At 72.2% G+C, this 53,779-nt stretch carries 59 protein-coding genes (1 of these 59 cut by a window edge); 28 read left to right on the top strand and 31 right to left on the bottom strand.

From position 1 onward, the window contains the following. A protein-coding gene (locus AB0K34_RS02805; protein ID WP_138638302.1) for a putative sulfate exporter family transporter crosses the window boundary here: on the top strand, nt 1-273 show its 3' portion. 747 nt of this gene lie to the left of the window's left edge; only the last 273 of its 1,020 coding nucleotides appear in the window; its start codon lies beyond the left edge, outside the window; the stop codon is at nt 271-273. On the opposite strand, the gene AB0K34_RS02800 is transcribed toward AB0K34_RS02805, so the two are convergent. Further along, nucleotides 251-1,048, bottom strand: coding sequence for an NAD(P)H-binding protein (locus AB0K34_RS02800; protein ID WP_138638303.1), 798 nt, complete (start codon nt 1,046-1,048; stop codon nt 251-253). The genes AB0K34_RS02805 and AB0K34_RS02800 overlap by 23 nt on opposite strands. Nucleotides 1,049-1,213: 165 nt before the next feature. On the opposite strand from AB0K34_RS02800, the gene AB0K34_RS02795 reads away from it, so the two are divergent. Beyond that, a complete protein-coding gene (locus AB0K34_RS02795) occupies nt 1,214-2,692 on the top strand; it encodes an aldehyde dehydrogenase family protein (protein WP_301174693.1) in 1,479 nt (492 codons plus the stop codon). Between the two features lie 21 nt (nt 2,693-2,713). Here AB0K34_RS02795 and AB0K34_RS02790 read toward each other — a convergent pair whose 3' ends face one another. Further along, nucleotides 2,714-3,676, bottom strand: coding sequence for an ArsR family transcriptional regulator (locus tag AB0K34_RS02790; RefSeq protein ID WP_301174694.1), 963 nt, complete (start codon nt 3,674-3,676; stop codon nt 2,714-2,716). A gap of 82 nt (nt 3,677-3,758) precedes the next feature. Here AB0K34_RS02790 and AB0K34_RS02785 point away from each other — a divergent pair, with 82 nt between their 5' ends. From AB0K34_RS02785 to AB0K34_RS02770, 4 genes are all read left to right on the top strand, one after another. Then, the gene (locus tag AB0K34_RS02785) at nt 3,759-4,511 is read left to right on the top strand and encodes a class I SAM-dependent methyltransferase (protein ID WP_138638306.1); all 753 of its coding nucleotides are present in this window, start codon (nt 3,759-3,761) and stop codon (nt 4,509-4,511) included. Nucleotides 4,512-4,635: 124 nt separating this feature from the next. Next, a complete protein-coding gene (locus tag AB0K34_RS02780) occupies nt 4,636-4,986 on the top strand; it encodes a hypothetical protein (protein WP_138638307.1) in 351 nt (116 codons plus the stop codon). 107 nt (nt 4,987-5,093) lie between these two features. Next, nucleotides 5,094-5,873 carry an SDR family NAD(P)-dependent oxidoreductase gene (locus AB0K34_RS02775; protein ID WP_138638308.1) on the top strand — a complete coding sequence of 260 codons (780 nt, stop codon included), beginning with the start codon at nt 5,094-5,096 and terminating at the stop codon, nt 5,871-5,873. Then, on the top strand, nt 5,870-6,793 hold the full coding sequence (locus AB0K34_RS02770; RefSeq protein WP_138638309.1) for an RNA polymerase sigma-70 factor: 924 nt from the start codon (nt 5,870-5,872) through the stop codon (nt 6,791-6,793). The genes AB0K34_RS02775 and AB0K34_RS02770 overlap by 4 nt, the downstream gene beginning before the upstream one ends. Before the next feature lie 43 nt (nt 6,794-6,836). Here AB0K34_RS02770 and AB0K34_RS02765 read toward each other — a convergent pair whose 3' ends face one another. The 5 genes from AB0K34_RS02765 to AB0K34_RS02745 all read right to left on the bottom strand — a co-directional run bounded on the left by AB0K34_RS02765 (nt 6,837) and on the right by AB0K34_RS02745 (nt 12,659). Further along, a complete protein-coding gene (locus AB0K34_RS02765) occupies nt 6,837-7,004 on the bottom strand; it encodes a hypothetical protein (RefSeq protein ID WP_171069162.1) in 168 nt (55 codons plus the stop codon). 26 nt (nt 7,005-7,030) lie between these two features. Then, nucleotides 7,031-7,642 carry a PaaI family thioesterase gene (locus AB0K34_RS02760; RefSeq protein WP_138638310.1) on the bottom strand — a complete coding sequence of 204 codons (612 nt, stop codon included), beginning with the start codon at nt 7,640-7,642 and terminating at the stop codon, nt 7,031-7,033. Further along, nucleotides 7,639-9,786: an acyl-CoA dehydrogenase gene (locus AB0K34_RS02755; protein WP_138638311.1), complete on the bottom strand. Its 2,148-nt coding sequence runs from the start codon at nt 9,784-9,786 to the stop codon at nt 7,639-7,641. The genes AB0K34_RS02760 and AB0K34_RS02755 overlap by 4 nt, the downstream gene beginning before the upstream one ends. 3 nt (nt 9,787-9,789) lie before the next feature. Then, complete coding sequence (locus AB0K34_RS02750; RefSeq protein WP_138638312.1) at nt 9,790-10,950, bottom strand: steroid 3-ketoacyl-CoA thiolase; 1,161 nt, start codon at nt 10,948-10,950, stop codon at nt 9,790-9,792. A gap of 110 nt (nt 10,951-11,060) precedes the next feature. Beyond that, entirely contained in the window at nt 11,061-12,659 is a 1,599-nt protein-coding gene (locus AB0K34_RS02745; RefSeq protein WP_138638313.1) for an acyl-CoA synthetase, read from the bottom strand. A gap of 172 nt (nt 12,660-12,831) precedes the next feature. Between AB0K34_RS02745 and AB0K34_RS02740 the strand changes: the two genes are divergently transcribed. Beyond that, nucleotides 12,832-13,752 (top strand): SDR family NAD(P)-dependent oxidoreductase, encoded by a 921-nt coding sequence (locus AB0K34_RS02740; protein WP_138638314.1) that lies wholly within the window; start codon nt 12,832-12,834, stop codon nt 13,750-13,752. A 113-nt stretch (nt 13,753-13,865) separates the two neighbouring features. Here AB0K34_RS02740 and AB0K34_RS02735 read toward each other — a convergent pair whose 3' ends face one another. From AB0K34_RS02735 to AB0K34_RS02725, 3 genes are read right to left on the bottom strand one after another with little or no spacing between them, the layout of a single operon-like run. After that, nucleotides 13,866-14,660: an SDR family oxidoreductase gene (locus AB0K34_RS02735; RefSeq protein WP_138638315.1), complete on the bottom strand. Its 795-nt coding sequence runs from the start codon at nt 14,658-14,660 to the stop codon at nt 13,866-13,868. A gap of 9 nt (nt 14,661-14,669) precedes the next feature. After that, nucleotides 14,670-15,419 (bottom strand): SDR family oxidoreductase, encoded by a 750-nt coding sequence (locus AB0K34_RS02730; protein ID WP_138638316.1) that lies wholly within the window; start codon nt 15,417-15,419, stop codon nt 14,670-14,672. A gap of 48 nt (nt 15,420-15,467) precedes the next feature. Then, a complete protein-coding gene (locus tag AB0K34_RS02725; RefSeq protein WP_171069163.1) occupies nt 15,468-16,124 on the bottom strand; it encodes a TetR family transcriptional regulator in 657 nt (218 codons plus the stop codon). A gap of 166 nt (nt 16,125-16,290) precedes the next feature. Between AB0K34_RS02725 and AB0K34_RS02720 the strand changes: the two genes are divergently transcribed. The 3 genes from AB0K34_RS02720 to AB0K34_RS02710 all read left to right on the top strand — a co-directional run bounded on the left by AB0K34_RS02720 (nt 16,291) and on the right by AB0K34_RS02710 (nt 20,090). Further along, nucleotides 16,291-17,790, top strand: a complete 1,500-nt coding sequence (locus AB0K34_RS02720) for an FAD-dependent oxidoreductase (RefSeq protein ID WP_364544875.1) — start codon at nt 16,291-16,293, stop codon at nt 17,788-17,790. A gap of 5 nt (nt 17,791-17,795) precedes the next feature. Continuing rightward, nucleotides 17,796-18,947: an alpha/beta hydrolase gene (locus tag AB0K34_RS02715; RefSeq protein WP_240807299.1), complete on the top strand. Its 1,152-nt coding sequence runs from the start codon at nt 17,796-17,798 to the stop codon at nt 18,945-18,947. A 189-nt stretch (nt 18,948-19,136) separates the two neighbouring features. Next, the gene (locus tag AB0K34_RS02710; protein ID WP_205719129.1) at nt 19,137-20,090 is read left to right on the top strand and encodes a ferritin family protein; all 954 of its coding nucleotides are present in this window, start codon (nt 19,137-19,139) and stop codon (nt 20,088-20,090) included. A gap of 57 nt (nt 20,091-20,147) precedes the next feature. On the opposite strand, the gene hsaA is transcribed toward AB0K34_RS02710, so the two are convergent. Beyond that, nucleotides 20,148-21,314: a 3-hydroxy-9,10-secoandrosta-1,3,5(10)-triene-9,17-dione monooxygenase oxygenase subunit gene (gene hsaA, locus AB0K34_RS02705; protein WP_138635314.1), complete on the bottom strand. Its 1,167-nt coding sequence runs from the start codon at nt 21,312-21,314 to the stop codon at nt 20,148-20,150. 146 nt (nt 21,315-21,460) lie between these two features. On the opposite strand from hsaA, the gene AB0K34_RS02700 reads away from it, so the two are divergent. From AB0K34_RS02700 to AB0K34_RS02685, 4 genes are read left to right on the top strand one after another with little or no spacing between them, the layout of a single operon-like run. After that, the gene (locus AB0K34_RS02700) at nt 21,461-22,627 is read left to right on the top strand and encodes a Rieske 2Fe-2S domain-containing protein (protein ID WP_138635313.1); all 1,167 of its coding nucleotides are present in this window, start codon (nt 21,461-21,463) and stop codon (nt 22,625-22,627) included. Beyond that, nucleotides 22,624-22,863, top strand: a complete 240-nt coding sequence (locus AB0K34_RS02695) for a ferredoxin (protein WP_138635312.1) — start codon at nt 22,624-22,626, stop codon at nt 22,861-22,863. The genes AB0K34_RS02700 and AB0K34_RS02695 overlap by 4 nt, the downstream gene beginning before the upstream one ends. Next, complete coding sequence (locus tag AB0K34_RS02690; RefSeq protein ID WP_138635311.1) at nt 22,860-23,660, top strand: SDR family oxidoreductase; 801 nt, start codon at nt 22,860-22,862, stop codon at nt 23,658-23,660. Before AB0K34_RS02695 ends, AB0K34_RS02690 begins: the two co-directional genes overlap by 4 nt. Further along, nucleotides 23,657-24,445 carry an SDR family NAD(P)-dependent oxidoreductase gene (locus AB0K34_RS02685; protein ID WP_138635310.1) on the top strand — a complete coding sequence of 263 codons (789 nt, stop codon included), beginning with the start codon at nt 23,657-23,659 and terminating at the stop codon, nt 24,443-24,445. The genes AB0K34_RS02690 and AB0K34_RS02685 overlap by 4 nt, the downstream gene beginning before the upstream one ends. Here AB0K34_RS02685 and AB0K34_RS02680 read toward each other — a convergent pair. Continuing rightward, nucleotides 24,442-24,879, bottom strand: coding sequence for a MarR family winged helix-turn-helix transcriptional regulator (locus AB0K34_RS02680; RefSeq protein WP_171068884.1), 438 nt, complete (start codon nt 24,877-24,879; stop codon nt 24,442-24,444). The two genes, AB0K34_RS02685 and AB0K34_RS02680, sit on opposite strands and share 4 nt — an antisense overlap. Before the next feature lie 49 nt (nt 24,880-24,928). Between AB0K34_RS02680 and AB0K34_RS02675 the strand changes: the two genes are divergently transcribed. Continuing rightward, the gene (locus tag AB0K34_RS02675; protein WP_364544868.1) at nt 24,929-25,762 is read left to right on the top strand and encodes an alpha/beta hydrolase; all 834 of its coding nucleotides are present in this window, start codon (nt 24,929-24,931) and stop codon (nt 25,760-25,762) included. 3 nt (nt 25,763-25,765) lie between these two features. On the opposite strand, the gene AB0K34_RS02670 is transcribed toward AB0K34_RS02675, so the two are convergent. Then, nucleotides 25,766-26,362 (bottom strand): TetR family transcriptional regulator, encoded by a 597-nt coding sequence (locus AB0K34_RS02670; protein WP_301174699.1) that lies wholly within the window; start codon nt 26,360-26,362, stop codon nt 25,766-25,768. 25 nt (nt 26,363-26,387) lie between these two features. On the opposite strand from AB0K34_RS02670, the gene AB0K34_RS02665 reads away from it, so the two are divergent. The 3 genes from AB0K34_RS02665 to AB0K34_RS02655 are packed head-to-tail and all read left to right on the top strand — an operon-like array spanning nt 26,388 to nt 27,910. Continuing rightward, complete coding sequence (locus AB0K34_RS02665) at nt 26,388-26,522, top strand: hypothetical protein (RefSeq protein WP_364544864.1); 135 nt, start codon at nt 26,388-26,390, stop codon at nt 26,520-26,522. After that, nucleotides 26,519-26,941 (top strand): nuclear transport factor 2 family protein, encoded by a 423-nt coding sequence (locus AB0K34_RS02660; RefSeq protein ID WP_138635306.1) that lies wholly within the window; start codon nt 26,519-26,521, stop codon nt 26,939-26,941. Before AB0K34_RS02665 ends, AB0K34_RS02660 begins: the two co-directional genes overlap by 4 nt. 57 nt (nt 26,942-26,998) lie before the next feature. After that, complete coding sequence (locus tag AB0K34_RS02655) at nt 26,999-27,910, top strand: NADP-dependent oxidoreductase (protein WP_364544862.1); 912 nt, start codon at nt 26,999-27,001, stop codon at nt 27,908-27,910. A gap of 20 nt (nt 27,911-27,930) precedes the next feature. Here the strand turns inward: AB0K34_RS02655 and AB0K34_RS02650 are convergent, their stop codons facing one another. Continuing rightward, nucleotides 27,931-28,137: a hypothetical protein gene (locus AB0K34_RS02650; RefSeq protein WP_364544859.1), complete on the bottom strand. Its 207-nt coding sequence runs from the start codon at nt 28,135-28,137 to the stop codon at nt 27,931-27,933. Between the two features lie 234 nt (nt 28,138-28,371). After that, on the bottom strand, nt 28,372-29,961 hold the full coding sequence (locus tag AB0K34_RS02645; protein WP_364544857.1) for an AMP-binding protein: 1,590 nt from the start codon (nt 29,959-29,961) through the stop codon (nt 28,372-28,374). A gap of 128 nt (nt 29,962-30,089) precedes the next feature. Here AB0K34_RS02645 and AB0K34_RS02640 point away from each other — a divergent pair, with 128 nt between their 5' ends. The 5 genes from AB0K34_RS02640 to AB0K34_RS02620 are packed head-to-tail and all read left to right on the top strand — an operon-like array spanning nt 30,090 to nt 35,629. Beyond that, nucleotides 30,090-31,697, top strand: coding sequence for an ABC transporter substrate-binding protein (locus AB0K34_RS02640; RefSeq protein ID WP_364544854.1), 1,608 nt, complete (start codon nt 30,090-30,092; stop codon nt 31,695-31,697). 3 nt (nt 31,698-31,700) lie between these two features. After that, on the top strand, nt 31,701-32,654 hold the full coding sequence (locus AB0K34_RS02635) for an ABC transporter permease (RefSeq protein ID WP_364544851.1): 954 nt from the start codon (nt 31,701-31,703) through the stop codon (nt 32,652-32,654). After that, entirely contained in the window at nt 32,647-33,684 is a 1,038-nt protein-coding gene (locus tag AB0K34_RS02630; protein WP_138635302.1) for an ABC transporter permease, read from the top strand. The genes AB0K34_RS02635 and AB0K34_RS02630 overlap by 8 nt, the downstream gene beginning before the upstream one ends. An 8-nt stretch (nt 33,685-33,692) precedes the next feature. Next, the gene (locus AB0K34_RS02625; protein ID WP_138635301.1) at nt 33,693-34,667 is read left to right on the top strand and encodes an ABC transporter ATP-binding protein; all 975 of its coding nucleotides are present in this window, start codon (nt 33,693-33,695) and stop codon (nt 34,665-34,667) included. Then, nucleotides 34,667-35,629 (top strand): oligopeptide/dipeptide ABC transporter ATP-binding protein, encoded by a 963-nt coding sequence (locus tag AB0K34_RS02620; RefSeq protein WP_364544846.1) that lies wholly within the window; start codon nt 34,667-34,669, stop codon nt 35,627-35,629. Before AB0K34_RS02625 ends, AB0K34_RS02620 begins: the two co-directional genes overlap by 1 nt. A 40-nt stretch (nt 35,630-35,669) precedes the next feature. Here the strand turns inward: AB0K34_RS02620 and AB0K34_RS02615 are convergent, their stop codons facing one another. The 6 genes from AB0K34_RS02615 to AB0K34_RS02590 all read right to left on the bottom strand — a co-directional run bounded on the left by AB0K34_RS02615 (nt 35,670) and on the right by AB0K34_RS02590 (nt 39,210). Next, nucleotides 35,670-36,497 (bottom strand): phosphotransferase, encoded by an 828-nt coding sequence (locus AB0K34_RS02615; protein WP_364544844.1) that lies wholly within the window; start codon nt 36,495-36,497, stop codon nt 35,670-35,672. Nucleotides 36,498-36,547: 50 nt separating this feature from the next. Beyond that, entirely contained in the window at nt 36,548-37,006 is a 459-nt protein-coding gene (locus tag AB0K34_RS02610) for a hypothetical protein (RefSeq protein WP_364544841.1), read from the bottom strand. Between the two features lie 129 nt (nt 37,007-37,135). After that, nucleotides 37,136-37,984 carry a helix-turn-helix transcriptional regulator gene (locus AB0K34_RS02605; protein WP_138635298.1) on the bottom strand — a complete coding sequence of 283 codons (849 nt, stop codon included), beginning with the start codon at nt 37,982-37,984 and terminating at the stop codon, nt 37,136-37,138. Nucleotides 37,985-37,993: 9 nt separating this feature from the next. Continuing rightward, nucleotides 37,994-38,512 carry a DUF6879 family protein gene (locus AB0K34_RS02600; RefSeq protein ID WP_364544838.1) on the bottom strand — a complete coding sequence of 173 codons (519 nt, stop codon included), beginning with the start codon at nt 38,510-38,512 and terminating at the stop codon, nt 37,994-37,996. Further along, nucleotides 38,481-38,738, bottom strand: a complete 258-nt coding sequence (locus AB0K34_RS02595) for a hypothetical protein (RefSeq protein WP_138635296.1) — start codon at nt 38,736-38,738, stop codon at nt 38,481-38,483. The genes AB0K34_RS02600 and AB0K34_RS02595 overlap by 32 nt, the downstream gene beginning before the upstream one ends. Nucleotides 38,739-39,012: 274 nt before the next feature. Next, complete coding sequence (locus AB0K34_RS02590) at nt 39,013-39,210, bottom strand: DUF397 domain-containing protein (protein WP_138635295.1); 198 nt, start codon at nt 39,208-39,210, stop codon at nt 39,013-39,015. A 108-nt stretch (nt 39,211-39,318) separates the two neighbouring features. Between AB0K34_RS02590 and AB0K34_RS02585 the strand changes: the two genes are divergently transcribed. Further along, a complete protein-coding gene (locus AB0K34_RS02585) occupies nt 39,319-39,597 on the top strand; it encodes a hypothetical protein (protein WP_364544835.1) in 279 nt (92 codons plus the stop codon). Nucleotides 39,598-39,846: 249 nt separating this feature from the next. Here AB0K34_RS02585 and AB0K34_RS02580 read toward each other — a convergent pair whose 3' ends face one another. From AB0K34_RS02580 to AB0K34_RS02560, 5 genes are read right to left on the bottom strand one after another with little or no spacing between them, the layout of a single operon-like run. Next, nucleotides 39,847-40,653, bottom strand: a complete 807-nt coding sequence (locus AB0K34_RS02580) for an SDR family oxidoreductase (RefSeq protein WP_138635294.1) — start codon at nt 40,651-40,653, stop codon at nt 39,847-39,849. Continuing rightward, a complete protein-coding gene (locus AB0K34_RS02575) occupies nt 40,646-41,095 on the bottom strand; it encodes a nuclear transport factor 2 family protein (protein WP_364544833.1) in 450 nt (149 codons plus the stop codon). Before AB0K34_RS02575 ends, AB0K34_RS02580 begins: the two co-directional genes overlap by 8 nt. Before the next feature lie 11 nt (nt 41,096-41,106). After that, entirely contained in the window at nt 41,107-41,988 is an 882-nt protein-coding gene (locus AB0K34_RS02570; protein ID WP_364544830.1) for an LLM class F420-dependent oxidoreductase, read from the bottom strand. Between the two features lie 10 nt (nt 41,989-41,998). After that, complete coding sequence (locus AB0K34_RS02565) at nt 41,999-43,471, bottom strand: FAD-dependent oxidoreductase (protein WP_138635291.1); 1,473 nt, start codon at nt 43,469-43,471, stop codon at nt 41,999-42,001. A gap of 5 nt (nt 43,472-43,476) precedes the next feature. Next, on the bottom strand, nt 43,477-44,388 hold the full coding sequence (locus AB0K34_RS02560; RefSeq protein ID WP_301174712.1) for a VOC family protein: 912 nt from the start codon (nt 44,386-44,388) through the stop codon (nt 43,477-43,479). A gap of 146 nt (nt 44,389-44,534) precedes the next feature. On the opposite strand from AB0K34_RS02560, the gene AB0K34_RS02555 reads away from it, so the two are divergent. After that, complete coding sequence (locus AB0K34_RS02555; protein ID WP_364544826.1) at nt 44,535-45,371, top strand: SDR family oxidoreductase; 837 nt, start codon at nt 44,535-44,537, stop codon at nt 45,369-45,371. An 83-nt stretch (nt 45,372-45,454) separates the two neighbouring features. Here the strand turns inward: AB0K34_RS02555 and AB0K34_RS02550 are convergent, their stop codons facing one another. The 4 genes from AB0K34_RS02550 to AB0K34_RS02535 are packed head-to-tail and all read right to left on the bottom strand — an operon-like array spanning nt 45,455 to nt 50,208. Continuing rightward, the gene (locus AB0K34_RS02550) at nt 45,455-46,627 is read right to left on the bottom strand and encodes an acyl-CoA dehydrogenase family protein (protein WP_301174714.1); all 1,173 of its coding nucleotides are present in this window, start codon (nt 46,625-46,627) and stop codon (nt 45,455-45,457) included. 34 nt (nt 46,628-46,661) lie between these two features. Further along, on the bottom strand, nt 46,662-47,675 hold the full coding sequence (locus AB0K34_RS02545) for a ferredoxin--NADP reductase (protein WP_364544823.1): 1,014 nt from the start codon (nt 47,673-47,675) through the stop codon (nt 46,662-46,664). Beyond that, nucleotides 47,672-49,342: an FAD-binding protein gene (locus AB0K34_RS02540; protein ID WP_364544820.1), complete on the bottom strand. Its 1,671-nt coding sequence runs from the start codon at nt 49,340-49,342 to the stop codon at nt 47,672-47,674. Before AB0K34_RS02540 ends, AB0K34_RS02545 begins: the two co-directional genes overlap by 4 nt. Next, a complete protein-coding gene (locus AB0K34_RS02535; protein ID WP_364544818.1) occupies nt 49,339-50,208 on the bottom strand; it encodes an alpha/beta fold hydrolase in 870 nt (289 codons plus the stop codon). The genes AB0K34_RS02540 and AB0K34_RS02535 overlap by 4 nt, the downstream gene beginning before the upstream one ends. A gap of 339 nt (nt 50,209-50,547) precedes the next feature. Between AB0K34_RS02535 and AB0K34_RS02530 the strand changes: the two genes are divergently transcribed. Continuing rightward, nucleotides 50,548-51,147, top strand: a complete 600-nt coding sequence (locus tag AB0K34_RS02530; RefSeq protein ID WP_138635284.1) for a flavin reductase family protein — start codon at nt 50,548-50,550, stop codon at nt 51,145-51,147. Nucleotides 51,148-51,193: 46 nt separating this feature from the next. On the opposite strand, the gene AB0K34_RS02525 is transcribed toward AB0K34_RS02530, so the two are convergent. Then, nucleotides 51,194-52,141, bottom strand: coding sequence for an IclR family transcriptional regulator (locus AB0K34_RS02525; protein WP_240807293.1), 948 nt, complete (start codon nt 52,139-52,141; stop codon nt 51,194-51,196). 178 nt (nt 52,142-52,319) lie between these two features. Between AB0K34_RS02525 and AB0K34_RS02520 the strand changes: the two genes are divergently transcribed. Together AB0K34_RS02520 and AB0K34_RS02515 are read left to right on the top strand one after the other, a co-directional pair. After that, entirely contained in the window at nt 52,320-53,195 is an 876-nt protein-coding gene (locus AB0K34_RS02520) for a TIGR03619 family F420-dependent LLM class oxidoreductase (RefSeq protein WP_364544815.1), read from the top strand. Continuing rightward, complete coding sequence (locus AB0K34_RS02515) at nt 53,192-53,683, top strand: nuclear transport factor 2 family protein (protein ID WP_364544813.1); 492 nt, start codon at nt 53,192-53,194, stop codon at nt 53,681-53,683. The genes AB0K34_RS02520 and AB0K34_RS02515 overlap by 4 nt, the downstream gene beginning before the upstream one ends. Nucleotides 53,684-53,779 lie beyond the last annotated feature (96 nt).

Here is a 53,779-nt window from a genome sequence, read left to right as displayed (position 1 = left end):
GGGAGGCGTCCGCCCATCGTGCCGCTGTTCGTCGCCGGGTTCCTGGTGCTGCTGCTGGTGCGCAGCGCCGGTGTCGTGCCCGGCGCGGTCGTGACGGGGGCCAAGGAGGTCTCCACGGTGCTGCTCGCGGCGGCGATGTTCGGGCTGGGGACGTCCGTCCGCGTCGGCGCGCTGCTGCGGACGGGACGGCGCGGCCTCCTCCTCGGCCTCCTGTCGACGGTGCTGGTCGGCGCGGTCTCGCTGGGCGCGCTCAGCTTGCTCGGGCACCGGTGAGGGGCTTGCCGGTCTGGCCGAGGCGCTCGTCCAGGAAGTCCTCCCAGGTGCGGGTGCCGTGGTCGGCGCCCTCCAGGGTGAGGTTGTCGGCGGCGCGGTAGGCGCGCCCGGCCTTGCCCGGGATGCGGACGGGCATCGTCATCCGGCGCTTGCCGCGCACCTCCAGGTACCCGCGGACGAGTTCGCCCAGCCCGTACACCTTGGGCCCGGCCAGGTCGGGGACGCGTCCCGCCGGGGCGCCGAGCGCCAGCTCGACGAGCCGCGGGGCGACGTCCCGCGTGTCGACCGGCTGGAACCGCAGCCCGCCCGGGACCGGGACGACCGGCAGCTTGGCCATGCTCTCCACGACCTTCAGCACCAGGTCGTGGAACTGGGCGGCGCGCAGGATCGTGTAGGGGACGCCCGAGTCCACGACGGCCTGCTCGGTCGCCACCTGGGTCCGCATCCAGGCGAGCGGGACCCGGTCGGCGCCGATCACCGAGATCAGCACCAGGTGCTGCACGCCCGCCTTCGCCGCGGCCCGCGTGAGGTTGCGCGCGACGACCTCGTCGCCCTTGTTGCCGCCGGCGAGGTGCAGGACGGTCTCGACCCCGTCCAGGGCGGCCTCGACGCCCTCGTCCTTGAACAGGTCGCCGGTCACGTACTCGATGCCGTCGGCGGGCTCGCGGGTCTGCCGGCTGAGCACCCGGAGGTCGGCGCCGGCGCCGCGCAGCAGCGGGACGACCTGCCGTCCGATCGTCCCGGTTCCGCCGGTGACCAGGATGGGCGCGCTCATGATTCCTCCAACTGGGCTCTTTCCGTGGCTTCACCGTGCGGACGGGATAGCCGCCCGGAATGTGACATCTCGGGGATGAGGGGGTGTTTTTGCCGGGCGGGCGGTGTGGACGGGCCCGTCCGGGCAAGGGCAGAAGGACCGTTGGCCGATGCGAGGAGGCACACCATGGCGGGGGGAACGATGCTCGACGTCTACACGGGGTTCGACCGGATGCCCATCGCGGGCGAGTGGCGGGCCGGCCGGGCGGGCGGCAGCCGGGAGGACACCGACCCCTACACCGGGGACGTGCTGACGGAGATCCCCCTGGCCGGCGCGGACGACCTCGACGAGGCGTACCGGGCGGCGCGCGACGCGCAACCGGACTGGGCGGCGCGGCCCGCCGCCGAGCGCGCCGAGGTGATGGCGAACGCGGCGCGCGTCCTCGCCGACCGGGAGGGCGAGCTGGTCGACTGGCTGCAGCGCGAGGCCGGGGCGACGCGGGGCCGGGCCGGGATGGAGCTGGCGCTGGTGCGCGCCGTCACGGAGCGGGCCGCCGAGCAGGCCGACCGGATCAACACGTTCATGGGCACGGGCTCCGACATCCCGGACAAGGAGAACCGCGTCTACCGGCAGGCGGCGGGCGTGGTGGCGGTGATCAGCCCGTGGAACTTCCCCGTCCAGCTGTCGAACCGCTCCGTGGCGCCGGCGCTGGCGCTCGGCAACGCGGTCGTGCTGAAGCCGGCGGGCGACACCCCGGTCACCGGCGGGCTGTTCCTGGCCAAGGTCTACGAGGAGGCGGGGCTGCCGCCGGGCCTGCTGAGCGTGCTCATCGGCAAGGGCGGCGACATCGGCGACGCGATCGTGGAGCACGAGGTCCCGCGGGTGATCTCCTTCACCGGGTCGACGCCGGTCGGGCGGGGCATCGCCGCGAAGGCCGGGCTGAAGAGGCTCGCGCTCGAACTGGGCGGCAACGGCCCACTGGTGGTGCTGGACGACGCCGACCTCGACCAGGCCGTGGCGGGCGCCCTGTACGGGAGCTACTTCCACATGGGCCAGGTGTGCATGGCGACCAACCGGATCATCGTGGACGCGTCCGTCCACGACGCCTTCGTCGACCTGTTCGTCTCCGCCGCGGCGTCACTGCGCTACGGCGACCCGCGCGACGACGGGACGCAGCTGGGGCCGGTCATCAACGCCAAGCAGCTCGACTCGATCCGCGAGAAGGTGTCGCGGGCGGTCGAGGACGGCGCGGAGCTGCTGCTGGGCGGTGACCCGGTGGGGCCCACGGGGCAGGTGCTCCCGCCGCAGGTGCTCATCGGCGACAACACGGTGGCCACCGCGGCCGAGGAGGTCTTCGGGCCGGTCGCCACCATCGTCAAGGCGGACGACGAGGACCACGCCCTTCGGCTGGCGAACGACACCGAGTACGGGCTGTCGAGCGGCGTCTACTCCGGCGACCGGGACCGGGGCCTGAACTTCGCGCTCCGGGTGCGGGCGGGGATGACCCACATCGACGACACCACCGTGAACGACGACGTCCATATCGCGTTCGGCGGCGAGAAGGCGTCCGGGCTGGGGCGCTTCGGCGGCGACTGGGTCGTGGACGAGTTCACGACGAACCACTGGGTCAGCCTCCAGCAGCGGCCGCGCGACTTCCAGTACTGACTCCCCCGCGACGGCTCGTCCTCACCGGTCGAGGTGCGGGGCCGCGAGTCGGTCGCCGAGGGCGCTGCGGCGGTACAGGACGTGCCGGCCGTCCCGGGCGCGGGTGAGCAGCCCCGCGTCGTGCAGGATCCGCAGGTGCTGCGAGACGGCGCTGGGGGTCACGTTCAGGCGGCGCGCGAGTTCGATCGTGGGCAGGGGCTCGTCGAGGACGGCCAGCAGTTCGGCGCGGCGCGCGCCGAGCAGCGCCGACAGGGCGGCCGTGTCGGGCGCCGGTGCCGGTGTCCACAGGGTGGCGGCGCCTCGGCACGGATAGGACAGGCTGGGCGGCTCGTCCGGGTGGACGGGCGGGGCGGGCTTGTGGGCGAACACCGCCGGCATGAGGAGCAGCCCGCGCCCGGACGCCGCGACGTGATGCCGTCCGATCATCTTGTCGATGGAGAGGACCCCGTCCCGCCAGGTCAGGTTCGGGTGCATGTCGGCGAACAGCAGGCGGGCGCCGCCGACGGCCAACTGCCGCGCCCGGTACGTCATGTCGGCCTCCAGCACCAGCCGCATCTGCGGCCACACCGGTTCGACCGCCGTCCGCCAGTAGCGCAGCAGGACGTCGCAGGCGGCGTCGCGGAGCTCGGCGGCCGAGGCGTCGTCCGGAGGCGTCGCCTTGACGAGGGCCGCCTCCATGTCCCTGCGGACCTTCTCCGGAGGCGTCCGCCGGACGAGGGACAGCTGGTCCTCGAAACGCGGCGCGAAGGTCGTGGGGCGCGGCGCCAGGAAGTCCGGGATGGCCAGTCTCGTCCCGACGAGGGAGATCAGCAGGCGGACGTCGTCCGGGTCGAGCCGGGCGAGCGCCGCCCGGCGCCATGGCAGGTGCAGCGTCTGCAGGCCGGGCTCGCGGAGGACGCGCAGGCTCAGGCACGTCTCGTCCAGCGGCGACAGCGCGAACCGGGTGTCCGCGAGGTCCTCGACCCCGAGCTCGAAGCTGATCATTAAGCCCCACGCTACATCGATTGGCGGGAGCGGGCGCGCGGCGTGGACTCGTCCTCATGGCACCGAACGGAAGGACGCGCACATGAAGGGCTTCGATCCGCGGACCAGCTTCGGCGAGGACGTGGCCGCGCACTACGACGCCGAGGAGACCCGGGGCGACGAGCGGGAGACGGTCGCGTTCCTCGCCGGCCTGGCGGACGGGCGTCCCGTCCTGGAACTCGCCGTCGGCACCGGCCGCATCGCGCTGCCGCTGGCACGGGCCGCCGGCGTCCGGGTGGACGGCATCGAGCAGTCGCCGGCCATGGTCGACCGGCTGCGCGCGAAGCCGGACGGCGACCGCATCGACGTGACCATGGGCGACATGTCCCGCGTCACGACCGGGCGCACCTACGGGCTCGTCTACCTGGTGTTCAACACGATCGGCAACCTCCTCGGCCAGGACGACCAGGTCCGCTGCTTCCAGAACGCCGCCCGCCACCTGGACGGGGACGGGGCGTTCGTCCTCGAATGCCGCGTCCCCACCGCCCCGGCCCGTCCCGGCCACCGGTTCGTCGACCCGGAGCGCATCGACGCCGGGAGCGTCGGCCTGGACGTCTGCCGGTACGACCCCGTGACGCAGATCCTGGACAAGAACCATGTCCGGATCAGCACGTCGGGCATCACCTTCGACCCCATCAGGCTCCGCCTGGCCCACCCGCCCGAGTTCGACCTGATGGCCCGGCTCGCAGGGCTCCGCCTGCGCGAACGGTGGGGCGGCTGGAAGGGCGAACCGTACACGTCCGAGAGCTGGCGTCACATCAGCGTCTACGAACACGACCCCGCCGCTGGCAGCTGATCTGATCGCCGCTTCGACTTCGGAGACTGTCGGGGAGCGCCGGAGGCTGATGGAGAGTGTCGGGGAGTGTCGGGCACTGGCGGAGAGTGTCGGGCACTGGCGGAGAGTGTCGGAGACTGGCGGCATGGTGGACGAACGCGAGTACTTCGCCAACATGGCCAAACGTCCGAGCATGTACGTATACGGCGGGCGCCTCGCCGGGGTCGAAGCGTTCCTGGAGGGCTATGACCAGCATGCCCGCCGCCACGGCGGGCCTGGTCTCCAGGGGTGGCGTGAATGGCTCGTCGCCCGGCGGGGCGCGGACTGCTCCCACGGCTGGCAGGGGCAGGTCCGGCACATCGCCCTCCCGGGTGGGTGGCAGAGCTGGGAGCTGCCGGAGGACGACGAGCGCCATGTGCTCAAGGTCCTTTTCGTCCTCCTGGACGAGTTCCTCGGCGACCGTCCCGCCCCCTTCCCCGGAGGCTCGGGCTCGTGAAGGCCGCTTCGCAGGGTTTTCCGCTCGGCGTGTCACAGGGGGCGCGGCTGTCTCGTCTCGGGTCTCGAAGACGGGTTCATCAGAAGCACCCTGAGGAGCGGGACACCATGAGCGAGCAGGTCGAGCAGGTCGGGAAGCGGAAGGTCGCGCTGGTCACCGGGGCGAACAAGGGAATCGGGCGCGGGGTGGCCGAGCAGCTCGCCGCGCTGGGCATGACGGTCTTCCTCGGCGCCCGGGACGCGCGGCGCGGCGAGGAGGCCGCCGCGGCACTGCGCGAGGCGGGCGGCGGCGACGTGCGCGCGGTCGCGCTGGACGTCACCGACCCGGCCACCGCCGCGTCGGCCGCGCGCCTGATCGGGGAGCGCTCCGGCCGCCTCGACGTGCTGGTCAACAACGCGGGGATCACCGGATCGGGCCAGGTCTCCCCGGCGGACGCCACCGACCAGGTGCCCAGTACGGTCGATCTGGACATGGTCAGGGCCGTGTTCGAGACCAACGTGTTCGGGGTGATCGCGGTGACGAACGCGATGCTGCCGCTGCTGCGCCGCTCCCCGGCGCCCCGCATCGTGAACGTCAGCAGCCACGCCGCGTCGCTGACCCTGCTCAGTGACCCGGACGGCCCCTTCGCGGCGCTGCTGCCGTCGGCGGCGTACTCGCCGTCCAAGTCCGCGCTCAACGCGCTGACCGTGCACTACGCCAACGAGCTGCGGAAGGACGGCCTCCTCGTCAACGCCGTGGCGCCCGGGTTCGTCGACACCGACAGCAACAACCACACCGGGTTCCTCACCGTCGCGCAGGGCGCCGCGACCGTGGTGCGCCTGGCCACGCTGGACGCGGACGGGCCCACCGCCGGCTTCTTCGCCGAAGACGGACCGGTGGCCTGGTGACGGGCGGCGAGGACCAGTCCTTCGAGGAGCTGCGGCCGCTGCTGTTCTCGATCGCCTACCGGATCCTGGGCAGCGTCAGCGAGGCCGAGGACGCCGTCCAGGAGACCTGGCTGCGGTACACGGCCTCCCCGACCCGGCCCGCGTCCACCAAGTCGTTCCTCTCGGCGGTGGTCACCCGGATCTCGATCGATGTGCTGCGGTCGGCCCGGCTGCGCCGGGAGGAGTACGCCGGGCCGTGGTTCCCCGAGCCGTTGCTGACCGACCCCTACCAGGACCCGGAGCGCGCGGTGGAACTGGCCGACTCGCTGTCGATGGCGGCCCTGCTCCTGCTGGAGCGGCTCAGCCCGCTCGAACGCGCGGTCTTCGTGCTGCGGGACGTGTTCGGGTTCGGTTTCGACGAGGTCGCGGCGGCCGTCGGACGCTCCGAGGCCGCGTGCCGCCAGCTCGCGGTCCGGGCCCGCCGCCACATGGACGCGGGCCGCACCCGGTTCACCGCCGACCGGACCGAGCGCACGGAGCTCGCCGCGCGGTTCCTCGACGCCTTCCGGGAAGGGGACGTCGACGGGCTGCGGGAGCTCCTGGCCGCCGACGTCCAGATGGTCGGCGACGCCGGCGGCAAGGCCCCGCAGCTCGGCAGCCGGATCATCGGCATCGGGAAGGTGGCGCACGCGCTCGCCTGGTCCGTCTCGCGGTTCGTCCGGGCCGGCGCCGTGCTGGAGCAGCGGGAGGTGAACGGGCAGCCGGGCGCGATCGTCCGCGACCGGGACGGCAAGGTCCTCAGCACGTGGGCGCTGGACGTCCTCGACGGCCGGATCCAGACGATCCGCACGGTGAACAACCCGGACAAGCTCCGGCATGTCGGCCCCGTGGCCGACGCGTGGGACGCTCTGCGCGCGGCGAACCAGCCGCTTGCGGATTGACAAGCCCGCCCGCACGCGCCGGAGGGGAGGATTTCCGGAAGGGTTAGATCGGGTAGCGGGTCGCCTCGTCGACTTCGGCGCTGCTCGGGTCGGCTATCACCTGGGGTTTGGGCGGGACTTCCTGGCCGGGCACCGTGTCCTCCAGCTGGACGCGCGGCGGCAGGGCCCGCCAACGGCCATCCGTGTTCTCGGACCGCTCGTCATCGCTCATATGTCCATCATGCCCCGATACCTCCGTCAGCGGGGGCGTGGCGGATGTTTGGCGATGAAGAGTCCCTCGGCGGAGACGCAGGTCCTGCCGTCCGCCTTGATCTCGCCGGTGGTGCGGATCTTGCGGCCGTCCACGGAGGTCTGGCGGGCGGTGATCGTCAGCGGCTCGAAGAGGGGGGTCAGGTGGTGGTAGCGGAGGGTCAGTTCCGCCGTCACCCCTGACTTGCCCGCCCAGCCGTTCGCCACGCCGAGGGTGTGGTCGAGCAGGAGTGCGGAGACTCCGCCGTGGACGCTGGACGGCGGCCCCTGGTAGGGCAGGCCCAGCGTGACCGTGCCCTCGATGGTGCGGGAGTCGACGGCGCTGTAGGCGACGGGTGGGGCGATCGGGTTCTCCGAGCCGGTGACGGGGTCGTGGCGGGTCATGCCGTCGCCGCGCCACATGTCGACCAGGCGGTCGCGCAGGAGCGGGGCCGTCGCCTCCAGGTCGTCGGCGACGGCGTTGAGGCGGCCGGTGACGGACGCCATGTCGGCGTCCGTCATGTCGCCGGAGCGGACGAGGGCGTCGATGACGCGGCGGGCCGCCTCGACGGCCGCGTCCACTCCGGCGGGCCGGGTGCCCGAGGGGAGGTCGATCGTCATGCGGCGTCCCTGGGCAGGCCGAGGATGCGCTCGCCGATGATGTTCAGCTGGACGTCGGTGGTGCCGCCCGCGATCGACATGTTGCGGGAGTTCAGGAACATCCAGGTCGGGTCGCCCATGCCTCCCTCGCCGCGGCCGGTGAGGGCCTCGGGGCCGATCCAGTCCACGGCGGTCTCCCACACCTGCTGGATGTGCTCGACGCCGATCAGCTTGCCGATGCTCGACTCGGCGCCCGGCTGGCCGCCCGCGAGCGTGCGCAGCGTGGTGCGCAGGCCGAACAGGCTGCTGGACTGGGCGTCGCAGAGGATGCCGCCGAGGGTGGTGAGGCGCTCGTCGTCGGCGTCCTTGGCCAGCTTGAGAAGGGCTTCGCCGCCGCTGCCGAGGGACGAGTCGTTGGACAGCGACACGCGCTCGTTGGCGAGGGTGGTGCGGGCGAGCTTCCAGCCGTCGCCGGGGCCGGCGACCAGGAGGTCGTCCGGGATGAAGACGCCGTCGAGGAACACCTCGTTGAAGAGGGTGTCGCCGGTCAGCTCGCGGAGCGGGCGGATGTCGATCCCCGGGGACCTCATGTCCAGGAGGAAGTACGACAGGCCCTTGTGCTTCGGGACGGACGGGTCCGTGCGCGCGAGCAGGATGCCCCAGTCGGCCTCGCGGGCCATGGACGTCCACACCTTCTGCCCGGTGATCTTCCAGCCGCCCTCGACCTTCTCCGCGCGGGTGGACAGGGCCGCGAGGTCGGAGCCCGCGCCCGGCTCGGAGAACAGCTGGCACCAGCGGATGTCGCCGCGCAGGGAGCCGGGCAGGAACCGCTCGTGCTGGGCCGGCGAGCCGTGCGCGATCAGCGTCGGCACCACCCAGTTGCCGATGATCATGTCGTGGGCGCGCAGGCCGGCGGCGCGCATCTCCTCGGCGATGACCAGCTGGGTGACGGCGTCCGCGCCCTTGCCCCAGGGGGCCGGGAGGTGCGGGGACGTGTAGCCGCGGTCGGCCAGGTAGGTGGTGCGCTCCTTGCCGGTGAGGGCCTTGGCGGGCTCCAGCTCGGCGCGGATGCCGGTGCGGATCTCCTCGGCCTCCGGCGGGAGTTCGACGCTCAGTTCGCGGCGGACGCCGTCGAGGGTGAGCCGGGCGACGCGGCGGCGCCAGGACGCCGTGGAGCCGAGCAGGACGCGGAGCGTCTGCGTGCGGCGCAGGTAGAGGCTGGCGTCGTGCTCCCAGGTGAAGCCGATGCCGCCCAGGGTCTGGATGCAGTCCTTGGCGGTCTGGAACGCCGCTTCGACGCTGGTCGCTCCCGCTACGGCGGCAGCGAGGGATGCCTCCTCGGACGCCGGCTCGTCCTGGGCGCGGGCCGCGTCCCAGGCGCAGGCGCGGGCCTGCTCGGCGTGCGCGAGCATGCGGGCGCAGCGGTGCTTGACGCCCTGGAACTGGCCGATGGGACGGCCGAACTGCTCGCGGACCTTGGCGTAGTCGGCGGCGGTCGCCGTCGCCCAGTCGGCCAGCCCGGACGCCTCGGCCGCGAACAGCACCGCGGCCAGGTCGCGGACGGTCTGCGCGTCGATGTCCAGGACGGTGACGGGCGCGCCGGTCACCTCGACGGTGGCCAGGCGGCGGGTCAGGTCGTGGCTCGGGTGCTCGTCCACCACGGCGGCGTCTCGGGAGAGGACGACCCAGGTCGTCTCGCCGCCCTGTTCGGCCGGGACGATCAACACGTCCGCCAGGGGCGCGCCCATGATGGGGCCCGACCTGCCGGTGAGGGTGGTTCCCGTGAGTTCGAGGGTGCCCGCGTCCAGGCCCAGGGCGGCGGTCTTCGTTCCGTCGGCCAGGGACGGCAGGTGCTCGGTGTGGCCGGCGCGGTGCAGGACGGCGCTCGACAGGACGGTCGGCAGGAACGGCCCCGGCGTCATGGCGCGGCCCAGTTCCTCCAGGACCACGGCCAGTTCGACGATGCCGTAGCCCGCGCCTCCGGCCTCCTCGGGGAGGTGGAGGCCGAGCAGGCCCTGCGCGGCGAGGTCGGTCCAGAACTCCGGCGCCTTCGCGCGGTCGGCGTCCACACTGGCGCGGACCGCGGCCTGCGTCACCTGCCGGGAGGTGAAGGCGCGCACGGCGTCGCGCAGGTCGCGGTGCTCCTCGGTCAGCCCGATGGTCATTGCTCAGATCCGTTCGATGATCGTGGCCGTGGAGTGCGCGCCGCCCGCGCACATCGTGACGAGGGCGGTCGACCGGTCGGACCGTTCCAGCTCGTTCACGGCCTGCGTGATGAGGCGGGCGCCGGTCGAGCCGACCGCGTGGCCGAGTGCGATGGCGCCGCCGTTGACGTTGACCTTGTCCATGTCCGCGTCGAGCACGGACGCCCAGGACAGGACGACCGACGCGAACGCCTCGTTGATCTCGACGAGGTCGATGTCGGACAGCTTCATGCCCGCCCGGTCCAGGACGTGCCGCGTCGACTCGATCGGCCCGTCCAGGTGGTAGTACGGGTCGGACCCGACCATGCCGGACGCGACGATCCGGGCGCGGGGGCGCAGGCCCAGCTCGGCGGCCCGGTCGGCGGACATCAGCAGCACGGCGGCGGCGCCGTCGCTGATCTGCGACGAGTTGCCCGCGGTGTGGATGCCGTCCGGCAGCACCGGCTTCAGCCCGGCCAGCGCTTCGGCGGTCGTGTCGCGGAGCCCCTGGTCGCGAGTGACCACGGCGGTCTCCCCGGTCGGGCCCTCCCTGGTCATGACGGGCGCCTCGACCGGGAGGATCTGGCCCGCGAACCGGTCGTCCGCCCAGGCCGCCTTCGCCTTGGCCTGCGAGGCCAGGCCGAGCGCGTCGGCGGCCTCGCGGGTCACGCCGCGCTTCTTCGCGATGCGCTCGGCGGCGGTGAACTGGTCGGGGTAGTCGATCTCCCAGCCCTCGGGGGCGGGGCTGCCGGTCTCCGGGGTCAGCGCCTGCCCGAGGAACACCCGGCTCATCGCCTCGACGCCGCAGCCGATGCCGGTGTGGATCGTCCCGGCCGCGATCAGCCCGGCGATCAGGTGCACGGCCTGCTGGGACGAGCCGCACGCGCAGTCGATGGTCGTGCACGCGGTCGTGTAGGGCAGGCCCGCGTACAGCCACGCGTTGCGGGTGACGTTGTTGGACTGCTCCCCCGCCTGGGTGACGCAGCCGCCGACGACCTGCCCGACCGTGGCCGCATCGACGTCGGCGCGGTCGAGCAGCCCGCGCTGCGTCAACCCCAGCAGCTGGGCCGGGTGGAGCCCGGACAGGGCGCCGTAACGCTTGCCGACCGGCGTCCGGACGGCATCGACGATGACGGCCTCGGGCATGGAGGATCTCCTTGAGTGCGTGGCGGGCGCCCCGGCCGGGCCGGGGCCGCTGTGGTCAGACCGGTGTGATCAGACCCGTCTGGTCAGACCGGTGTCGGGCGGTCCGGGGGTCAGTCGGTCGCGGTGAGGACGCGCTTGGCCCACCGGTAGTCGGCCTTCCCGCTCGGGGAGCGGACGACCGCGTCGGTGAACGTGACCGCCGCGGGGATCTTGTAGCCGGCGAGGTGCTCGCGGCAGTGGGCGCGCAGGTCCTCGACGGTGGCGGACGCATCCGGGCGGAGCTCGACGACGGCGGCGACGCGCTCGCCGAAGCGGTCGTCGGGGACGCCGGCGACGAGGGCGTCCATCACGGCGGGGTGCGCCTTGAGCGCCTGCTCGACCTCTTCGGGGAAGACCTTCTCGCCGCCGGTGTTGATGCAGCCGGACCCGCGGCCGAGGACGACGACGGTGCCGTCCTCCTCGACGCGGGCCATGTCGCCGAGGATCGACCAGCGCTTCCCGTCGATGACGGGGAACGTCTTCGCGGTCTTCTCCGGGTCGTTGTGGTAGCCGAGCGGGACGTTGCCGGAGCGGGCGACGTACCCGACCTCGTCCGAGCCGGGCGCGACGGGGCGCATGGCCGCGTCCACGACGGTGACGCGGGGGTCGGCGGCGAGGCGCATCAGGCCGTCGTCGCCGACGCTGATGTTGCCGTCCACGCCCGACTCGGACGCGCCGAAGCCGTTGTTGATGTGGATGCCGGGGATCAGCTCGGCGAACTCGTCCTGGACGCTGCGCGACAGGATCGCGCCGCCGGAGCCGAGCACCTTCACCGACGAGAGGTCGTAGCCGGCGCCGTGCGCGCGGATCGCGTCGGCGAGCGGGCGCGCGATCGCGTCCCCGACCACCGCGACGATCATGGGCTGCTCGCGGTCGATCGTGCGGAGCGCGTCGACCGGGTCGAAGCGCCGCATCAGGATCGTCTTGGAGCCGGTGAACAGCGCCATGAGCAGCGTGTAGGACGCGGCGCCGTGCATGAGCGGCATCGTAAGCAGGAAGCTCAGCTCGAAGCCGTCCTTCGCGGTCTCGGCGAGTTCGCCGGCGGTGAGGCGCGGGTCGCCGTAGGGGTTCCCGCCCTTCAGCGCGGCGAAGTAGAAGTCCTCGTGCCGCCAGACGACGCCCTTGGGGTTCCCGGTCGTGCCGCCCGTGTAGAGGACGTAGCGGTCGTCGGCGCTGCGGCCCTCGCGGAGGGACGGGTCGGGCTCGCCGGGCTCGGAGGTGTAGTCCTCGACGCTGATCCGGTCCGGCCACTCGGGCTTCTCGGCGGTCTCGCCGGTCCGGACGACGGTGACGGCGCGCAGGTCCGGGCAGTCGCCGGCGACGCGGGCGGCGGCGGGCGCGAACGCGTCGTCCACGACCAGGCCGGTCAGCTCGGCGTTGGTGTAGAGGTAGTGCAGCTCGCGGTCGGTGTACCGGTAGTTGATGTTGACCGGCACGGCGCGGGCCTTGAGGCAGCCGAGCAGCGTCTCGACGTACTCGGTGCCGTTCAGCATGTGCAGGCCCACGTGCTCGCCCGGCGCGATGCCCGCCGCGCGCAGCCGGCGGCCCACCGCGTCCGCGCGGGCGTCCAGCTCGGCGAAGGTCAGCCCGCGGTCGCCGCAGACGAGGGCGCGGCGGTCCGGGACGGCCGCCGCCACGGCCTCGAAGAGGGTCGCCAGGTTCAGCGTCATGCCCGCCACACTAGAATTCGTTCTCATCGGGAGGCAACGAGAGTCCCACTCAGCGGTCGCGCCGATGGCGGGTACCTCCGGCACCCGCTCAGCGGGACCGGCTCCCGGGTAGAAGTAGAATTCGTACTAGCCTCCGTCACCGGCAACCGAACACACCGACCCGGAGGCTTCGATGAACGCCGACCTCTCCCTGGCGGGCCGCACCGCCATCGTCACCGGCGCGGGCGCCGGGCTGGGCCGCGCCGAGGCCCTCGCCCTGGCCGCGCAGGGCGCCAACGTCGTCGTCAACGACATGGGCCCGGCCGCGGACGACGTCGTCGCCGAGATCAAGAAGGCGGGCGGCGCGGCCGTCGCGGTGAAGGGCGACGTCGGCGACTGGTCGATGGGCGACACTCTGGTGGCGGCGGCCGTCGACACGTTCGGTTCGCTGGACGTCCTGGTCAACAACGCGGGCGTGCTCCGCGACAAGATGCTGTTCAACCTCTCCGAGTCGGACTGGGACGACGTCATCCACGTCCACCTGAAGGGGCACGCGTCGGTGTCCCGCGCCGCCGCCGTGCACTGGCGCGCCGCGAGCAAGGCCGCCGGCGGCCCCGTCTACGGGCGCGTGATCAACACCGCGTCGGAGGCGTTCCTGTTCGGGTCGGCGGGCCAGCCGAACTACTCCGCCGCCAAGGCCGGCATCGTCGCGCTGACGCTGTCGACGTCCGCCGGGCTCGGCCGGTACGGGGTGCGCGCCAACGCGATCTGCCCCCGCGCCCGGACGGCGATGACGGAGGCGACGTTCGCCGAGGGCACCGCGCCCGGCGGCGTGGACGTGATGGCGCCCGAGCGGGTCGGCACGTTCGTCGGCTACCTGGCCTCCCCCGCGTCCGAGAAGATCACCGGGCAGGTGTTCGTGGTGTACGGCGACATGGTCGCGCTGATGGCGGCGCCGACCGTGGAGCAGAAGTTCACCGCCGCCGAGGGCGTGTTCTCCGTCGAGGAGTTCGGCGCGCAGATCACGCCGTACTTCGAGGGCCGCGACCCGCACCAGACCTACGCGGCCTACAGCGTCGCCGCGCTCGACAACACCGGCACCAGCAAGTACTGACCGCCCCCGCCTTCGGACCCACCGGTGGCCGCCCTCGGCGCGAGGGGCGGCCACCGGTGCCCGTCAGAAGTGCGCGGCGTCGCGCAGGTCAGAAGTGCGCGGCGTCGCGCAGGTCAGAAGTGCGCCGCGTCGCGCAGGGTCGCCTCGGCGCCGCCGTCCACGTAGATGACCTGGCCGGTCATGTGGGTGTTGGCCGGGGAGATCAGCCAGTCCAGGGCCGACGCGATCACCTCGGGGCCGGCGAAGCCGTTGAGCGGCATCGGGACGGCCTCCTTCATGATCTCGAACATGCCCTCGTCCTCGAACAGCGGGGCGCTCATCGGGGTCTTCACGACGCCCGGCGCGATCGCGTTCAGCGGGATGCCCGCGCCCGCCCACTCGGGGGTGGTGCAGACCCGGCGCAGCCACTGCGCGAGCGCCGACTTCGACGACGGGTACAGCCGGCCGCCGGCGCCGCTCTCCTCGACCTTCGTCGCCGCCGCGATCGCCGCGGGCTCGTCGCCCTCCAGGCAGGCGCGGACGACGTCGTCGTCCACCGGGTGGGTGCCGGAGATCGAGCCGACCACGGCGGCGCGCGGCGCCTCGGCCGCGGCGAGCGCGGGGCGCAGGCCCTCCAGCAGCCCGACGACGCCGAAGAAGTTCACCTTGACCGGCATGACCGTGAAGTCGGAGACGCCCGCGCAGGCCACGACGGCGTCGAGCCGCCCGCCGGCCCTCTCCAGCGTCTCCGCGACCGCGCTCGCCCGGCCCTCGGGGACGCTGAGGTCGGCGCAGACGTCGGCGTCGCGCAGGTCGATGCCGATGACGGTCTCGCCGGCGTCCCGGAGCATCCCGGCGAGGGACCCGCCGATGCCGGACGCCGAACCGCTGACGGCGATGGTGCGTGCCGTGCTCGCCTTCCGTGCCATGTCTGCCTCCTAGGTGTGGGCGCCGCCGTCGACGCGGAAGTCGGCACCGGTGTAGTAGCCCGCGTCGGACGACGCGGCGAACGCGATCGCGGCGGCGATCTGCTCGGGCCGCGCGGCGCCGTAGTAGGACCGGATCTTGGAGAAGTAGTCGAGGTCGAGGCCGGGCGGGAACATGTCGGGCGACCGCACCAGCGGCGTGTCGACCGCGCCCGGGGAGATCGGCACGACGCGGATGCGGCGCGCGGCCAGCTCGGCGGCGAGGCTGAGGGAGAACGCCAGGACGGCGCCCTTGGACGCCGAGTACGCCGTCATGTACGGGTTGCCCTGCGTGGCCGACAGCGAGGCGGTGTTGACGATCACGCCGGTGCGGTCGGGCAGGTGCTTGAGCGCCTCGCGGCAGAACAGCGCGGTGCCGACGAGGTTGACGGAGAACAGCCGGTTCAGGTCGTCGACGGTCAGCGTCTCGATGGGGGTCGTCTTGTGGATCCCCGCGACGTTGACCAGGACGTCGATGCCCCCGAGGGTCTCCGCCGCGTCCGCCACGGCCGCGATCACGGCGGGCTCGTCGGTCACGTCGGCGGTGCGGGTCGCGATGGTTCCGGGCCCGGTGACCGCTGCGGCGGTCTCGGCCAGGCCCTTCTCGGCGAGGTCCACGGCGTAGACCGCGGCGCCCTCGGAGGTGAGGCGGATCGCCGTGGCCCGTCCGATGCCGGACGCCGCCCCGGTGAGCAGCACTTTCACGCCGTCATAGCGATTCATGGCGGCACGCTAGCCGCGGCCCCGGCCGCCCCGCCGGGACCGTCCCGATCACTGGGAGGCCGCCCCGTCGGCGGAGTCGTTCGGGGAGTCGGTCGCGGACGCGTTGGAGCGGGGGGCGAGCAGCAGCCGGCAGGCGAGCCGGATGTCGCTCTCCACGTCCGCCATGGAGGCGCGGCCGTTCAGGCTCGACTGGAGCACCCCGTACCAGCACTGCATCAGCAGCCGGACGAGCGTGACGTCCTGCGCGGTCGGGACGTCGATGCCCACGGCGCGCAGCAGGATCTCGCGGAACGTGCTGTCGATGTGGACGGTGTCGGCGACGGTCGCGACGTGCGCGGTGTTCGACGCGTGCAGCATCGACGCCGACAGGACGGGCTGCGCCATCAGGTTCCGGCTGGCCTGCACCAGCAGGTCGGCGACCGCGTCCTCGGGCGCGACGCCGGGCGCGGGCTCGGACACCTGCTCGCGGAGCCGGTCGACCTGCGCCGCCATCACCGCGGTGAACAGGTGCACCTTCGACGGGAAGTACCGGTACAGGGTGCCGATCGCCACCCCGGCCGCCTTCGCCACCTCGTGCATCTGGACGCGTTCGAGGGACTTCTCCGTACCGATGCGCGACGCGGCGCGGAGGATGCGCTGCCGCCGGTCGTGCTGCTCGGGTGAGCTGGGCTCGGCGGACATCCTCGCCGCTGCGATCCTCGCCACGGTCCTCCCCCCGGTCCATCGGTGTGCTGACAAGGAAGAATATCCAGGCTCGGCGCCTTTCCCGCGATCGCCGATACCGGTCAGTGGGACGCGCCGGCCCCCCGTGTCGCACGCCACGTTTACGTTGTGCCCGCGCCGGGATCGCGAGCCTGGAGGGGACGTCACCGTGGCGAATTGGGACGACGAGTACGACGTGGTGGTGGCCGGTTCGGGGGCCGGCGCGATGGCCGGGGCGCTCGCCGCGGCCTCCGGAGGGCTGCGGACGGCCGTCCTGGAGAAGACGGCGGTGCTCGGCGGGACGTCCGCGTACTCGGGGTCGGCGATCTGGCTGCCCGGCACGCGGGTGCAGGAGCGGGCCGGGCTCGGCGACTCGACGGAGGCGGCGCGCACGTACCTGCGGGCGCTGCTCGGTGACGCCGAGGAGGAGCGCCGGGAGGCGTTCCTGGCGACGGCGCCCGAGCTGGTGGAGTTCCTGGAGAAGGACCCGGAGATCGAGTTCCGGTTCCAGGCGTTCCCCGACTACTTCGCCGCGCCGGGCCGCATGGACATGGGCCGGTCGTTCGTGCCGCTGGAGCTGCCGGTCGAGCGGCTCGGCGAGCGGGCGGGGCTGGTGCGGCCGCCGGTCGACCGCGACCGGGCCGGGCGGGGGCACTCGGCGAAGCCGCTGGCGCAGGGCCGCGCGCTGATCGGGCGGCTGCTGCTGGCGATCACCGCGACCGGGAACGGGTCCGTCCTGACCGAGACCCCGCTGACCGGCCTGATCGTCGAGGACGGCCGGGTCGCGGGCGTCGAGGCGGGCGGCCGGAGGATCCGCGCCGCGCGGGGCGTGCTGCTGGCGGCGGGCGGGTTCGAGGCGTCCGCCGACCTGCGGGCGGCGCGCGGCGTGCCGGGCGGCGCCGGCTGGACGATGGCCCCGGACGGCGCGAACACCGGCGACGCGATCGAGGCGGCCGTGCGGATCGGCGCGGCCACCGGCCTGCTCGACCAGGCGTGGTTCTGCCCCGGCCTGCTCACCGCCGACGGGCGGCCCGCGTTCACGCTCGGGTTCCGGGGCGGGCTGATCGTGGACGGCTCGGGCCGCCGCTTCGCCAACGAGTCGCTCCCCTACGACCAGATGGGCCGGAAGATGGCCGCCGCCGAAGGACCGTTCCACCTGATCTTCGACGCACGGTCGGACGGGCTGCCCGCGATCTCCGTCCCGCCGCTGGCGGCCGACGAGCAGGTGGCGTCCGGCCGCTGGGTCCAGGCCGGCTCGATCGGCGACCTCGCCGCGAAGACCGGCCTGCCCGCCGACGCGCTGACCGCGACCGTCGAGCGCTTCAACGGCTTCGCCGCCCAGGGCGCCGACGACGACTTCCACCGCGGCGAGGACCCCTACGACCTGTACTTCTCCGGCGGGAGGCCGTGCGTCGTCGCCGTCGACCAGGCCCCGTACTTCGCGGCGGAGGTCGTGCTGAGCGACCTCGGGACGAAGGGCGGGCTGCGCACCGACGCCGACGCCCGCGTCCTGGACGGCGAGGGCCGCCCCATCCCCGGCCTCTACGCCGCCGGCAACACCAGTGCCTCGTTCACCGGCCCCGTCTACCCGGGGCCGGGCGTTCCGATCGGGTCGGCCATGGCGTTCGCCTACCGCGCCGTCCAGCACATCAGGAGGGACCACACGTGAAGATCATGGGAAGGGTCGCGGTCGCGGCCGTCACCTGCGCGGCGGCGGCCGGGATCGCCGCCGTCCCCGCGCAGGCGGCGCCCGCACAGCGCGGCAAGCTGCTGAGCAGCCGCCCGCTGGCGAACGCCGCGGCGCTGCCGAGCGCGTCCGCGAACCGCTTCGTCACCTACGTCTCCGAGGGCGTGGGCGGGAAGCCGATCACGGTGTCGGGCACGGTCGCCGTGCCGAAGGGCACCCCGCCGCCCGGCGGCTGGCCGGTGCTGAGCTGGGCGCACGGCACCACCGGCACCGCCGACCGGTGCGCGCCGTCCGCCGACACCGCGGACGGCCCGGCGCACGACTACCTGTCGGTCACCGAGCAGTACCTGGACAAGTGGGTCGCGAACGGGTTCGCGGTCGTCCAGACCGACTACGAGGGCCTCGGCACGCCCGGCGGGCACCCGTACATGCACGGCGCCAGCGAGGCCAACACCGTCACCGACATCGTCCGGGCCGCCCGCAAGGCCGACCACCGCATCGGACGCGACTGGTACGTGGCCGGGCACAGCCAGGGCGGCCAGGCGACGCTCTACACGGCGGCGGCCGCGCAGAAGCCCCGCGACGTGCGGCTGAAGGGCGCTGTGGCGATCGCGCCGGGCTCCCTGATGAGCCAGACCGCGCAGTACGTCAAGGCGCAGTACCCCGGCGCCGAGATCGCGCTGCCGTTCCTGTTCGTCCTGCTGAACGGGGCGAACGCGGCCGACCCGGCGTTCGTCCCCGAGGACCTGCTGACCGGCGACGCCGCCGCCGTCGCCAAGGCCGGCCGCACGGACGCGTGCCTGCTCCAGCTCAAGCAGCTCAGCAAGAACCTGGCGCTGGACAACGTGTTCCGCCCGGACGCCGACCTCACGCGTTTCGAGCGGTACTACGACTCGCAGGAGGCGCTCGGCCTGACCATCAAGGTCCCGACGCTGGTCGTCCAGGGCACCGCCGACCGCGAGGTCTCCCCCGCCGCGACGCAGAACATCGTCGGCGACCTCTGCAAGCGCTACGGGAGCATCGCCTACCGGCCGTTCGAGGGAGCCGACCACCGGGGCGCCATCCCGGCGTCCTTCGACGCGGCCCTGCGGTTCGCCAAGTCCGTCCAGAACGGCGAAACCCCGCCCACCACCTGCTGACCAGCACGGGCATCCAGACGGAAGCAGCATGTGAGGGCGCGCATGATGCGCGCCCTCACGGCGGTTTGACCGAATCCCGATCCTCCTCGGGTAGCGCGGGCGACCGGCACCGGTAACACAATGTGGTCGAACGCATTCACTGTGTATGCGGTGGTCTGCCGTCGCGCACACGATCGAGGAGGACCGAGCATGACCACATCGGGGCTCACCCGGACCTGCGCCGGCGTCGCCTGCGCGGCGGCGGTACTGATCGGGACGGCGCTCCCGCCGGAAGTGGCGTCCGCCGCGGAGAACCACCCCAAGACCCGGCAGAACACGCTCACCGCGATGCACGGTGAGGCCATGGCGCACGCGAGCTACCACTTCTACGCCGGACAGGCCGGTCACGAGCATCTGGGCGAGCCGCGCCGCCTGTTCACCGACGCCGCGCGTACCGAACTCCACGACCACTTCACCAAGGAGGCGCGCCTCATCCACTTCGTCCACGGTGACGCGGCGAACCTGCGCGAGAGCATCAAGGGCGAGCGGGAGGAGGCGACGCGCATGTACCCGCGCTTCGCCCGCGAGGCGCGGGCGGACGGGGACCACGACGCGGCCCGCCTGTTCACCGAGATCGCCGGCGACGAGCGGCGGCACGCCCGCGATTTCGCGAAGGCGCTCAACGCGATCACGCACCACGGCGGGCACATCCCCGCCGGGCAGAAGGCCGACCCCGTCCGGGTCGTCGCGGGCCGGCCGAAGGTCCGGTCGAAGCGGACGCTGCGCAACCTGGAGACCGCGATGCGCGGCGAGGCGTTCGCGAACGCGAAGTACACCCTGTACGCCGAGCACGCGAAGGCCCGCAACCCGAAGCTGGCCCGGCTGTTCCAGCGCGCCGCCGCGGTGGAGCTGACCGAGCACTTCGCCGGCGAGGCCGTACTCGCCGGGTTCGTCCACAACACCGCGGACAACCTGCGCCGGAGCATCGCCGGGGAGACCTACGAGGCCACGAAGATGTATCCGGGCTTCGCCCGCACCGCGCGGGCCGAGGGCGACCGGAAGGCCGCGCGGCTCTTCACGGAGATCGCCGGGGACGAGGCCGCGCACGCGCGGGCGTTCAAGCGGGCGCTCCGGCACCTGCACGACCGGCGCGGCGGCTCCTGACCCGCCTCTCCCTAACGGGCGTCCGGCGCACGCCGCCACCGGTGGCGTGCGCCGGATCTAGACCAGGTTGTCCTCGACCTTGAGGCCGAAGACGCCGCGGCCCCACATGGACAGGGCGTGCTCGACGTCGTTGGCCACGTGGACGCTGCCGGCGTGGGCGTCCCGCCAGGCGCGCTCGATGACGTTGCCGCGGTGCAGCGAGTTGCCGCCGGCGGTCTTGAACAGGATGTCGATCGCCTCGATCGCGCGCTCGGTGCCGCGGACCTGGTCGCGGCGGGCGCGCAGCCGCAGCTCCATCGGGATCTTCTCGTTGCGGGCCGCGTACTCGTGGATCTCCCGGACGTTCCGGTCGGTCTGCAGGATCGCGGCGTCGATCTCCGACGCGGCGCGCGCGACCGCGACCTGGGCATGCGGGTCCTCGACGAAGCGGCCGCCGCCGAGGCTGAGCCGGATACGGTCGCGCATCCTCGCCACGTAGTGGTCGTGGCAGCCGGCCGCCATGCCGATCACGCTGGCCGCGACGGTGCTGGTGAAGATCGTCCCGAACGGCATCCGGTACAGCGGGCCGGTGTTGACCTTGCGGCCCGGGTTGCGCAGCTGCGCCTGCTCGAAGTTGCGCATGGCCCGGTGGGACGGCACGAACGCCCGCTCCACCACGATGTCGTCGCTGGCGGTGCCGCGCAGGCCCATCGAGTCCCAGACCTCGCGGATCTCGTAGTCCTGCTTCGGGACGAGCACCGTCATGAAGTCGACCGGGCGGCCCTCCGCGCCGACGACGAGCGCGCCGAGCAGCGCCCACGAGACGAACTCGACGCCGGACGAGAACGACCAGCGGCCGGTCAGCTCGTAGCCGCCGTCGACCGGGGTGAGCCGGCCGATCGGCGCGTAGGACGAGGAGACGAGGGTGTCGGGCCCGGCCCCCCACACCTCGCGCTGCGCCTCGTCGGCGAACAGGCCGAGGTGCCAGGAGTGGACGCCGAGGATCGCGGCGACCCAGCCGGTCGACCCGCACGCGCCGGAGATCTCCCGGACCACCTCGTAGAAGGCCACCGGGTCGCCCTCGGCGCCGCCGTACCGGGCGGGCTGCAGCATCCGGAACACCCCGGCGGCGGTCAGCTCGCGGATCGTCTCGGCGGGGATGCCCCCCTTCTCGTCCACGGACCGGGCCCGCTCGGCGATGCCCGGCAGCAGCTCGCGCACGGCGTCCAGGACCTCGTTGCTCATCCCTGCTCCCGTCTTCCTGATACGGCTTCTGCAGGAGACCATGCTGCCGTGCCGCCGCGAGGGCGGGCGTCCCGGCCACCGGGACTCACCGGCCGGGACGGTGACCTGCGACCTAACGTTCGATTTACCCAGCCATCGCCGAAGGGATGATCCACGTGACCGCAACCGAGTCGGACGCCGTCCGCGCCATCGAGGCGGAGGCGATCTCCCGCCGTTTCGCCCGGGGATGGCACTGCCTCGGGCTGGCCGAGACCTTCAAGGACGGCAAGCCCCACACGGTCCACGCGTTCGGCCAGAAGCTCGTCGTGTTCACCGGTGAGGACGGGAAGACCAACGTCCTGGACGGCTACTGCCGGCACATGGGCGGCGACCTGTCCCAGGGCACCGTCAAGGGCAACGAGATCGCCTGCCCCTTCCACGACTGGCGCTGGGGCGGCGACGGGCGCTGCAAGAAGATCCCGTACTCGCGCCGCGTCCCGCTGCGCGCCCGCACCGCCGCGTGGCCGACGATGGAGCAGGACAAGCTGCTGTTCGTCTGGAACGACCCGGAGGGCAACCAGCCCCCGGCGGACGTCACGATCCCGGTGATCGAGGGCGCGACCCGCGACGACTGGACCGACTGGCGCTGGACGGAGCAGGTGGTCCACACCAACGCCCGCGAGGTCATCGACAACGTGGTCGACATGGCCCACTTCTTCTACATCCACCAGTCGTTCCCGACGTACTTCAAGAACATCTTCGAGGGCCAGACCGCCACGCAGATCATGAAGGGCGTGACCCGGGAGGACTCCCGCCGCAGGCGCGAGGGCTCCGGCGGCGGCGGGCCGCGGATGCTCGGCAACACCTCCGTGGCGTCCTACCACGGCCCCTCCTTCATGATCGACGAGCTGACGTACCACTACGAGGGGTACGACCTGAACTCGGTCCTGATCAACTGCCACTACCCGATCGACGAGAACTCGTTCTCGCTGCACTCGGGGATCATCGTCCAGCACAGCGACGCCCTCCCGCCGGAGGCGGCCGAGGCGACCGCGCAGAAGCTGTCGGAGTTCATCCTGATCGGCTTCCAGCAGGACGTCGAGATCTGGAAGAACAAGACCCGCATCGACAACCCGCTGCTGTGCGAGGAGGACGGCCCCGTCTACCAGCTGCGCCGCTGGTACGAGCAGTTCTACGTGGACGTCGCCGACGTCAAGCCGGAGATGACCGACCGGTTCGAGTTCGAGATCGACACGACCCGTCCGGTGGAGTCGTGGAAGAAGGAGGTCGAGGAGAACCTCGCGCGCCTGGACGCCGAGGGGGCCTCGGCGTGACGACACGCCAGGACGAGCGCCTCCTGGACGGCCCGCTGGTGCCCGTCTCCTGCCGCCGCTGCGCCGCCGAGGTGCTGGTGCGCAAGTCGAGCTGGGAGCAGACGAGCATCCAGTGGAACGCCGCCGCGCGGGCCGCGTGCGTGAACCTCGCCGAGGACCCGCACGAGACCTGCCCGGCGCTGCGCTCGGCGATCCAGGAGGCGGCGCTGACCGGCGCCGTCCAGGTGGTCGAGTGACCGGACGGCTGGCCGGCCGCGTCGCGGTCGTGACGGGCGCGGGCGACGGCATCGGACGCGGCGTGGCGCGCCGCTTCGCCGCCGAGGGCGCCCGCGTCCTGGTGGCGGAGCTGAACGCCGGCAGCGGCGCGGCGGTGGCGCGCGAGCTGGCCGCGGAGTTCGGCGCCGAGGCGCGGTTCGTCCGGACGGACGTGACCGACAAGGCGCAGGTCCACGGCATGGTCGCGGCGGCCGTCGAGGCGTGGGGCTCGGTCGACGTCCTGGTCAACAACGCCTGGGGCGCCGGCACGGTGAGCCGCGTCGAGACCAAGACCGACGAGCAGCTCGCCCGCGGCTTCGCGATGGGCTACTACGGCCCGCTGTGGGCGATGCAGGCCGCGTTCCCCCACATGAAGGCGCGCGGGTGGGGGCGCGTCATCAACATGTGCTCGCTGAACGGGGTCAACGCCCACATGGGGACCCTGGAGTACAACTCGGCCAAGGAGGCCCTCCGGACGCTGACGCGCACGGCCGCCCGCGAGTGGGCGCCGACGGGCGTCGTCGTCAACGCGATCTGCCCGGGCGCCAAGAGCGCGGCGTTCCGGCGGATGGCGTCCGAGCACCCGGAGATCGAGGCCGCGGCCGACCGCGCCAACCCGATGGGCCGCCTCGGCGACCCGGAGACCGACATCGCACCGGTGGCGGTGTTCCTCGCGTCCGAGGACGCCCGCTACCTGACCGGCAACACCCTGTTCGCGGACGGCGGCGCGCACGTCAACGGCGTCGCCTGGACCCCGGACCTGGACGGAGAGCAATGATCGACACCTATGGCCCGTGGGCCGTCATCGCCGGCGGCTCGGAGGGGGTCGGCGCCGCGTTCGCACACCGCCTCGCCGACGCGGGCCTGAACCTCGTGCTGATCGCCCGCAAGCCGGGCCCGCTGGCGGAGACCGCCGCCGCGGTCCGGGCGAAGGGGGTGGAGGTCCGCACGGTGGAGCTGGACCTGATCTCCCCCGACCCGCTGAAGAAGGTCCGCGAGGTCACCGACGGCCTGGACGTCGGCCTGATGATCTTCAACGCGGGCGCGAACAGCTACGGCCACGAGTTCGTCACCGGCGACCTGGAGCGCTTCCAGGGCGTCATCGACCTGAACATCACCGCGCAGCTCGCGTTCACCCACCACTTCGGCGCCCTGATGAAGGAGCGGGGCCGCGGCGGCCTGCTGCTCGTCGGCTCCCTCGCCGGGTACATGGGGCAGGCGCAGATCAGCATCTACTCCGCCGTCAAGGCGTTCGGCCGCGTCTTCGCCGAGGGCCTGTGGCTGGAGATGCGCGAGCACGGGGTGGACGTCCTGGAGCTCGTCCTCGGCGTGACCCGCACCCCGGCGATGGAACGCGCCGGCCTCAACATGGACATGCCGGGCCTGAACGTCGCCGAGCCCGACGACATCGCCCGCGAGGGCCTGGAGCACCTGAAGGACGGCCCGGTCTGGGTCGCGGGCGGCAACTACGAGGCGGCGCGGAAGCGGGCGGGCTTCCCCCGCGACCGCAAGGTCCTCGGCGCCCACGAGGCGATGAAGCGGATGCTGCCCGACCCGTCCTAACCACCTTCGACGTGCGCCTCGTAGAGGCGTTTGAGCAGCCGGTTCAGCTGCAGGCGGTCATCGCGGCCCAGGGGTTCCAGGAAGTCCTCCTGCTCCTGGGCCGCTCTGCTCGCGAGGTCCCGGACGAGGGCCGTCCCCTCCTCGGTGAGCGCGATGAGGCGGCGCCGGCGGTCGGTGGCGTCGGTCCGGCGCTCGATGAGGCGCCTGCGGGACAGCGGGTCGAGGACGGCGACGATGTTGCGCGCGTCCACGGCGACGAGTTCGGCGAGTCGCCGCTGGCCCGTCGAGCCGCGTTCGTCGAGGGTGAAGAGGACCGCGTACTGGCCTTGCGTCAGGTCATGGGCGGCCAGGAAGGCCGTCCATGAGCGGGCCGTGAGCGACCCCACGCGGGCCAGCAGGAACCCGGTTCCACGTTCGTAGCGAGGGCCGTCCACGGCGTCCATCATATTCGACATGATGCATGTGCTCTGATAGACATGAATCATGTCTATTATCTCGGTGGACGGCCGGTCGCTGCATGTCGAGGAGTCGGGAGACCCGTCCGGGCGGCCCTACCTGTTCCTGCACGGCTGGCCCGAGTCGTGGCGGACGTGGAAGCCCCTGATGGACGCCGCCCCGCCCGACGCGCGCGTCATCGCCCTCGACCTGCCCGGCATCGGCGGCTCGACGGGCGGCGCGGACGGGTCGAAGGCGGGGCTGGCGTCCGTGGTGCACGCCCTGGTCGAGCAACTGTCCCTGACCGATCTCACACTGGTCGGGCACGACGCCGGGGGAATGGTCGCCTACGCGTACCTGCGCCGGTATCCCGTGGCCCGCGCGGTCATCATGAACACGGTGATCCCCGGGGTCGACCCGTGGAGCGACGTCCTGCGGAACCCGTACATCTGGCACTTCGGGCTGAACTCGGTCCCCTCCCTGCCCGAGACCCTCGTGCGCGGGCGGCAGGCCGAGTACTTCGACTACTTCTACGACGTGCTGTCGGTGGACCCGTCCAGGATCACCCCCGAGTCGCGCGCCGCCCACGTCGCCGCCTACGAGAGCGACACCGCGCTGACGGCCGGTTTCGACCTCTACCGGACCTTCGCAAAGGACGCCGGGGACAACGCCGCGCTCACCGAGCCGACCACGACACCCGTCCTCTACCTGCGAGGCGACGGCGAGCACGGCGCCATGCCGGGCTACGCGGCCGGCTTCCGCAAGGCCGGAATCGAGAACCTGACGACCGCGATCATCGAGGACGCGGGCCATTTCGCCCAGGAGGAGCAGCCGGACCAGGTGTGGGCGCTCATCGCCGCCTTCGCCGGCGGGCCGGAGTGAGGGTCAGCCCCGCCGCAGCCCGGCCATGATCGCTCGGAGCACGCCGGCCGCCTCGTCCCGGGCCCGGGCCGGGTCGGGGGCGGCCCCGGCGGTCATGGCCGCCTCGCACAGCGCGCTGAACAGCAGGCGCGTGAGCATGTCGATCGCGTCGACCGCGAGTTCGCCGGCCGCCGCCAGATCCTTCAGGAGCGCGCGGACGGCGGACAGCCCCAGTTCCGCGTCGAGCTCCCGGCACCGTTCGACGCCCAGCGCCGCCGGGGCCTGCTGCAGCAGGGAGCGGTGCGCGGCATCGGCGACCGTCCCGTCCATGTAGGCGTCCAGGGCGGCCATGAGCCGCTCCCACGGGGTGTCGTGCCGGGCCGCCGCCGCGACGACCGCCTCCACCAGCCGGTGCTGGCCCTCGGTGAACACCGCCTCGAACAGGTGGGCCTTGTCGGTGAAGTGGTAGTACACCGACCCCTTGCCGACGCGCGCCGCGTCGGCGACGTCGTCGATCGTGGCGGTCGCGAAGCCCCGCTCGGTGAACAGCTCCCGCGCGGCCTGGAGCACCGCGCCCCGGGTGAGTTCCCTGTATTCGGCACGGCGGCTCTTGACGGACATGCCGACCAGATTACAGTCTTCGACCATGAGTCAGTTTTCGACTGTCAGTCATGAAGAGCTGGAGACGGTCGCGGGCTCCGGCACGTTCGTCCCGCACGACCGGCCCGACCGGCTCACCGGACTGCTCGCCGGCTTCCTCTCGCGAAGGGCGGCCCGATGACGCCGGACGAGTTCCCCGCCGTCTTCGCCGAGGGCTGGGCGCTGCCCAAGCCGGACGCGTTCCTCGGCCATTTCCGGCCGCTCATCCACGGCGAGGCGGTCTTCACCCAGCCGATGTTCCCCGACGCGCACGGGCTCGCCGAGGTCGAGCGCATGTTCCGGCGGCTGTTCGCCCTGTTCCCCGACATGGACCTGACCGTCCGGACCAGCGCGGTGCAGGGCGGCACCGTGTTCATCGAGTCGGACTGCGCCGCGACCCTCGGGCGAAAGCCCGTCCGTTTTCGGGTCTGCGACCGGTTCGCGCTCGCCGACGGGACGATCCGGGCCCGCGCCTCCTACTCCGATCCGCTTCCCGTCCTGCTCACCGGTATCCGCCGCCCGTCCTGCTGGCCGCGACTGCTCCGCTCCCGCACGGCTTGACCTCAAGGTTGCTTGAGGTCTTAGCGTCGTCCCTGATCACTGATGAAGGGGGACGTCATGAAGGCGATGGGATTCGACGAGCCGGGCGGGCCGGACGTGCTGAGGCCGCTGGAGCTGCCGGCGCCCGAGCCGGGACCGGGCGAGGTGCGGGTCCGGGTGCGGGCCGCCGGGGTGCAGCCCTACGACCTGGCCATCCGGGAGGGATGGACGCCGCCCGGGACGCCGGAGGGCTTTCCGCGCGTCCCCGGCAACGAGTTCGCGGGCGTGGTGGACGAGGTGGGCGCGGGCGTCGCCACCGTCCGGCCGGGCGAGGAGGTGCTGGGCTTCTGCCGTCTCACCGCCTACGCCGAGTACGTCGTCGTCCCGGCCGACGCGGTGACGGCCAAGCCCGCGAGCATGCCGTGGGACGTGGCGGGCGGCTTCCCGGCCGCCGTCATGACTCCGCACATCGCGCTGGAGGAGATGGCGATCGGGGAGGGCGACACCCTGCTCGTCCACGCCGCGGCGGGCGGTGTCGGGACGGTCGCCGTCCAGCTCGCCCGCATCGCCGGCGCGACGGTCATCGGGACCGCCCGCGAGGCCAACCACGACTACCTCCGCTCGCTCGGCGCGATCCCCGTCACCTACGGGGACGGGCTGGAGGAGCGCGTGCGCGCCCTGGCGCCGGACGGCGCGGACGCCGCCCTGGACGGCGCCGGCGGCGATGCCCTGGACGTGTCGCTCGACCTGGTCAAGGACCGGACCCGCATCTTCACGCTGGTCGACCACGCGCGCGCCGCCGACCTCGGCGTGCGGACGATCCCGCCCACGAAGCGGTCGGTGCTCCGCATCGCCGAGGCCGCGCGCTTCTACGACGAGGGCCGCCTGCGCATCCACGTGCGGGCGTCCTTCCCGCTGGAGCGTGCCGCCGACGCGCACCGCGAGGTCGCCACCGGCCACGGCCGCGGCAAGGTCGTCCTGCTGACCTGACCGGCGGCACAGGTCCGTGGTCAGCCGTCGTCCTCGACACGGGTCATGCCGAACCGGCCGGACGCCTCCAGGTCGCGGTAGGCGGCCACCTCGCGGCGCCGCGTGTTCTCAAGCGAGCCGACGGTCGCCGGCAGCGTGGCGTCCTCGTCCTGGACGAGCGCGGAGCAGCGGTCGAGGAACTCCGTCCAGGTCGGGGTCCTCGTTGACGGCGCGGTAGCCGAGGGCATCGATCGGTCTCGTGGATCGCCCTCAGGCCCTCGGCCAGGCCGGCGCCGAGTTCCGCGACCGCCGAAGCGGAGAACGCACCGTGCTCGGTGACGAGCCAGGGCGGATCGGCGTCGGCGCGGGCGTCCACCACCTGCACTGTGTGGACGCCGCCGACGCGGCGCACCGCCGCGACCCCCCCGCGAACCGCCGCTTCCACAAGGGCGGGCGGATGTCCGCCGGACGGGAGGGGCCTCTCAGGTCAGTTCGTAGGTGCCGTCGCGGTACTCGTAGACGGGGTCGGGGGTGTTCCAGGCCGCGTCGCGGAGGGTGCGTTTGATGACCTTGTTGGTGGGGGTGCGGGGCAGGGCGTCCACGAGGCGGATGTAGCGGGGCGTCCACTTCGTGCCCAGGTCCGGTTGGGCCGCCAGGAAGGCGGTAAAGGACGCGGGGTCGAAGGCGCGGCCCTCGGCGAGCGTCACGGCGGCCATCACCTGGTCGCCCACGTGCGCGTCCGGGACGGCGTAGACGGCGACGTCGGTGAAGGGCTCGTAGCGGGCCAGGAGGCGTTCGACGGGGGCGGCGGCGAAGTTCTCGCCGTCCACGCGCAGCCATTCGTCGTCGCGGCCGGCGAAGTACCAGTAGCCGTCCTCGTCGCGGTAGGCGAGGTCGCCCGACCAGGTCCAGCCGTTGCGGACGCGCCGCGCCGTCGCCTCCGGGTTGTTGTAGTAGCCCTCGAACTTGCCGGCGCCGTTGGTGTCGACGATCTCGCCGATGGCCTCCGCGGCGTTGAGCAGCGTGCCGTTCTCGTCGAACTTGGCGCGCGGGCATTCCTGGAGCGTGTCCGGGTCGATGACGAGGGTCCCGACCTCGGCGACGCCCAGCGAGCCCCGGGGCGTGCCCGGGACGCGGTTCAGCCGGATCTCGCCCTCGCTGGACCCGTAGGAGTCGATGACCCTGCAGCCGAAGCGGCGCGCGAACTCGGCGATGTCGCGCTCGTTCGCCTCGTTGCCGAACGCGATGCGCAGCGGGTTGTCGGCGTCGTCCGGCCGCTCCGGGGTGGCCAGGATGTAGTTGAGGGGCTTGCCGACGTAGTTGAAGAACGTGACGCCGTGGCGGCGGACGTCCGGCAGGAAGCCCGAGGCGGAGAACTTGCGGCGCAGCACGATGCGGCCGCCCGTCGCGACGGCGGGCGCGATCCCGGCCATCAGGGCGTTCGAGTGGAACATCGGCATGACGACGTAGAAGACGTCGTCGCGGGTGAGCGCGCGGCGGTCGCGCTGCTGGACGGCGATCCGGCCGAGCCTGCCCTGCGAGCAGATGACGGCCTTGGGCGCCGAGGTCGTGCCGGAGGTGAAGACCAGCGAGAAGATCGTCTCCGGGGAGACGGTGACGGGCGGCGCGGGCTCGGCGGCGGCCAGGGCGTCGCGGTAGCCGGGGGTGTCGACGGTGAGCGTCCGAATGTCGGCGAGGCCGTCCAGCAGTGGCGCGCGGGACGTCTCGGTGACCAGCAGCCCGCAGTCGGTGTGCGCGATGTCGCGGGCCAGTTCGGCGCCCCGGCGGGTCGGGTTCAGCTCGACGACCGGGATCCCGGCGAGCGCCAGGCCGAGCAGCCAGAACAGGTGCTCGGGGCCGTTCTCCAGGAACAGCCCGGCGTGGCCGCGCAGCCCGCGGACGAGCCCCGCGCGGCGCCGGGACTCGGCGACGACCTCACGCCACGTCCAGGACGCGTCCTCGAAGGCCAGGGCCGTGCGGTCGTCGCCGGCGCGGGCCGCGACCAGCTCCGCGAACGCGGTCTCGCGGCCCGGGCGGTCGTCGCCCAGGACGGCGGTCTTCTCCTGTTCCACGCCGACCACGGTGGCCACCGCGGGCACCGACTGTGATCCAGATCCCACTCAGCGGGACCGGGGGTGCACCCGATGCGGACTGCCCTGTTTATGTCGTTCCGGCCCGACATAAAGGCAGCAGGAGGACCGTGAAGACTTCCGGGAAGAGCCGCCGCGCCGCCGGGCTCCTCGCCGTCGCGGTGATGGCGTCGGCGTGCGCGTGGCAGAGCGGCGGCGAGGGCCGGGACGCCGGCGCCGGGAAGCCCGCCGAGTACAGGGTCGGCATGATCGGCGACGCCGGGGGCGGGCGGCCCGCCGAGGGCGGCACGATGACGTTCGCGGCCTACGCCGAGGCCGGGCTGCTCGACCCCGCCGAGACGATCGTCGCGGGATCGACGGGCGGCGTCGAGATGGCCGCCATCTACGACGTGCTCATGCGCTGGGACGGCAAGACCGGCGAACTCCACCCGCAACTCGCCAAGGACCTGAAGGCGAACGGCGACGCCACCGAGTTCACGCTCAGCCTCCGCGACGGTGTCACGTTCAGCGACGGGACGCCGCTGGACGCGCAGGCCGTCAAGTGGAGCATCGAGCGCTACGTCAAGAAGGGCGCCGACGAAGCGGCGCTCTGGAAGAACAACGTCACGGCCGTCGAGACCCCCGACGACCTGACCGTGGTGTTCAAGCTCGCCCACAAGTGGCCGACGTTCCCGTTCATGCTCACCACCGGGCCCGGGATGATCGTCGCGAAGTCGTCCGACGCGAAGGGGAAGTTCACCCCGGTCGGCGCGGGCGCGTTCACGTTCGAGAGCTACAAGCCGAAGGAAGAGACCGTCCTGAAGGCGCGGGCCGGCTACTGGGACGGCAAGCCGCACCTGGACCGCGTCCGGATGGTCTACGTCGACGACCCGAACGCCGCGCTGGACACGCTGAACACCGAGCGGATCCAGTCGGCGTTCCTGCGGGACCCGGTCGTCGTCCAGAAGGCGCTGAAGGACGGCAAGCACGGCTACCTGAGCATGGTCGCGCTCGGCAACGTCGCCGTCATCAACGCGACCCCCGGCCATCCGGGCGCCGACCCGCGCGTCCGCAAGGCCATGCACTACGCCATGCAGCCCGAGGTCATCTACCGGCGCGCCTACCCCGGGACGGGCCTCGCGAGCAACGCGCTCTTCCCCGAGTTCTCCGTCTGGCACACCGGCGTCAAGCCGCTCCCCTACGACCCGGACAAGGCCCGCGAGCTGCTCAAGCAGGCGAAGGCGGACGGCTACGACGGCAAGGTCACCTGGCTGGACGCGCAGGACCCCGCGTCCCGCACGACGGCCCTCGCCGCCAAGGCGATGCTGGAGAACGTCGGCTTCGACGTCGAACTCGACCTGGTCCGCTCGATCGCCGACCAGATCACGAAGGTGTCGGTCCGCAAGAGCTACGACGTGTCCGGCTGGGGCATCAGCTGGCGCGAGGCGGGCCCGTTCGGGCGCATGTACGCGACGCTGCACGGCAAGGGCAACCTCACGGTCGGGATGCCGACGACGCCGAAGATGTCCGCGCTGATCGAGGAACTGCGGGGCGCCGCGTCGCTGGAGGACCAGCGCGCCGTCATGGGCCGCGTCCAGGAGCAGTGGAACGAGGACGTCCCCGCGCTGGTGTTCGGCCCGCAACCCGAACTCGTCGCCTGGACGGACGACGTCCACGGCGTCGTCGGCACCGTCAACAGCATGGTCCTGCTCGATGACGCGTGGATAGCGAAGGGCTAGAAGATGGCGCGTGATCTTGTGCGGCGGCTCGTCGAGCTGGTGCTGGTCCTGCTGATCGTGAGCATGGGCACGTTCGCGCTGGTGGACCTGATGCCGGGCGACCCCGCGGTGGTGGTGCTCGGCGAAGGCCACACGGCGGCGGAGTACGCGGCGCAGCGGGAGGCGATGGGGCTGACCGACCCGCTGCCCGTCCGGTACGGGACGTGGCTCGGGGACGCGCTGACCGGCGACCTCGGCACCTCGTTCGTCCCGCCGAACAGCGAGGTCGCCGACCGGGTCGCGGCGGCGCTGCCGGTGAGCGCCGAGCTGGCGGTCCTCGCGATGCTGATGGCGCTGCTGCTGGCGGTGCCGCTGGCGATGTGGTCGGCGTACCGGGCCGGCGGCCTGGTCGACCGGATCGTCAGCGCCGGGACGTTCGGGATCCTGTCGGTGCCGAGCTTCCTCGCCGGCATGCTGCTGATCGCGCTGTTCGCCGAGCGGCTCGGCTGGTTCCCCCGGCTGGAGTGGGCGCGGCTCGGCGACGGGATCGGCGACAACCTCTACCACGCGTTCCTCCCGGCGCTGACGATCGCGCTGATGGAGACGGCGACGTTCACCCGCGTGCTGCGCGGCGACCTCATCACGACGCTGCAGGAGGACTTCATCCTGTCGGCGAAGGCGAAGGGGATGACGCCGGTCCACGTGCTGGTCAGGGACGCGCTGCGCCCCTCGTCGTTCTCGCTGATCACGCTGATGGGGATCAGCCTGGGCCGGCTCATCGGCAGCACGGTGATCGTGGAGTACCTGTTCGCGCTGCCCGGCATGGGCACGCTGATCATCGGCGCGGCGGACGCCGGCGACGTGCCGATGGTGCAGGGCGCGGTGCTCGTGATCGCGCTGATCTACGTGCTGGTGAACGCGCTGATCGATCTGTCCTACGGCCGGCTCGACCCACGAATCAGGCGGGCACATGTCTGACATCTCCGTAGCGCCGGCCGCGTCGCGGCCGGCGGGCCGCTGGTGGGGCGGGGCCCTGGCCGCCGCAGGGCTCGCCGTGTTCGGGCTGTCGGTGACGGTCCTCGCGGGCGACGGCTGGACGCAGGCCGCCGCGGTCGTCGCGGGCCTCGCCGCCGCCTACGCCGGCCTGAACGCGGCCGGGCGGGACCTGTTCGGCGCCTCCTTCGACCTCATGTTCTGGCTGTGCGCGGTGTGGCTCGTCCTGCTGGTCGGGGCGGCGGTCCTGGCGCCGGCGCTGCCGCTCGGCGAGCACCAGGACATCGTCAAGACGCTCGGGACGCCCGGCATGGCCGTCCCCGACCTGTCCACCTCGCACCCGCTCGGCACCAACAACTTCGGCCTCGACCAGCTGTCCCGCGTCGTGTACGGGGCGCGGTCGTCGCTCGTGGTGTCGCTCGGCGCGGTCGCGATCGGCATCGTCGTCGGCGGGACGGTCGGGATCGTCGCCGGCTACTTCGGGCGCGCCACCGACGCGGGCGTCGGGGTGCTGACGAACGCGCTGCTCGCCGTGCCGCCGCTGATCCTGCTCATCGCGCTCGGCACCGTGCTGGAGCCGAACCTGCGCAACATCTCCGTCGCGCTGTCGCTGCTGGCGATCCCCAGCATGATCCGGATGGCGCGGGCGAGCACGCTGGCGTTCGCGCAGCGCGAGTTCGTCACGGCGGCGGAGGCGATCGGCGCCTCCCGGTGGCGGATCATGACGCGGGAGCTGCTGCCGAACGTGCTGCTGCCGCTCGCGTCCTACGGCATGGTGATGGTGTCGGTGCTGATCGTCGCCGAGGCGTCGCTGAGCTTCCTCGGCCTCGGCGTCCAGCCGCCCGCGCCGTCCTGGGGCAACATGATCGCCGAGGGCGAGGAGAACGACGCCTTCACCCGGTACCCGCACATCGTGCTGGTGCCCGGCATCACGCTCTTCCTGACCGTCTTCGCGTTCAACCTCATCGGCGAGAAGGCCCGCAAGCGCTGGGACCCCCGCCAGGCGAAGCTCTAGGAGCGGTTATGAACGACAGCCCCCTTCTCACGGTCGAGGACCTGCGCACCGAGATCCGCACCGCCCGGGGCCCGCTCAAGGCGGTGGACGGCGTGTCCTTCACCGTCCGCCCCGGAGAGATGTTCGGCATCGTCGGCGAGTCGGGCTCCGGCAAGTCGGTGCTCGGCCGGACCGTCATGGGCCTCTACACCTCCGGGCCGACGATGACGGTGTCGGGCAAGGTCGTGCTCGCGGGCAAGGACGTGCACGCGCTCTCGGCCGCCGGGCGCCGGCGGCTGTGGCGGTCGGAGGTCGGCATGGTCTTCCAGGACCCGTCGACCGCGCTCAACCCCGTCAAGAAGGTCGGCCGGCACCTCACCGAGGGCATGCGGGGCCTGTCCCGCGCCGCCGCCCGCGACCGGGCCGAGGAGCTGCTGCGGCTGGTCGGCATCCCCGAGCCGCGCCGCCGCCTCGGCCAGTACCCGCACGAGCTGTCCGGCGGCATGCGGCAGCGCGTCGTGATCGCGGTCGCGCTGGCCGGCGAGCCGTCGCTGCTGATAGCGGACGAGCCGACGACCGCGCTGGACGTCACCGTGCAGAAGCAGATCCTCGACCTGCTCGGCCGGCTCCAGGCCGAGCTCGGCACGGCGATCGTGCTGATCAGCCACAACCTCGCGGTCGTCGCCGGGCGCGCCGACCGGGTCGCGGTGATGTACGCGGGACGGCTCGCGGAGCTGGCCCCGGCCGAGGCGCTGTTCGGCGGCCCCCGCCACCCCTACACCGAGGCGCTGCTGGCGTCCGTGCCGCGCCTCGCCGACCCGCCGCACTCCCCGCTCCAGGCGATCGACGGCGCCCCGCCGAACATGGCGGCGCCGCCGCCCGGCTGCCGGTTCGCGCCCCGCTGCCGGTACGCGACGGCGGCCTGCGACACGGCCCCCGACCTCGTCGCGGACGGCGGCCACGCCGTCGCCTGCCACCACCCCGTCAGCATCGGAGGCGCCTGATGGCCGGCACCGGAACCACCCACCTGCGCGACGGCGAGCGCGTCCTGTCCGTCGAGGACCTCGTCGTCGAGTTCCCGGCGGGACGCGGCCGGACCGTGCACGCCGTCTCCGGCATCAGCTTCGACCTGCTGGACGGCGAGACGCTCGGCATCCTCGGCGAGTCGGGCTGCGGCAAGTCCAGCGCGGGCCGCGCCGTGATGCAGCTCCCGCCGCCCACCGCCGGCTCGGTGAAGCTGAACGGCACCGAGCTGACCGGCCTCGGCCGCGCCGCGCTGCGCGAGCGCCGCCGCCGCATGCAGATGATCCTGCAGAACCCGGTCGCCGCGCTGAACCCGCGCCGCAAGGTCGCCGACCTCGTCGCCGAGGGGCCCGTCGTGTGGGGCGGCAAGCCGGACCGGGCCGCGATCGAGGCAGCGCTGGAGGCGGTCGGCCTCGACCCGGCGACCGTATGGGACCGCCGTCCGCACGAGCTGTCCGGCGGCCAGTGCCAGCGCGTCTGCATCGCCCGCGCGCTGCTGCTCGACCCGCAGGTGCTGATCTGCGACGAGCCGGTGTCCAGCCTGGACGTGTCGGTGCAGGCGCAGATCCTCAACCTGCTGGAGGCGACGCGGGAGCGGCTCGGCCTCAGCATGATCTTCATCGCACACGACCTCGCCGTGGTGAAGAACGTCAGCGACCGGATCATGGTGATGTACCTGGGGAAGGTGTGCGAGGTCGTCCCGTCGGGCGCGCTGGCCGGGTCGGCGCTGCACCCCTACACGCGACTGCTCCTCGCCTCGGTACCGGACGCCCCACAGGACGCGGCGGAGCAGGAGCAGTCGGAACTACCGTCCCCGATCGATCCCCCGAGCGGCTGCCGCTTCCGCACCCGCTGCCCCCTCGCCACCGACCGCTGCGCCGAGGAAGAACCGAAACTACGCCAAACCGCCGACGGCCACCACGTGGCCTGCCACCTGGTCTAACGACACCCCCGCATCGACCTTCGCGCGTCCCCGCCCTCCGTCACGCCATCCGGTAGACGACCCAGGCACGACCCGCCTGCGCCGCTTTAGCGCGAAAGCCGCGTGCTTCCTCCGGCCCGTGCATGGCCTTGTACTCGCGGAACATCGTCCACAGCGCTCCCAGCCCAGTGACCGCATCAGCTGGAGCCGCCCTCCAAGCAGGGTGTGGGGCGACAAGCGCTTCCGCCTGGGCGGGGCTGTGTCCAGCCTCGATCAGCCGGGGGACGAGCAGCGCGGCATCGATCCAAGCCTGCCCCCGACATGCGAACGACCAGTCGATGACATAAATCCCCTGACCGGCGATGAGCAGGTTCCCGCTGTGCAGGTCATAGTGCAGCAGGGTCTCCCCCTGCAGTGACTCCACGGACAACCCTTCAAGAGCCTCCGCGTACATGCCCCGCCGTCGCCCGCACAGGTTCTCGCCCAACAGAGCAGCCGCCGTCTTCTGCAGAACATCCAGGTTGACCGAGACGCAGGGCAGTTCCCCGCCCGGCCCTCCGAGTCGCGACAGGGCATCGATCACGCTGGGCAGATCCGGAGACCCGGGCGCCAGGTCAGCGCTCCGCGCGCCGCCGATGAACTCGAACACCAGCAGGACCCAACCGCCGACATCGGCACACCACAGCATCCGAGGGGCCGGAACGGCCGACGCGAGCGCGAGGTTCGCCGCCTGCTCACGCGCATAGAGACGAGCGGCGGGCTCGTCGGCCGCAATCCCCTTGAGGAAGACACCGCCGGCGCCCTCCACATGAAGCCTCGCAGCCACCCCCGGCATGATCCCGCGCTCCGCGACCTCAGCCTTGAGCACCGTCCCGAACCGCTCCTCCACGGCTGCCCGCACCCCACCGGGAAGCCCCTCCCACTGAGGGTTCCCCACACTCATCCCGCCTTCGGGGAGTCGTGGCAGCCCTGGTAACACTGGCTGCAGTCACCGGCCGTCTCCCACAGGTCGGGGTCGACGTGCAGCCCAGCCTGTTCCATGGCGGCCACGGTAGCCCTGATGGAGGCTCCTCCACTGCCGGTCTCGCTCCGGTCGTCGGGCGTGTGGTGGATGAATCGGCCCGCGACGCGGTGGCAGAAGTCGGCGTACTCGCGGGTGTGGAGGACGAAGGCGTGCCATCCGACGTCCACGGACTTGGACGGGGCCAGCCCGGCGCCGGGATTGAGAGCGCACGCCATCAAGAAGGCCAACGCCTGGTGCAGAACCCGCTCGGCCTCCTCGGTGCTGACGTGCTCTTCGCGGACGATGCGGGTCACCAGCCGACCGAACAGGTCGGCGCTGATCAGTCTCTCGGGGTCGGTGGCAGCCGGACCTGGACGCGCGGTCATGACGGACATGGCCTTCTCCTCATCTGCGACCGGCGGACGGTGACTCTCCGGCCGTCCGGTGCGCCGAAGCTCATGGCAAGGACGCTAGAAAGCCGCTCATCGACCACGCCAGAGACTTGCGTGAACTTGCACACGGACTCAGAGAGCAGCGATCGCCGCCGTGATCAGACTGCGTGCGGCCCGACCGTGAACCGCCATCGAGGAGAGTTCGGAGAAGGTTCTCCGGTAAAGGTCGAGTTCGCCGGCCTGCCGCACTGTGATCTTCGCGGAGACGGTCTCGATGACGACCTGCTCCTCATCCAGGATCCAAAAACCCTCGACCGGCCACATGGCGCGAAAAACAGAGAACGGAATAATGCCGAGTGATACAGACGGAAGAGTCATGATGTCGAGCAGATGGCCCAGTTGTCCGGCCATCACGTCAACGCCGCCAAAGCTTGTGCGCAACACCGACTCCTCGATGACGACCGCAAAACGGCGGCCCCCGTCATAGAGCAGCCGTTGTCGATCGATTCTCGCTTTGGCCGCCTCGTCACCTTCACCGGGAAGCGAGAAGAAGTCGGCTATCCTGGCGAGCACTGCCCCGGCGTAGCCCTCGGTCTGCAGAAAGCCGGGCACAACACCCGGCTCGTAGATCCTGAAACTCGCGGTTTGCTCCCACAGTGGCATCACGGCATCCTGCAGGCGCTTCAGGCCGCCACGCTGCATGCGCCGCCACTCCACATAAGCCGAGTCGAGTTGGCGATTGATCGACACCAGTTCGGCCGCGACCCGTTCATCTGCTCCGCATGCCGCGCACCATGCCCTGATGTCGGAGTCTGTAACGGCCTGCCGACCGCTCTGCATTCGACTGCATTTCGACTCGTGCCAGCCGCACGCGGCCGCCACCTCCCGGGCCGATAGACCGGAATCCAGACGGATCTCCCGCAGCCGGACGGCCAGTGCCTCACGGGCCCGCTGGATGGATGATGACGGGGGGATCGACATGGATGGACGTCAGGAGGGCCGGTACTCACCGTGGTCGGTCGCCCGCTGCCACACGGCCGTGAAAGCGGTGGAGCACTGTGCGACCAAGGATTTATCGCGGGTCACTTCGTTACCGGCCCATTCTCCGTCCCCGGCGAAGTGATTCCATACAAGGACGGCAGAGTCGAAGACCCAGAAGTCGCTTGGCGGCGTCAGCAGGCCGGCGGTCCGATGGCGAGGCAGCCACCGCACCTGCTCCCCCGCCGTCAAGTTAACCGACGCCGTACATTCCCAGAGCCAGCGAGTGTAATCAGAGAGCGGCTCGGAAACTATCCGCGCCCGTCGGACATCAACCCCTCTCGAAACCGCCTTCCCGACCGTCGATATCCACCACTCATCGTTGGCATCGGTGGACACGGTTCCGGTTTCAAGCCACTCCACGAAAGCAGCATCCGCCATGTAGGCGTCACGCAACTCAAGGTGGACGGCGGAGCTGGTCGCTGCGGCGAGAAGGTCTTCAAACTTCTCGTTGGTCAGCGGCGTCCCCATCGAGCGCCTCCAAGGCCTTCAATATCATCGGCTTCATGCGCGCAGGAACTCGCACCGAGGACTCGTTCTCGGCCGTGCGGCTGTAGGACGAGATCTCAGCCAGCACGGCTGCATCGGTCTCCGTCCACCCCTGGATCACGAGTTCCCCCCTCGCACGGTCCAGGAAGACGGCCGGCGAGCCCTGGTTCTTGCTGGTGTCGTCCTTGCCGTAGAACTCCAGAGCCATGCTGACCTCCGGCACCAGCGCATGCGTCGGCTTGCATGCGACTGGATCGATCCTCCGTGCCGCCGCCCCCGCCGTCAAGCGTCCGTGCGCACACCACGACAAGCGCTCACCGCAATGGAACAGAAGAATGACCCGCAAGGCCGATGGCCGCACAAGGGCGATCACTGCGGGAACTAGAGGATGGGGATGACTTACCGCCCGAGCGGATGTCCGGTGCCCGCGGACGGAACTCCCCCGCAGACGGACCATCAGAGAACCTAGCGGCGCAGATGGTTCAACGGTCGTAGTACCCGGTCTTCACCTGCGTCAGGAAGACCGCCCAGGCCTCGGGGGTCAAGTTCAGGCGCCCAGTGGCAGGGGCCTTGCTGTCCCGCACGCCGATTCCCACCGAGAGGTCGGCGACCTCGACACATTGACCGTTGCCGCTGCTACGGCTGCTCTTCCGCCACTGAGTGCGGTGTGATGTGGTCATCCTGCTCCTCCTTGATGCCCGTCTCTCACCGCCGCGATCAAGGAAGCGGATGCGCTCGGGCTGAGCGCGTCGGCACGAAGGTGCGTGAACACCCGATTACACCCGGAAATGTCCGCTTCTTCCTCTAGGAAGCTGCTCCCGCATGACTTCGCGCCCGCCAACGACGCGCCGTGGCTGATGGTGAGCCTGCGCGGCCTCGGGCGGGGCTCGGTGTTGTACATGCACGGGCGGGCCGAGCCCGTGTTGGCGGTGCCGGTGGTATCGCGGCGGCGGTCGATGGCGCTGCTCGTCGTCCAGGACCCGGGCGGGTGGTCGTACCTGTGGGACGCCGCTCACCGGACGCCGGCGCGGTCGGCGCCGGTGGCGGCCGAACTGATCGCCGGGTGACCCGGTGATCGTGTGGGACAAGGTGTACACCGAGCGGGTGTGCTCGGGCGGTGTCCTGGACGATGTGGACCTGCTGGTCTGCGAGGTCGTCACCAACGCAGTCCGGCACAGCGCCAGCGGGTGACCCTGCTCTCGTTGTCCGCGCGGCCGCGGGTGGAGATTCAGGACGACGGCGGCTCGAAGGGAGCCAGTGGGACGAGTACGAGCGCCAGGCCGACGAGGAAGAGCCTGGTTGATGCGTTGGCGTCGCTAGGCGCGGTGGGGGCGGTTGGTCCAGCCCTGGTCGTCGGCGCGGACGAACCAGCCCGACGCGGCGAGCGTGCCACCGTCGACCGGGATCGTGTGGCCGGTGACGAAGCGGGCGTCGTCGGACGCCAGGAACGCGACGACGGCGGCGTAGTCGTCGGGCTCGCCGAAGCGGGCCAGCGGGACCCAGGTGTGCTCCAGGCCCTCGTCGTAGCCGCGCCGCATCCACTCGACGGGAGTCTGCTCGGTGTTGGCGAGGTCGGGGGCGATGGCGTTGACGCGGACGCCGTGCCGGCCGACCGCCACGGCGAGGCTGCGGGTGAACGCCGACACGCCCGCGTTGAACGCCGAGTACACCGGGTGCTGCGGGATGCCGCGGAACGCCTCGACCGTGGAGTTGTTGACGATGCTGCCGGAGCGCCGCTCGATCATGCCGGGGAGCAGCGCGTGGGTGAGCTTGAAGACGTGCAGCAGGTTCAGTTCGTAGAGGCGCTGCCACTGGTCGGGCGTGCTGTCCTGGAAGGACGGCGCGGCCGGGCGGAAGTCGCCCACGTTGTTGACCAGGACGTCGACGTGGCCCGGTATCGCCGCCACGACGTTCGCGATCGTCTCGTCCTCGACGATGTCGCCGATGACGGTGACGCAGCGCCCGCCCGCCTCCTCGATGGCGGCCTGGGCGCGGGCGGCGGCGTCCGCGTCGATGTCGTTCAGGATCACCAGGTCGCCGCCGGCGGCCAGCCGGCGGGAGATCGCGCCGCCGATGCCGAGCGCGCCGCCCGTGACGACGCTGACCCGCGGGCTCTCACTCACCGCGCCACCTCCGGACGGGACGGGTCTCGATCGAGTCGATGCGCTGCTCGCGCCGGGCGATCCGCCAGGTCTGGCCGTCCAGGCGGTAGGTGTCGGTGTAGCGGCAGTGCCAGACCTGGTCGGACACCTTGCCGTCCTCGCGGGACGTCAGGTGGTGGGCGACGCAGGCGATCTCGCCGGTGGCCGTGCCCGGCTCGGAGCCGACGTCGAACACCTGCCCGGCGAGGGCGTGGAACGTTACAGGGATGCTGTTCAGCACCGACAGCGTCGCCGTGATGGCCTCGCGTCCGGTGAAGGTGCGCACCGGGTCGAGGTCGTTCGGGGCGTCCGGCAGGACGAGCACCGCGTCCTCGGTGAACAGGGACGCCATCGCGTCGATCTCGCGGCGGTCGGCGTGGAGGGCGTACCGGGCGACCAGATCGCCGAGGGCGATCTGGTCCACGACTCCCAGCGTCATGCCAGGCCCAGGCGCTCGGCGCAGGCCGACAGCTCGTCCTTGGCCTCGTTCAGATCCGTGGTCGGGTTGCCGCGCAGGACGAGGCGGCTCGCGCCCCGGGCCGCGAGCTTCTCCGACTTCTCCGGGGTGATCCCGGCGAAGGTGTGCCCGAGCGTCAGTTCGAGGGCGTCGGGGTCGCGGTCGTTCTTCTCGGCCTCTTCCCGCATCAGCGCGATGAGGGCCTTGAGCTCGTCACCGGCGACGCCGAGCGGCTGGAGCCCGTCGCCGTAGCGGCCGGCGCGGCGCGCGGCGGCCTTGGTGTGGCCGCCGACGTGGATCGGCACGCCGCCCTCCTGAACGGGCTTCGGGTAGCTCATCGCACCCTTGAACTGGAAGAACTCCCCGTCGTGGGTCGCGCCTTCGGGGGCGGTGTCGGCCCACAGCTTGCGCAGCACCTGGAGCTGCTCGTCGGCGCGGCGGCCGCGCGAGTCGAAGTCGGCGCCGCACGCCTCGACCTCCTCGCGCATCCAGCCCATGCCGACGACCAGCCGCAGCCGCCCGCCGGACAGCGCGTCGATCGTCGCGAGCCGCTTGGCCAGCACCACCGGGTGGTGGTTGGGCAGGACGAGCACGCCGGTGGCGAGCCCGATCCGCGAGGTCTGCCCGGCGAGGAACGCGAGCAGGTCCAGCGGGTCGGGGATGTCCAGGTCGTCGGCCAGCTCCATCTTCCCGGACGTGTCGTACGGGTAGACGCTGGAGTAGCCGCTCGCCACCACCGCGTGCTCGACCGCGCCGACCGACTCGAAGCCGCAGGCCTCGGCGTGCCGGACGTACGCGCCGATCCAGGCCGGATCGGCGGTCACGCCCGCTGCGACGGGGAGCAGGACGGCGTACTTCATGCAATACCTCTCAGTTCGAAGATGCTGCGGCGGCCCGTCCGGCGCGGCGGCCGAAGAAGGTGCCGTCGCCGAGGGACGTCCCGCTGATGTAGCCCTCGCCGTGGATGCCGGCGGCCGTGCGCCCCGCCGCGTACAGGCCGGGGATCGGCTCGCCGGAGTGGTTGCGGACCTCGCCGTCCACGGTGGTGTCCAGGCCGCCGAGGGTGAACCCGGCGGCGCCCGTCCCGGCGCCGTGCCTGCCCGCGCCGAAGAACCCGTCGGCCGGGTCGATCGCCGCGAACGGCCCCTTCAGCGGGCGCAGCCACTTGGGGTCCTTGTGGAAGTAGGGGTCCTCGCCCCGCTCCGCGAACCGGTTGTAGGTCTCGACGGTCGCCTCCAGCGAGCCGGGCGGCAGGCCGAGAGACTCCTCCAGCTCGGCGAGGGTCTCCGCCGCGTGCTTGGGGCGGACGCCCCACATGTCGGCCTCGGAGATCTCGTCGTGCCCGGTCTCGTCGATGATCGCCCAGTAGGGGCCGGGCTGGTGCTGGACGGCCCGGTGGCTGAACAGGCCCGGGTAGACGTCCTCGTTGATGAAGCGGCGGCCGAGGCCGTCCACGAGCATGCCCCGGCAGATGACGGCGGGGTTGGCGGTGAGCGCGATCTCCACCGCCGCCATCCGGCGGGTCGCGGCGCCGAGCGCGGTCGCCATCCGGATGCCGGACCCGTCGCTGCTGCCGTCGCTGACCTTGTCGTGCCCGAGCAGCACCGGGGCGTGGTCGGCGAGCATCTCCTCGTTGTCGACGAACCCGCCGGAGGTGAGGACGACGCCCTTGCGCGCCCGGTACACGACCGTGTCGGCGAACTTGCGCGCGACGACGCCCGTGACGCGGCCGGAGCCGTCCACGACGAGGTTCGTGGCGTAGGTGTCCTGGTGGGTGACGGCGCCCGCCTCCGCGACGGCCGCGATCAGCTTCTCCATCAGGATCCCGCCGGCGAACATCGGGGTCTCCGGCCGGTGGCCGCGCGGCGCGGGCCGGGCGATCGTGTTGTACGGCCAGGCGTTCTCACCGAGCCACATCAGGCCGTCCTCGGTGTACGGCATCCAGCACGGCGCCTCGAACAGGCTCTCCTTGAACGGGACGCCGCGCGCGCGGAACCACTCGAAGTGCTCCACGCTGCCGTCGCAGTACAGCCGCAGCTTCTCCTCGTCGGCGTGCGGGCCGAGCGCCGCCTTGAGGAAGGCGAACATGTCGTCCGGCGTGTCGTCGAAGCCGCACGCCTGCTGCACCCGCGTGCCGCCGCCGAGGTACAGCTCCCCGCCGGACTGCGCGGACGTCCCGCCGGGGCCGCTCGACCGCTCCAGGACGAGCACGTCGGCGCCCGCCGCCGCGGCCTCGTACGCCGCGGCGGCGCCGGCCGCTCCGAAGCCGACCACGAGCACGTCGCACTCGTGGTCGAACTCGACCTCCGCGGCGCCGACCGGCTCCACCGAGGGCTTGGCCATCGGCGTCAGCCCTTCTTCCGCGGGGTGAACGCGGCCAGCGGCTCGGACCCCGACCAGTCGTGGCCCCAGTAGCTGTCCTTCGTGATCTCCTCGGCGGTGTAGTACGTCTCGTCCACGAGCATGCCCTCGCAGCCGTACTCGACGTCCCAGCCGCCGGGGGCCCGGACGTAGAACGACACCATCTTGTCGTTGGTGTGCCGGCCGAGCGTGGAGGAGATGGAGAAGCCCTTCTCCTTGACGGTGTCGAGCGCGATGCCGACCGCGTCGAGGGTGTCGACCTCCACCATCAGGTGGACGAGGCCCGGGTCGCCGTCGTGCGGGGCCGGGCAGATCGCGAGGCTGTGGTGCCGCTGGTTGACGCCCATGAAGCGGATGCGGACGGCGCCGCCGCCGACCTTCATCGCGCCGCGCGGCAGGAACCCGAGGACCTCGTTGTAGAACGTGACGGTCTCGGCGAAGTTCGGCGTCGGCAGGACGACGTGGCCCATGCCCATCGGGCCGGTGACGAACGTCTGCGCGAAGCCGGTGCGGACCGGGCTGTGGTCGAGCACCGGGCCGAAGAACACCTCGACGGGCGTGCCGCCCGGGTCGGTGAACGCGATGACCTCCTCGGCGTCGCGCTCCGCGGCCTCCTCGGCCGACAGCGCCGTCACGGCCGTCCCGGACTTCTCGACGGCCTCGCGGACGGCGGCCAGCGCGAACTGGTCGCGGACCTCCCAGCCCACGGCCAGCACCCGGTCGCTGTCGCCGGGCAGCACCTGCAGGCGCGACCGGCGCTCGTCCATGCGCAGGTACAGGCCCTCGGGATTCGGGCCGCTTCCCTCGGCGAATCCGAGCCCGTCGAGGGCGAACTCGCGCCAGCGGTCGATGTGGCGGGTCTGGACCTTGAGATAACCCAGCCCTCGGATCTGCGTCACTGTCCTCGATCCCTTCGGTGTCGCGGCCCGCGCGGACGGCGGTCCATGCTCAACCTGCCAAACCGGCGAGGCGGCGTGCCGGTGGCTTCCCGCTCAGTGAGAACCGCGCGCCGGTCCGGCCGGGCGGCGGATGTCATCATCCGGTGATGACAGCAACGAGACCGGTCGCGCTGGTGACCGGGGCGAGCCGGGGAATCGGCCGGCGGACGGCGCTCGCGCTGGCCGCCGCCGGGCACGACGTCGCGTTCACCGCGCGGACCGTCGCGGAGGGCGAGGGCCGGATCCCGCCGCGCCAGGGCACTGCTGCGGCGATCCCCGTCCCCGGCAGCCTGGAGCGGACGCGGGCGGAGATCGAGGCGCTCGGCGCGCGGGCCCTGCCCGTGCGCATGGACCTGCTCGACCGGGAGAGCGTCCGGGCCGCGGCGCGGACCGTGCTGGACGCGTGGGAACGGGTCGACGTCCTGGTCAACAACGCGGTGGCGCACATCCCGGGCACCCACGAGCGGTTCCTCGACCTGGACGTGGACGTGGCCGAGCAGGTCGCCGCCGGCAACTACCTGAACCAGATCGTCCTGCTCCAGGCCGTCCTCCCGGCGATGGTCGAGCAGGGCGGCGGGACGATCGTGAACCTGTGCTCCGGGTCGGCCACCAGCGACCCGCCGGCGCCACCCGGCGAGGGCGGCTGGGGCGTGGCGTACTCGGCGTCCAAGGCGGCGTTCGGGCGGCTCGCGGGCGCGGTCAACGCCGAGTACCGGGGGCGCGGGATTCGCGCGTTCAACCTCGACCCCGGCTTCGTGGTCACGGACGCGGGCGCCGCGCGCGGCGGGATCGACGCCCTCAAGGGCAAGGGCTTCGAGGCGACGCCGGAGGAGGCCCCGGGCGCGGCCATCGTCTGGCTGGTCACGCACCCGGAGGCCGAGAAGTTCCTGGGGCGGGTCATCTGGACGCCCAAGCTCGTCGCCGAACTCGGGCTCCTGGACTGACCCGATTGGAAGGCGTGCCGTGGTCGTGAAGGCGCTCCGACCACGGCACGCCGTCTAGGGGGGCGGGGGGATCTGGAGGACGGTCAGATCATCGAGCGCATCGGGCCCTGGGGCGGCTCGATGTCCAGGTCCGTCAGGGCCGACACGTGGTAGACGGAGCCCGGCACGTGGATCGCGTGGGCGAGGCCGACGTGCGCGTCCCGCCAGAAGCGCTGGATCGGGTTGTCGTTGCGCATCGCGTTGCCGCCCGAGCGGACGACGATCTCGTTCATCGCCTGGCAGGCCCGCCACGCGGCGCGCACCTGGGTGCGGCGGCCGGCGGCGCGCTCGGCGAACGTCGGGACGTGCCCGGCGGCGACCATGTCGTACATCCGCGAGCAGTTGTCGAGCAGCGCGGTCCGCGACGCCTTGATCTCCTCGGCGGCCTCGCTGATCGCGTACAGCACGTACGGGTCGTCCTTGATCTTGGTGCCGGTGATCTGGACGCGGTTGCGCTGGTAGGCGAGGTGGTGGTGCAGCGCGCCCTCGGCGATGCCGATCACCGCGGAGGTGATGCCGAGCGGGAACACGCAGGAGAACGGCATCAGGTAGGACGGATTGGTCAGCCCGGCCTCGCGCGGCGCGGACCCGTCGACGACCTTGGAGTACTCCAGCGTCCGGTAGGCCGGGACGAAGGCGTCCTTGACGATGATGTCCTTGCTGCCGGTGCCCTTCAGCCCGGCGACGTCCCACGAGTCCTCGACGATCTCGTAGTCGGAGCGGGGCAGGATCATGTGCAGCGACCGCGGCGGCTGCGCCATCTTGCCCTCGTCGTCGCCGAGCATCGCGCCGAGGAAGATCCAGTCGCAGTGGTCGGTGCCGGAGGAGAACTGCCAGCGGCCGTTGAAGACGTAGCCGCCGTCGACCGGGCGGGCGATGCCCATCGGCGCGTACGGGGAGGCGATCCAGGTGTCGGGGTCGGCGCCCCAGATCTCCTCGCGCACCTTCGGGTCGGCGTAGGCCATCTCCCACGGGTGGACGCCGACGATGCCGGCGATCCAGCCGGTGGAGCCGTCCAGGGACGCGATCCCCATCACCGTCTCGGCGAACTCGCGGGGGTGGACCTCCAGGCCGCCGTACTCCTTCGGCTGGAGCAGCCGGATCGCGCCGGCCTCCCGCAGGATCGACGCGGCCTTGTCGTCCAGCCGGCCGAGGGCCTCGTTGGCCGGCCCCAGCTCGCGGATCTGCTCCGCCCTCTCCATGATCGTGTCAAGCACGCGGTTCGCCATCGCCTGTCTCCCGTGATGTGTTTCAGCCGTCGTAGGTGATCTTCAGCCGGTCGGTGACCGGCCTCGCCTGACAGGCGAGGATGAGGCCGTCGGCGAGATCCTGCTCGTCGAGGACCGTGTTGGCGTCCAGGGTGACCTCGCCCTCCAGCCGGATGCAGGCGCAGGCCGAGCAGTTGCCCTCCCGGCAGGAGAACGGGGCGTCGACGCCGGCGCGCAGCAGCGCGTCGAGGAGGCGCTCCGACTTCGCCCAGGGGACGGTGCGGGTCTCCCCGTCCATCTCGACCTCGACCTCGCCGGCGTCCCCGGTGTCCTCCGGGGGGTCCTCGGGCTCCTCGAAGGGGTCGTTCTCCAGCGAGAAGAAGCGCTCGACGTGGACGCGGACGCCGAGGTCGGTGAACGTGCCGGTGACGAGGTCCATGAAGATCTCGGGCCCGCACACGAACGCCTGCCGCCCGGTGTAGGGCGCGGCCAGCGACCGCAGGACGGCCGGGGTCGGCAGCCCCTGCACCGACTCCAGCAGGTGGACGACCGTGAGCCGGTCGGGGTGCCGCTCGGTCAGTTCCCGCAGCTCCGCCGCGAAGATCACCGACTTCTCGTCCCGGTTCGCGTACAGCAGCACGACCTTGCCGGTCCCGCCGGCCAGGCACGACTTCAGGATCGACATCACCGGGGTGATGCCGCTGCCGCCCGCGACGAGCAGCAGGTCCTCGTCGAGCGACGCCGGGGTGAACGTCCCCGCCGGGCGCAGCACCTCCAGCACGTCGCCGGCGGTGACGTTGTCGCAGATCCAGTTGGACCCGAGACCGCCGGCGACCCGCTTGACCGTGACCTTCAGCCGGTCGTCGGTGAGCGGCGAGCTGCACAGCGAGTAGCAGCGCGCCGCCCAGCCGTCCTCGGCCGGGACCCGGACCGTGAGGAACTGCCCGGGGCGGTAGGCGAACCGGTCCCGGTCGCCCTCGGCGGGTTCGAGGACGAGCGAGTGCGCGTCGGCCGTCTCCCGGACGACCTCCACCACCCGCGCCTTCAGAGCCGTCATGACCGTTCCGGGGCCTTTCCGGCGGCGTGCCGCGCCGCGATGTAGCCGAACACGATGGACGGGCCGATCGTCGCGCCGGGGCCGGCGTACTCGTTGCCCATCACCGACGCCGACGAGTTGCCCGTCACGTACAGGCCCTCGATGACGGAGCCGTCCTCGCGCAGGACGCGGGCGTGCTCGTCCGACACGAGGCCGCCCTTGGTGCCGAGGTCGCCGACCTCCATCCGGAAGCCGTAGTAGGGGCCGCCCTCGATGACGTCCAGGTTCGGGTTCTTCAGGTTGGGGTCGCCGTAGTAGCGGTCGTAGGCGGAGTCGCCGCGGCCGAACTCGGGGTCCTTGCCCGCGCGGGCGTACCCGTTGAACTTCTGGACGGTGTCGGCCAGCGCGTCCGCCGGGACGCCGATCTTCCCGGCGAGCTCCTCCAGCGAGTCGGCCTTGAACGCGATGCCCTTGTCGTAGAACGCCTTCGGGATCGGCGCGCCCGGCAGGATCTGCGCGAACGGGTAGCGGGCGCGGGCCTTGGCGTCCATCACGAACCAGCAGGGGACGTGCCCGCCCTCGAGCTGGTCGTGCACGAAGTTGACGTAGGGGGCCGACTCGTTGGTGAACCGGCGGCCGTCCTGGCCGACGATCACCGACCGCGGGATGCACCGCTCCGACAGCAGCGGGATGACCGCGCCGGCCGGGTGCCGGACGGCCGGCATCCACCAGGCGTCGTCCATCAGGTCCAGGGCGCCGCCGACGCTCTCGCCGGCGCGGATGCCGTCGCCGGTGTTCTCGCGGGCGCCCATCGCGAAGTCCTCCTGGCCGCCCTTCGGGAGGTACTTGTCGCGCATCTCCTGGTTGTGGTCGAACCCGCCCGTCGCGAGCAGGACGCCCTTGCGGCCGCGGAGGCGGACCGTCTCACCGTCGCGGGTCGCGACGATGCCGGTGACGCGGCCGTCGTCGTCGGTGACCAGCTCGGTCATGGTGGTCTTCAGCCAGAGCGGGATCCCGGCGTCCTTCAGCGCCATCCGGAGCCGGGCGGCGAGGGCCCGGCCGCCGGTCGACATGTGCCGGCGGCGGACCATGTTGGACGAGACGCGCCACGCCGCGACCAGCGACGCGCGCCGGCCGGCCCAGGTGCGCTTGGCCATCGCGAGGTCGTGGTAGTCCTTCGCGGTGATCCACAGGCCGAGCGGGCCCTTCATGCTGTTCGGCCGCTGGTACTTCTCGTCCTCGCCGAGCTTGCGGGTGTCGAACGGCTTGGCCTCGATGGACCGGCCGAGCGGGCGGCCGCCCTCGTACTCGGGGTGGTAGTCGGCGTAGCCCTTCGTCCAGAAGAACTGCATCCACTTGCTCTTGCCGATGAGCTCCATCGCGGCGGGGCCGTTGTCGATGAAGGCGTCCAGACGCTCCCCGGGGACGCGGCCCTGCGTGAGCTCGTCCAGGTAGGCGCGGATCGACTCGCGGCTGTCGTTGTGCCCGCGTGCCTTCAGCGTCGGGTTGTTCGGGATCCAGATGCCGCCGCCGGAGACGGCGGTGGAGCCGCCGAACCGCTTGCCCTTCTCGACGATCAGCGCGGACATGCCGACGTCGTGCGCGGTGAGGGCGGCGGTCATCCCGCCGCCGCCGCTGCCGACGATGACGAGGTCGTACTCGTGGTCCCACTCCACGCCGTCGCTCATCCCTGCTCCTTGGTCGTCAGGAAGGCGAGGACGGCGCTCTCCCACGCGGCCTTCTGCTCGATCATCACCCAGTGCCCGCAGTTCGGGAAGATGTTCACCTGGACGTCGGGGATCGTCCGCATGGGGATGAGCGCCATGTCGACCGGGCTGACCCGGTCGTCCCGGCCCCACGTGATGAGGGTCTTGGCCTTGAGCTTGTGGAGCATCGCCCAGTAGGGCGGCTCGTCGGAGGCGGCCATCGCCTTGGCGCGGGCGGCCATCGCCTTCGACCCGTACATGCGGCGCGCGGCGGCGAGGGTCTCGGGGTCGGTGGCCTGCCGCCAGCGCTCCTCGATCATCTCCTCGGTGACGATCCGCGGGTTGTAGACCATCGAGTGCAGCCAGCGGACGAGGCGCTCGCGGCTCGGCTCGTCGGTGAACTCCATCAGCAGCTTGATGCCCTCGCCCGGCGACGGGCTGAAGACGTTCCGGCCGATGCCGCCGATCGTGACGAGGCGGCCGACGCGGTCGGGGTGCTCCAGCGCCACCTGGGCGCCGATGATGCCGCCCATGGAGTTGCCGATCACGTCGACCTGGGACAGGCCGAGGCCGTCCAGGAAGCGGATCACCGAACCGCCGGCGGCCATCATCGGGTGCTCGTCGGTCGGGTCGCTGACCCCGAACCCGGGGAACTCCAGGACCAGGCACCGGAAGTGCTCGGCGAACCGGGCGAGGTTGCCGCGGAAGTTGCGCCAGCCGGTCACGCCGGGACCGGACCCGTGCAGCATCAGCAGCGGCGGGCCGTCGCCGGCCTCGTGGTAGCGCAGGACGCCCTGGTCGGTGGCGAGCTCGCGCAACGTCGACTCGTAGGTCAGCTCCGCAGGCATGATCTCCCAGTCCTTCGACGGTGGCTTGACGTGAACGTAATTCTGGTCGGGGCAAGGTCACCCCGCGGATCCCGATCAGCGGGACGCGGGTCCCAGCGGGGCCGTCCGGGGGCGCCTCCGCGCGCGCTTCCACTCATCGGGATCGGTGCGCGCCGGCCGTCCGGGGCATGCCTACGGTCGGCCTCGACCGGCGCCGGGAACGGCACCGCTCCGACCCTGCTTATCGGACATTGCTGCTTATAGGGCATTGTTCACGGACATGTTGTTGTTGAACCTGGACGTCGACGACGAGGGACGCTGACGGGGACCGTCCCGCCCACCGAGCCCCGAGGGGAACAGATGCCTGCCGAGCCAGCGCTGACCGCAGAGAACGGCCGCACGCCCTCCGACGCCGCCGCGCCGGACCCGGCGGAGTTCCGGAAGGCCATGGCGGAGTTCGCGACCGGGGTCACCGTGATCACGGCCTGCGAGGGCGGCGAACCGGTCGGGTTCGCCTGCCAGTCGTTCGCGTCGGTGTCCCTGGAACCGCCGCTGATCCTGTTCTGCGCGGACAAGCGCGGCCGGTCCTGGCCGCGGATCCGCGCGGCGGAGCACTTCTGCGTCAACGTGCTCGGCGAGGAGCAGCGCGACCTGTGCGAGCGCTTCGGCTCCAGCCGGGGCGCCAAGTTCGAGGGGCTGGACTGGGGCGTGTCCGCGTGGGGTGCGCCCACGCTGCCAGACGTCCTGCTGGCCGTTCACGCCGTCGTCCACGACGTGCACGAGGCCGGCGACCACGAGGTGGTGATCGGGCGGGTGCTCCAGGTCGAGCGGCACGACGTCCGGGACGGCGCGTGGCGGCGGCCGATGGTGTTCTTCCGCAGCCGGTTCGGCGTCGGCGAGCCGGACGCGCCGATCGCCCCGGACCCCTGGGGCCTCGGCGACCGGTGGGGCTGGGGCTGAGCCCCGCCCCCGGCACCGCGGCGCCGGGCGCCGTCTCCGGGGCCGCTCACATCCAATCGCCGCGTCCGTCCACGGCGAGCAGCCGGTTCATCGTCTCCGGCGACCAGGTCGGCGCCTCGCCGGCGCGGCGGATCCCGCGCCGGCCGCGCGGGCGCTCGGCGCCGGGCGCCGAGCCGGGGAAGAGGATCTGGGCGGTCTCGCGGGCGGCGGTGACCACCAGCGGGGCGACGTTCTCCAGCGGCGTCCGGATGTCGCCGACCAGCGAGATGCCGGCGACCGGGCCCTCGGCGCTGCGGATCGCGGCGGCGACGCAGGCGATGCCGGGGAACGACTCGCCGCGCTCGAACGCCAGCCCGCGGCGCTGCCGGATGCGGTGCAGCTCCTGGTGCAGCGTGCCGAGCTCGCCGATCGTCCGGTTGGTGAACCGGGTGATCTCCGGGCCGAGCAGCGCGTCGACCTGCTCGGGCTCCAGCCAGGCCAGCATCGCCTTGCCGAGCGCGGTGCAGTGCGCCGGGGCGCGCCCGCCGACCCGCGACGGCACCGAGGTGGCGAGGCGCCCGCCGAGCTTGTCCAGGTAGAAGACCTCGGCGCCGTCCAGCACGGCCAGGTGCGCGACGAGCCCGGTGGTGACCTGCAGCTCGTGCAGCAGCGGCGCCGCCGCCTCGCGGATCTTGCCGTGCCCGCCGTCCTGCCCGCCGAGGCCGAGGGCGCGCTGGCCGAGGCCGTAGCCGAACGAGTGGTGCGCGAGCCAGCGCTGCCGGACGAGCTGGTCCAGGATGCGGTGCGCGGTCGAGCGCGGCAGCCGGGTGCGGCGCGCGACGTCCTCCAGGGTCAGCCGGGCGGTGGGCCCGTTGAACGCGTCCAGGATCAGCGTCATCCGCTCGATCATCGACGGCGGCGACTCCCGCCGCGCGCCGCTCAGCTCCGGACCCGTGAGGCCCTCCGCCGTCATGGCCTCCGGCGTCGCTGCCCCGCGAATCATCGCCTCGGTCATCGCACCTCCCAGAACATGACTGAAATGAATTCTTGTTACCTGGAATGTAGCAACCGCTTGTTGCCATGGGAAGACCCCCCATAAGACCAGGTCAGCGAAGTCCACCCTGCGGGATCCGCCGCCCGGGGCGCCGCGAACCCCGTGATAGAACGTTTTCCTGCCGAGGAGGGGAGCAACGATGCGTGTCGGTATCGTCACGCCGGTGGTGGCGCAGCCGCCGCCCGGCAACGCCGCATGGGAGCGGGACGCGGGAATCGAGGAGATCGCCCGGATCGCGGAGGCGGCCGACCGCCTCGGCTACCACCACGTCACCTGCAGCGAGCACGTCGCCGTCCCCGCCGAGGCGGCCGAGCAGCGCGGCGGCGTCTACTGGGACCCGCTCGCCACGTTCGGCTACCTCGCCGCCCGGACGTCCCGGATCCGGCTCGCCACGCAGGTCCTCGTGCTCGGCTACCACCACCCGCTCGCCATCGCCAAGCGGTACGGGACGCTCGACCGGGTCAGCGGCGGCCGGCTCGTGCTCGGGCTCGGCGTCGGCAGCCTGGAGGAGGAGTTCGACCTGCTCGGCGCGCCCTTCGCCGGGCGCGGCGCCCGCGCCGACGACGCGCTCGCCGCACTCCGGGCCGCCCTCGGGCGGCGCGTCCCCGAGTACCGCGGCCCGCACTACGCCTTCGAGGACCTGGTCGTAGAGCCGCACGCCGTCCAGGAGCGGCTCCCGCTGTGGATCGGCGGCCGGTCGGGGCGCTCCCTGCGCCGCGCGCTGACCGCCGACGGCTGGGTCCCGTTCGGGCTGCCGCTGAAGACGCTCGCCGAGATGCTCGCCGACGCCGACGTCCCGTCCGGGTTCGACGTGGTGCTCGCCCCGTCCCGCCCGCTGGACCCGCTGGGCGACCCGGAGGCCGCAGGGACCGCCCTGGCCCGGCTCCGCGAGGCGGGCGCGACCATCGCGGGCGTCAAGTTCGCGTCCTCGTCCGCCGAGCACTACTGCGAGCAGCTCGCCGCGCTGCGCGAGCTGTCCGGCGCCTACGGGCTGACCTTCGAGGAGAAGCTGTGACCGTCGAGGACCGCCTGGCCGCCCTGGAGGGTCGCCTGCGCGCGCTGGAGGACGAGCGGGAGATCACCCGGCTGATCCTGTCCTACGGCCCGCTCGTCGACAGCGGCTGCGCCGCCGAGGTCGCCGGCCTGTGGGAGGAGGACGGCGTCTACGACGTGGACGAGATCCTCATGCGCGGCGCGGACGAGATCGAGGCGATGGTCCGGTCCGGCAACCACCAGCGCTGGATCTCCGGCGGCTGCGCCCACGTCGTCGGCCCGCCGCACGTCACCGTGGACGGCGACGAGGCCACCGCCGTCGGCTACACCCTCATGATCGTCAACAAGGACGGCTTCGTGCTGCGCCGCGCGACCGCCAACCACTGGCGCCTGCGCCGCACCGACCGGGGCTGGCGCGCCGTCGACCGCACCAACCGCGTCCTGGACGGCCGCGAGGAGTCCCCCGACCTCCTCGCCTCGCACTTCCCGGGCGCCGTCCGCCACCGCTGACGCGTCAGTCCGGCTGCTCGCCCGCGAGTCGCGGCAGCATGGCGTGGCGGCCGTCATGGTGACCCATGACCACGACGTCCTCGAACACTGTGACAC

The sequence above is a fragment of the Actinomadura sp. NPDC049382 genome, from assembly GCF_040677125.1.
Taxonomy (GTDB): Bacteria; Actinomycetota; Actinomycetes; order Streptosporangiales; family Streptosporangiaceae; genus Spirillospora; species Spirillospora geliboluensis.
Note: the sequence above shows the minus strand (reverse complement) of the source record. Positions and strands in the feature narration are given on the sequence as shown.

Bases quoted from the DNA above. Each gene is read 5' to 3' on its own strand.
- AB0K34_RS02635 (WP_364544851.1), top strand. From the start codon at position 31,701: ATGGCGCGTGATCTTGTGCGGCGGCTCGTCGAGCTGGTGCTGGTCCTG.
- AB0K34_RS02525 (WP_240807293.1), bottom strand. From the start codon at position 52,141: ATGACCGAGGCGATGATTCGCGGGGCAGCGACGCCGGAGGCCATGACG.
- hsaA (WP_138635314.1), bottom strand. From the start codon at position 21,314: ATGAGCAACGAGGTCCTGGACGCCGTGCGCGAGCTGCTGCCGGGCATC.
- AB0K34_RS02565 (WP_138635291.1), bottom strand. From the start codon at position 43,471: ATGGCCAAGCCCTCGGTGGAGCCGGTCGGCGCCGCGGAGGTCGAGTTC.
- AB0K34_RS02545 (WP_364544823.1), bottom strand. From the start codon at position 47,675: ATGACGGCTCTGAAGGCGCGGGTGGTGGAGGTCGTCCGGGAGACGGCC.
- AB0K34_RS02595 (WP_138635296.1), bottom strand. From the start codon at position 38,738: ATGGCTCTGGAGTTCTACGGCAAGGACGACACCAGCAAGAACCAGGGC.
- AB0K34_RS02570 (WP_364544830.1), bottom strand. From the start codon at position 41,988: ATGAAGTACGCCGTCCTGCTCCCCGTCGCAGCGGGCGTGACCGCCGAT.
- AB0K34_RS02785 (WP_138638306.1), top strand. From the start codon at position 3,759: ATGAAGGGCTTCGATCCGCGGACCAGCTTCGGCGAGGACGTGGCCGCG.
- AB0K34_RS02685 (WP_138635310.1), top strand. From the start codon at position 23,657: ATGATCGACACCTATGGCCCGTGGGCCGTCATCGCCGGCGGCTCGGAG.
- AB0K34_RS02740 (WP_138638314.1), top strand. From the start codon at position 12,832: ATGAACGCCGACCTCTCCCTGGCGGGCCGCACCGCCATCGTCACCGGC.
- AB0K34_RS02540 (WP_364544820.1), bottom strand. From the start codon at position 49,342: ATGAGCGACGGCGTGGAGTGGGACCACGAGTACGACCTCGTCATCGTC.
- AB0K34_RS02730 (WP_138638316.1), bottom strand. From the start codon at position 15,419: ATGAATCGCTATGACGGCGTGAAAGTGCTGCTCACCGGGGCGGCGTCC.
- AB0K34_RS02625 (WP_138635301.1), top strand. From the start codon at position 33,693: ATGAACGACAGCCCCCTTCTCACGGTCGAGGACCTGCGCACCGAGATC.
- AB0K34_RS02585 (WP_364544835.1), top strand. From the start codon at position 39,319: ATGTCCGCTTCTTCCTCTAGGAAGCTGCTCCCGCATGACTTCGCGCCC.
- AB0K34_RS02775 (WP_138638308.1), top strand. From the start codon at position 5,094: ATGAGCGAGCAGGTCGAGCAGGTCGGGAAGCGGAAGGTCGCGCTGGTC.
- AB0K34_RS02760 (WP_138638310.1), bottom strand. From the start codon at position 7,642: ATGACGATCGACCTCCCCTCGGGCACCCGGCCCGCCGGAGTGGACGCG.
- AB0K34_RS02620 (WP_364544846.1), top strand. From the start codon at position 34,667: ATGGCCGGCACCGGAACCACCCACCTGCGCGACGGCGAGCGCGTCCTG.
- AB0K34_RS02800 (WP_138638303.1), bottom strand. From the start codon at position 1,048: ATGAGCGCGCCCATCCTGGTCACCGGCGGAACCGGGACGATCGGACGG.
- AB0K34_RS02650 (WP_364544859.1), bottom strand. From the start codon at position 28,137: ATGCCCTCGGCTACCGCGCCGTCAACGAGGACCCCGACCTGGACGGAG.
- AB0K34_RS02590 (WP_138635295.1), bottom strand. From the start codon at position 39,210: ATGACCACATCACACCGCACTCAGTGGCGGAAGAGCAGCCGTAGCAGC.
- AB0K34_RS02750 (WP_138638312.1), bottom strand. From the start codon at position 10,950: ATGCCCGAGGCCGTCATCGTCGATGCCGTCCGGACGCCGGTCGGCAAG.
- AB0K34_RS02605 (WP_138635298.1), bottom strand. From the start codon at position 37,984: ATGTCGATCCCCCCGTCATCATCCATCCAGCGGGCCCGTGAGGCACTG.
- AB0K34_RS02520 (WP_364544815.1), top strand. From the start codon at position 52,320: ATGCGTGTCGGTATCGTCACGCCGGTGGTGGCGCAGCCGCCGCCCGGC.
- AB0K34_RS02780 (WP_138638307.1), top strand. From the start codon at position 4,636: ATGGTGGACGAACGCGAGTACTTCGCCAACATGGCCAAACGTCCGAGC.
- AB0K34_RS02790 (WP_301174694.1), bottom strand. From the start codon at position 3,676: ATGATCAGCTTCGAGCTCGGGGTCGAGGACCTCGCGGACACCCGGTTC.
- AB0K34_RS02670 (WP_301174699.1), bottom strand. From the start codon at position 26,362: ATGTCCGTCAAGAGCCGCCGTGCCGAATACAGGGAACTCACCCGGGGC.
- AB0K34_RS02745 (WP_138638313.1), bottom strand. From the start codon at position 12,659: ATGACGCTGAACCTGGCGACCCTCTTCGAGGCCGTGGCGGCGGCCGTC.
- AB0K34_RS02655 (WP_364544862.1), top strand. From the start codon at position 26,999: ATGAAGGCGATGGGATTCGACGAGCCGGGCGGGCCGGACGTGCTGAGG.
- AB0K34_RS02555 (WP_364544826.1), top strand. From the start codon at position 44,535: ATGACAGCAACGAGACCGGTCGCGCTGGTGACCGGGGCGAGCCGGGGA.
- AB0K34_RS02630 (WP_138635302.1), top strand. From the start codon at position 32,647: ATGTCTGACATCTCCGTAGCGCCGGCCGCGTCGCGGCCGGCGGGCCGC.
- AB0K34_RS02765 (WP_171069162.1), bottom strand. From the start codon at position 7,004: ATGAGCGATGACGAGCGGTCCGAGAACACGGATGGCCGTTGGCGGGCC.
- AB0K34_RS02600 (WP_364544838.1), bottom strand. From the start codon at position 38,512: ATGGGGACGCCGCTGACCAACGAGAAGTTTGAAGACCTTCTCGCCGCA.
- AB0K34_RS02660 (WP_138635306.1), top strand. From the start codon at position 26,519: ATGACGCCGGACGAGTTCCCCGCCGTCTTCGCCGAGGGCTGGGCGCTG.
- AB0K34_RS02795 (WP_301174693.1), top strand. From the start codon at position 1,214: ATGGCGGGGGGAACGATGCTCGACGTCTACACGGGGTTCGACCGGATG.
- AB0K34_RS02535 (WP_364544818.1), bottom strand. From the start codon at position 50,208: ATGCCTGCGGAGCTGACCTACGAGTCGACGTTGCGCGAGCTCGCCACC.
- AB0K34_RS02755 (WP_138638311.1), bottom strand. From the start codon at position 9,786: ATGACCATCGGGCTGACCGAGGAGCACCGCGACCTGCGCGACGCCGTG.
- AB0K34_RS02715 (WP_240807299.1), top strand. From the start codon at position 17,796: ATGGGAAGGGTCGCGGTCGCGGCCGTCACCTGCGCGGCGGCGGCCGGG.
- AB0K34_RS02735 (WP_138638315.1), bottom strand. From the start codon at position 14,660: ATGGCACGGAAGGCGAGCACGGCACGCACCATCGCCGTCAGCGGTTCG.
- AB0K34_RS02675 (WP_364544868.1), top strand. From the start codon at position 24,929: ATGTCTATTATCTCGGTGGACGGCCGGTCGCTGCATGTCGAGGAGTCG.
- AB0K34_RS02665 (WP_364544864.1), top strand. From the start codon at position 26,388: ATGAGTCAGTTTTCGACTGTCAGTCATGAAGAGCTGGAGACGGTCGCG.
- AB0K34_RS02700 (WP_138635313.1), top strand. From the start codon at position 21,461: ATGATCCACGTGACCGCAACCGAGTCGGACGCCGTCCGCGCCATCGAG.
- AB0K34_RS02710 (WP_205719129.1), top strand. From the start codon at position 19,137: ATGACCACATCGGGGCTCACCCGGACCTGCGCCGGCGTCGCCTGCGCG.
- AB0K34_RS02530 (WP_138635284.1), top strand. From the start codon at position 50,548: ATGCCTGCCGAGCCAGCGCTGACCGCAGAGAACGGCCGCACGCCCTCC.
- AB0K34_RS02610 (WP_364544841.1), bottom strand. From the start codon at position 37,006: ATGTCCGTCATGACCGCGCGTCCAGGTCCGGCTGCCACCGACCCCGAG.